The organism is Sessilibacter sp. MAH3 (genome assembly GCF_054658275.1).
This window is the reverse complement of the sequence record NZ_BAAGIE010000001.1, coordinates 346,030-403,700: the sequence shown is the minus strand read 5'-3', so window position 1 is coordinate 403,700 and position 57,671 is coordinate 346,030. Positions and strand designations below refer to the sequence as shown.

Here is a 57,671-nt window from a genome sequence, read left to right as displayed (position 1 = left end):
CGAATACGACCGTTATTACAGTGTATACTGCCAAGATTGTGTTAAAACTGCCGTTGAGCAATCTGGTTTAAAGGGCGTGATTTTTACGCCCGATTTGGGTAATTATTTAGGTAGCCCTGAAAGCACAGAAGGGTCGAATTAAATTCGACTCCACAGAAATTTATATTTTATTTTACTGTGCCGAAAGGTGATTGTCCTGCTGGTCGAGAGCCGTTTACAATGAGATCGCCATAATCATAACACCATTCAAAATAACCTTTACCACCAGATCCCCACGCAGATATTAATATCGAATCTTTGATAGACTGAGAAACTTTGTAAGCAGTTGGATAATCCTGTGCTTTACAAGCAAATTTTGCATAATTGTTAACATTCCATGGATGAGGAAAGTCTTTAACAACTTGATCAAACCCCACTTTCATTTTCTGCCAATCAGTTTGGCCATCTGTAAACATATCATTCGATTGAGCAGACCAATTTATACGCGCATACAATGTATTAGCAAACTCTTCATCACTTTGATTACTCACAGTCTTTTCAACGTATTGATTTACTAGTTTCGGCGAGCCATACCATCGGGGAGCCAAATAAGTTGCTTTATTAAAATACAGCGGAAAATAATAAGGAAATTTAATAACACCTTCATTGTAAATGGTATCGTATTGATATATCGGCCATTTTTGTGCTAAACCAACATCAAGCATTAAATCATACCACTTAGGATCTAATTTTCCTTGGCCGCTAATTTTTTTGAGTTGATCGTCAGCTTTTACCATATACTCTTGAAATATTTGCCAACCTTCTGGTGTTACGGTATTGGCATATCCTCTTCCTCTCGCTAACCACGCATGACTGACATAATAACCAGCAATGGCAATTTTAGGTGTTATCGAATTCGGTAATTGAGCTTGCCATGCCCTTAGTTGATTGTATTTATAAGTCCATTCGGAATCTGATACTTTGCAATTTTTAGGTATACACGCAGAAATACCTGCATACAATGCAACAAGCATTGGCATACCTTCCATCGATACCAAAGATGGATCATTCCTATATTGATCTGCAAGATCAGATAGTTTTTGAAATTCGCTATCAAAGAGCAAATTTTGGAAAACTAACGCCTCGTCATCTAACGGGCGATCTGCAGCAATTAAATTGTTTGCAACGAGACCAAAAATAAAAAAACTAATTAACCTCAAAATCCTCATGTAATTCTCTCATTTATTTAAATAACTCAGACCAACCACACTATTAAATATTTGTAAATTAAAAAATAATTGAAAAATTTAAAATCTCTGAGATTAAAAAGCTCAAAATATTAAAAGTATCCAATCAGAAGATTATATTTTCGTTTAACCGGCCTACGTGATTTTAAGGTTATAATAATAACGATAAATCAATAATTAACCGTTGATTACATCAAATATTAACTTTATTTTGGCGTCTAAAATTATCTTTGATCATTTATTTAATTGGCTATACACAGATTGCCATATATGCGCAAGTCACACACAATTGCCTGTTGTAAAAAGAAATAATACACATAGCTCTAAAACTCTTTATCGCTATCGCCCTTGCATTCTTCAGAGATGTTTTCCTCAGTCATCTGCTCTTTCCCTAATATCTTGAACCTTTAGTCCATTTCTATCAGGTTGATCGTTCAAGAACAACCAACTTTAGGAAGTGTTTTATAACTTTTTGGTTATGGGTTGTTTTGTATCTATGTCTTTGTAGAGCTCTACAAGACCTTTAGGCAGAAATTTAAAAATGGCAGGCACAAAAAAACCCGCTAGTGCGGGTTTTTTATTGCGAAGGGCTTTAGCTTAGTTGCCGTAGCTCATGAGGCGTTGGTAGCGTTTTTCAAGCAGTTCGTCGATGGGCAGTTCGCAAAGGTTTTGCAGTTGGGCGCTTAGGCGCTCTTTGATGCGATTGGCCATGGCGTCCATGTTGCGGTGGGCACCACCGAGTGGCTCTGGGATGGTTTCGTCAATAATGCCGAGTTCTTCGAGCACTTTTGAGGTTACACCCATGGCTTCTGCTGCTTGGGGAGCTTTTTCGACGGTTTTCCAAATAATGTTGGCGCAACCTTCTGGAGAGATCACAAAGTAGGTGGAGTATTGCAGCATGTTAAGCTGGTCACCTACGCCAATGGCCAAGGCGCCGCCAGATGAGCCTTCGCCAATTACGGTACAGATAATTTGGGTTTTTAGGCGCGACATTACCGCTAGGTTTTGGGCAATGGATTCTGAGATGCCACGTTCTTCTGAATCGATACCGGGATAGGCTCCGGGGGTATCAATAAAGGTAAGAATGGGCATTTTGAAGCGTTCGGCCATTTCCATTAGGCGTAAGGCTTTGCGGTAGCCTTCTGGCTTTGGCATGCCAAAGTTGCGGCTGACTTTTTCGTTTACGCTGCGGCCTTTTTCTTCGCCAATGACCATCACTGGGCGGCCATCTAAGCGACCAACACCGCCGATGATGGCTTTGTCCTCACCAAAGTGGCGGTCACCATGGAGCTCGTCCCAGTCGGTAAAGATGCGCTTGATGTAGTCGCTGCTGTAGGGGCGCTGCGGGTGGCGAGCTACCTTGACGATTTGCCATGGGCTTAGGTCTGAGTATATGTTCTCGGTAAGCTTTTCGCTTTTGTCGCGCAGTTTTGCAATTTCTTCGGTGATGTTCAGGTCGTTGTCTTTGCCAACGAGCTGTAGTTCTTCGATTTTAGCTTCCAGTTCTGCGATGGGCTGTTCAAAATCGAGATAATTTGGATTCATGTTTACCTTGTCTTCGTTTTGTTATGAGCTGCCTTGGGCAGATTCTTAAATCGAGCGCGATGCTTGGTGTCATCGGTAAAAAAGGGCTCGATTTTAGAGGTTTTTACGAGTGATTCAAATGTTTATGTGAATTTTGCGACGGATAGTTTGTTCGAATGAAGGTTCTTTTTCGGTTTTCGTACAAATTTCACTGTAACTCTTCCCCAAAATAAGTTCTTTGAGCGTGTTGTTTTAATCGATCTTGGAATATACCAAACGTTCCAAAATCTGGAGTTTATCAACTTACACGATCAAAACATTCGATACTTTTACATTAGAGCAAAACGAATGGAGAGCATGTTTTGAATCAGATCGATTATATTGAAGTAGACCTGCTGGACTTTAGATTAGGATTGACGGAGCTATTGTCTGCTCACGGTAAAATAGATCAAGAAACCAATAGATTAATCAATACAGTCATCGCAGAGACCAAGTACCGGGCTCAAAAGGAGGCACTAAAAACCTATGTAGAAGAAGGCATTCAAATGAGTCACGCAGACCTAATAAAAGAGGAGCATCGATCAAAAAAACTCGGGGAATTTCTTCAAACTGCGGGATATAGTCGTCCCGATCAAAATTTTGAGGCTCATGCACTGGTTAGTGGAGGCCACAAAAGATCTGTTATCGCTAGGGATATATTGGCACAATTCAACATACGCATTGATGATCCGGCCAATGGATTGTGGTTACCCAATTTCAAAAGAAACCTAAAGTTTTATCCGCAATATCAATATGCTCATAGACCACTTCATAATAAAACCTATTATTTAAATATTACTGCGTGCTTGGAGCAAGCTATGAGTGCATCTCATGCTAGGGCCATTTTACGCCGAGTAGCGCAAGGTTTGATTAACGGAAGCATATCCATCAACAGAAGAATGCGCGCGCGTGAGATTATGGAGTTTGTAAATGGATAGCTCGAATATTTATGTGTTGGAAATCAACTACGACAATTTTAAAAGCTTTTTACCGAAAAATTCGGATGTATCGTTGCGCTGTAAAGGTAAACCTTTGAATTGGAAGGAGCCACTAGAAATAGAAGCCGATGAAGAAGATGTTGGTATGCCAGAGGCGGATATTTCCCTTTTGAATATCGGGTCTTTTGTTATGCGCTGCGGTGTTTTTGACGATTTGTTGTCTGAATTTAAGTCAGACTTTGAATTATTACCTCTTTCTTATAAAGGCCAAGATTATTATTTGTGTAATGTGGTAAATGTGATCGATTGTTTAGATAAAGACCTCAGTAAATTCAATGAATTTGGTGGCGTATCAAAGATTGTTTTTGACTCGTCGAAGATCTCTCGCGAAGGTTTTTTTAAGATACAAGAAGACCATTGCACTTCCATTTATTGCACCGAAAACATTAGAGCGTTATTCACCGATAAGGCAATCTCAGGTGCGGAATTCGATAAACTTGATGTGGTTTAACAACTCTTCTTGCAGTCAATTTTCCAGATTAACTCACACAACATGTCTCTAACCGTTTAGAAATCGGCCTTTATAAACGCATACGAGAATTAAATTTTTGCTTGCTCTAAGTTTCCATGGTTAATTCCAAACTCTCGCCCACGGCGATGGGTTGCCACAGTTGGGTGAGTTGTAGAATGTTTTGTCGAACGGCTTCTATGTCGTGTTCTTGTAGGTTTAGGGGTTCGCAGCGGCGGGCGTTGCAGGTGACTTGGTAGAGGTCGAGCAAGGTTGCAGGTTCGCTGCTCCAACCAGACCAGCCGTCGGCTTGAAAGACTTCAACAAGGCGTTCAACGCCGTTGCTTTCGTCGTCGTACTCGGTTAACGAATCGGGAAGTTCGTTTTCTATCGCCTGCACCACAAACCCCCGTTTATTTAGGGTGTTTTCTACAGCGTAGTGCACCATATCGTGGGGAATAATGCCTTGTTTGGGGCAGTCGATGATTTGTGGTGATGTGTCGTCGCGGTGTATGACCAGCTGGTCGTATTTGTCGGCGCCTTTGGTGAAGATCAATTTCATAAGTTTAGAAATGTGTACCGTTTGGAGTCGATGATTTCAGGAATTCATCTAAATCACTGCACGGAAATTAAATCGATGATTTCCCATTTTTTGTGATTTCAACAACAGCACTGTAATCACTGAATTTCTACAGCCTAGTCACAAAGACGCAAATTAAAGAACATTCCCTCAAAAAATAAACCTAAATTTTGACGAAAGGTAACCGTTGAAGTCATTACGGTGTTAGTTAATTCGGTCTCGTTTTGGTGATTTTATCCAAAAAGAAAACAGACTTAGAACTTCTCGATTATGTTTTGATTTCAATAACTTATCATAATTGGCGTTGAAAGCTCGGCCGGCATTGGAGAAAGTTCTGGATAGAAAAATTTCTTGTCGTTATAGCAACCGAGTAACAGCGTAAATAGCTCCAGCAAGTATGCCAATACCGGTGAATTCGATGAGCAAAGCTTTTGGCCAGCTGCATTTGTCTTGTTCGCGCCACCCTTCCACTGGGAAATAACCCAACGTAATAAGCCGATAAAATACCCAGCCGATAATCCAACCAATGGTTTCTACCCCAAGCTCCCAGGCTAAAAAGTAAAAAAACCGCAAAATATTGAGTATTAACCGCAGTGGTGCATCGAATAGATCTTCCATAATCCCACGATTCTTTTTAAATAAAATTTCAATCAAGCCATCAGCTTTCAATCAAACCATCAGTGATAGAGCAACTCTACGTTTGCACGCCCAAGGGTTTGCACCAAATCGTTAACAAGCTGATCTTCGGGCAATATGCACCAATCGCGGCCCAAACGCATAGAGGCCTTCGCTTCTGGCCGCTGATATTCAATGTACACAGGACAAGTACCTTGGCGATAGGGCTGCAAGCTTTGTTTTAGTAAGTCGGCAAAGTTTGCGGGCAGCTTTTCGGCATCGAGCTTTAAGCGCAAACCACTCACGCCTTCAAGTCGCGCCTGCGCAAGGCTCATCACCTTGTCGGCGCGCATTTTTAGGCTGCCGGAATAGTCGTCGTGACTGACTTGGCCTTCAATGACCAGCAGTGCGTCTTTATCGAGAATTTCGTAGCAGTTTTTGTAAGCATCGGCAAAAACTGCAACCTCAATACGGCCCGAGCGATCATCCAAAGCGACAAACGCCATGGTATCGCCGCGCTTGGTTTTCATGGTTCTGAAGGCAACCACAAGACCAGCGATTTTTTGCGGTTTTTTATCGGGCTGAAGGTCGTTGATTCGCGCAGACACCAACTGTTTGACTTCACTGGCAAACTCATCGATAGGATGACCGGTAAGATACAGGCCGAGAGTGTCCTTTTCGCCTTCTAAGCGCTGTTTGATGGTCCAAGGTGCTGTATTGCGATAATCGGCGTAGACATCGCCGCCGTTATCAGAGCTTGGTACCAAGTCGCCGAATAAGTCCATCATGCCGGAATTGGCATTGGCGGAATTTTGCTCGGCGGTTTGTACGGCATCGCCAAGGGCGGCAAACATAATCGCGCGGTCGTGATCGAGATCGACGCCGGGACCGATGGAGTCTAGCGCACCCGATCGTACCAAGGCTTCTAAAGCACGCTTGTTCACTTTGCGGGGATCGATACGCGAACAGAAATCGAACAAATCGGTAAACGGCCCTTCTTTGCGCGCCTTAATGATGCTTTCGATGGGGCCTTCACCCAACCCTTTAATCGCCCCCAAACCGTAAATAATTTGGTCTTGTTCGTTTACCGTAAATTGAAAATCACCGCTGTTTACATCGGGCGGTAAAGGCGCACGACCCATTTCGCGGCTGGCTTCAATAAAGGTTACCACCTTGTCGGTTTTGTCCATGTCTGAAGACATGGTCGCGGCCATAAACTGACTAGGATAATGGGCCTTAAGCCAAGCAGTTTGGTAAGAAACCACTGCATAGGCCGCCGAGTGCGATTTGTTGAAGCCGTAACCGGCGAACTTTTCTACCAGGTCGAAAATCTTCATAGCCAGCTCTGGGTCAACGTCCTGAGCCTTGGCGCCGTCGGCGAAGGTCGAACGCTGTTTGGCCATTTCTTCGGGTTTTTTCTTACCCATGGCGCGACGCAGCATGTCTGCGCCACCGAGTGTATAACCGGCCAACTCCTGAGCGATCTGCATGACCTGCTCTTGGTAAACAATAACGCCGTAGGTGGGTTTTAGAATGGGTTCGAGCTTTTCGTGCTGATATTTTGCGTCTGGATAGGCAACCTGAGCGCGACCGTGTTTACGATTTACGAAGTCGTCCACCATGCCGGAATCGAGCGGGCCGGGACGAAACAACGCCACTAATGCGATCATGTCTTCGAGGTTATCGGGCTGAAGACGTTTGATCAGGTCTTTCATACCGCGGGATTCTAGCTGGAACACGGCGGTGGTATCGGCGGCTTTGAGCAGCTTAAAAGTCTTCTCATCGTCGAGAGGAATGTGGTTGATGTCGAGATGTGGCTCGCCTTTTTTGGCGCGCTGCACATTGATCATTTTCACCGCCCAATCGATGATGGTGAGCGTACGCAAACCCAAGAAGTCGAACTTCACCAAACCCGCAGATTCAACGTCGTTCTTGTCGTATTGAGTCACCAAGCTGCGACCGTCTTCATCGCAATACAACGGCGCGAAATCGGTCAGTTTGGTTGGCGCGATAACCACACCACCGGCGTGTTTACCTACGTTTCGGGTGATGCCTTCTAACTTTAAGGCCATGTCCCAAATTTCTTGGGCTTGCTCGTCGTTTTCTAAAAACTCACGTAAGACTTCTTCTTGATCAAACGCTTTTTGCAGCTTCATGCCCGGGTCGGCGGGAATCATTTTCGAAAGCTTATCGGCCAAGCCGTATGACTTACCCTGCACTCGCGCCACATCGCGCACCACTGCTTTTGCGGCCATGGTACCGAAGGTAATAATCTGCGAAACCGCATCGCGACCGTAGTTGTCGGCCACGTACGAAATCACCTGATCACGGTTTTCCATACAAAAATCGACGTCGAAGTCAGGCATGGATACACGCTCAGGGTTTAGAAAACGTTCAAACAGTAGATCGTATTGCAGCGGATCAAGGTCGGTAATTTTTTGCGAATAGGCCACCAGCGATCCCGCACCAGAACCCCGCCCCGGCCCCACCGGAATCTCGTGATCTTTGGCCCATTGAATAAAGTCCATAACGATCAAGAAATAACCCGGAAAACCCATTTGCATAATGATGTCGAGCTCGAACTGCAAACGGTCAGTGTAGATTTTCAAACGGTTGGCGTAATCGTGGGCGTGCTTGTCGGGCAGAATGGTTTCTAGGCGCTCGTACAAGCCTTCGTAGGAAATCTTTTGGAAGAATATATTGGTTTTCACCATGGCGCGATAGGCGTCGGTGTCTTCCTTGCCAGTCCAGTTTTGGATCATGGCTTTTTCAGCCCGATGCGACAAATCTTGATAGGTAATGTGCTGGCTGAAAAACGGATCTTGCTCGAAGTTATCGGGAATTGGGTAGTCGGGCAGATAGTAGTTGCCCAGTTCAATATCTAGGTTGCAACGCTTGGCGATTTCTACCGAGTTTTGCAGCGCTTCTGGGATATCGGAAAACAGCTCGGCCATTTCTTCCGGGCTTTTTAGGTACTGTTCTTCCGAGTATCGACGTTCACGTTTGGGGTCATCCAGTGTGCGACCTTCACCAATGCAAACACGCGCTTCGTGATATTCAAACTCTTCACGCTCCAAAAAGCGTACGTCGTTGGTGGCAACCACCGGCACCTGATGTTTTGACGCCAACTCAACGGCGGCGTGCAAATAGTCTTCGTCGCCTTCGCGGTGGGTGCGCTGAATTTCTAGATAAAAACGATCGGGAAAATCCTGCTGCCAGCCTTGCAATAACTCATCGGCTAGGGCGAATTTATCGGATAACAAAGCACGGCCAATATCGCCAAACTTAGCACCCGAAAGCGCAATCACGTCTTCGGTGTGTTCCCTAATCCATTCGCGCTGAACGTAGGCAACGCCTAAGTGTTGGCCGTGCTGATACGCTTTTGAAATCAATTCAATGATGTTTTTGTAGCCCTTGCGCGACATGGCCAAAAGCGTGATTAAGGTAGGTTTACCATCGCCCTGATGAACCCAAAAATCGGCACCACCAATGGGTTTTAAACCTTCTGCCCGTGCCGCCGAGTAGAACTTAATCAAGCCATAAAAGTTACAAACGTCGGTAACTGCTACCGCGGGCATACCCAACTTTGCAGTCTTGGGCATTAGGTTTTTGATACGAACGATACTGTCAACGAGGGAAAATTCGGTGTGTAAACGTAAATGGACGAATTCTGCGGTCATGTTTTGGGTTCCGACACCCTTGCGAGGCGCTGGGTGTCTTGTCTGTGCGTGTCAATTTGAGGGCGTTATTTCCAGCGACTTTGCCAGGCATCCATCACTTTGATGGAGTAACGATAACTACCGTAGCTACCGTTGTAACGGGCCAGCGCTTCGGGCCAGCGACCGTTTTCACGATCTAAATAGTGTTTAAGTATGGTCACACCATAGGTGATATTGGTTTCTATGTCGGTAAGATTGTCTTCGGGGCGGCCAATTTCGTTTTTCCAAAACGGCATTACCTGCATAACACCTTGCGCACCCACGCGAGAAACCGCAAAGCGGTCAAAGTGGCTCTCGACCTCCATCACCGCCAACACTAGAGACGGTTGGATTTCGTGAGCGCTGGCCAGTCGGTGTACCTGTCTGAGAATTTGCAAACGCTCTTTGGGATTGGTCACGAATCGCTCAAGGCGGCCAGACATATCCACCAGCCACACTTCGGCGTCGTATTTATCCAGAAAGCTGTCAGCTTGGGCGATGGTTTGCGTGAGCAGATTGCGCGCTTCAGCATCCACGTCGGAGACGCGCTGCTCAGCCAAGCCTGGCGTTGCCAGTACGGCAAAGCCAATGCTTAAAAGATAAGATTTCCAACGAACGGTATCGAGCATAATCGAAAGAAGTTGTGGGGTTATAAACCCAGTTCAATGTTTGCGAATACGTCGAAGTTTAGCGGATTTAAGCCACCAATAAGCCGAAGCCTTTCAAAGATTAGCTTCGGCTACAGAATCGCTTAACCCAGTGACTTTAAAAACTCTACCACACCGTTGGCAGGGATCTCTTGCTTTTCACCGGTACGGCGGTTTTTGTACTCAACCACACCCGATTCTAGACCGCGATCACCCACGATGATTACGTTTGGAATACCCATTAACTCAGCGTCGGCCAACATAACCCCCAAACGCGCCTTGGCTTCATCCATAAATAATGGATCAAAACCACTGCCTACCAATTGCTCGTACAAGGTTTCACATTGGTTGGTTACGGCTTCGGATTTGTGCATATTGATTGGCACAATGGCAACGTCAAATGGTGCTAAACCGTTCGGCCAAATAATGCCGTTGTCGTCGTGGTTTTGCTCAATGGCAGCGGCGACAATACGAGTCACACCAATGCCGTAGCAACCCATCAACATGGTGGTTTGCTTGCCGTTTTCATCCAGCACGGTTGCGTTCATGGATTTTGAGTATTTATCGCCTAATTGGAAGATATGACCCACTTCAATACCGCGTTTGATTTCTAAAACGCCATCACCGGCAGGACTTGGATCACCGGCAACCACGTTGCGAATATCTTCAACGCGACCAATTTCGATGTCACGCTCCCAGTTGGCGCCACTATAGTGGAAGCCATCTTTATTAGCGCCACACAAGAAATCGGCGCTGGCCGCAGCGGCGCGGTCAACAATCACCGGCATGGTCAAACCTTTAGGGCCAATAGAACCTGGGCTTGCACCAACTGCGGCTTTTACTTCTTCTTCAGAGGCAAACTGCAAGGGCTCGGCGATAATATCAAGCTTCTCGGCTTTAATTTCGTTCAATTCGTGATCGCCACGTAGAACCAAGGCAACCAGAATGTCTTCGTCAGTTTCGAGGTTTTTGCCTCTGACAATCAAGGTTTTTAACACCTTGCTGTTGTCTACACCAAACAATTGCGCTACGTCTTCAACGGTTTTAGCGCCCGGCGTAGCCACTTCGGTAAAGGTTTCGGTGGCAACACCACGCTCACCCGGTGACACCGCTTCGGCCAGCTCTACGTTTGCGGTGTATTGGCCACCGGTACTGAAGGCGATATCGTCTTCACCGCTGTCGGCTAGTACGTGGAATTCATGGGAACCCGAACCACCAATAGAACCGTTATCGGCTGCAACTGGACGGTAATCTAAGCCAAGGCGATCAAAAATACGGCAATACGCGATGTGCATATCGTCGTAGGTTTGCTGCAAGCTTTCTTGATTAATATGGAACGAATAGGCGTCTTTCATAATGAATTCACGCGAGCGCATTACGCCAAAACGTGGACGGGTTTCGTCGCGGAATTTGGTTTGAATCTGGTAGAAGTTTGCGGGCAAATTTTTGTAGCTTTTGATTTCAACGCGCGCGAGATCGGTAATAACTTCTTCGTGAGTTGGGCCAAGACAGAACTCATTGGTGTGACGATCTTTAAAGCGCAACAACTCGCCGCCGTATTCTTGCCAGCGACCGGTTTCTTGCCACAATTCCGCAGGCTGCACCATAGGCATTAACAGCTCCTGAGAGCCCGCGCGGTTCATTTCTTCACGAACAATGTGTTCGACTTTACGCAATACTTTTAGGCCCAATGGCAACCAGTTGTATAGGCCCGCGGCCATTTTGCGGATAAGTCCGGCACGTAGCATCAGCTGGTGGCTAACTACAACGGCATCGGCTGGAGTTTCTTTTTGGGTAGCAATTAGAAATCGGCTGGCACGCATGTCTGGAGAAAAACCTTTATAAAAGAGTCTGTTAATAACTGCCGCTAGCAACTAACAACCCTAATATTGGCTGATAATTCGGCGAGTGATTTATATAAAAACCGCGTATTCTATTGGTCATGTGCGAAACTGCCTAGAGGTTATTTTGGAAATAAAAACTTCTCAGTAATTACCGGCAGTTACTGGGGACACCAATCCCATCGTCTGGTAAGTTAGAAACAGTAAAAGCCGCAAGGGCATGAACACAAAACAAGCAAAGCTCTGGGACCAAAAACGCAAAGATGGTCCGTCGACTTTGTTGATTTAGGCCCATACTGATACAGTTGGGCAGACAATAATAAGGATTCGCTATGTTTAAACTCGACCCCATTTTAGAAAGTGATACCGTACTCATTGGCCACTTTTCCTTAAGCTTGGTGTTACTGAACAAAGATGCAAACTACCCTTGGTGCATTTTGGTTCCACAAAAATCCAACGTTCGCGAGATTTACCAACTCGATGAAAAAGACCGCGCTCAGCTTGTTAACGAGTCGTGCACACTTTCAGAAGCTATGGTTGCCTTATTTGCACCAGATAAAATGAACGTGGCCGCACTTGGCAACATGGTGCCGCAACTACACTTGCACCACATTGCTCGCTATAAAAAAGACGCCGCCTGGCCTTCGCCAATTTGGGGTGCGGTTTCAGCCAAACCTTATGAAGAAGACAAGCTCGCAGAAGTTGTCTCGAAACTGCGCAGCGCTCTTTCTGGCGATGACTTTATCATCAGCGATGAAGTTCCAGAGCCTACCTCTACCTTTAGCCAAACCATCGAGACCTGAGTTCTTTCTCGTCGGTTCCGGCAAATAAAAAGGGGAATTCCAAACTGGAACTCCCCTTTTTGCTAATGAGCCTTGTTTACTGATAAGCCTTGTAACACATCGAGCACATCATTGATGAATTAGAACTTATGATGAATTAGAACCTCTGTCAGTCGGCTCTATAACTACTCATTACATTCTCAGAATTCCGGCCTTGGAACTAGGCTTGAGTCCAGCGTGGTCAAGAAACTTTTCCAAATCTCAAAGGTGCGTTGCTGGGTGAGCTCTTTTTTGCAATTTACCGCCATCACGCCGCGAATAGTGCCTTCACGCCACTGGTTGTAGACCGATTCACAATGGGCTTGCTGATAAGCCAACCATTGTTGTTGCGCGATCTTTATACCCTCAACAACTACCGGATCACGCTTCTGAAGTATCAGCGCTTTCTCTAAATAAAATTCCATTTGCTGCTCAGCCGCTGACAACTCAATTTGCGCACAACGATTTAAATCCACCGTGGTTATCGCGTTTTGGCAATCAAGTTCTGCGTTGTTTTGTGCTAATACCAACGGTGCTGTGCTTGGTGCCTTCGCTGGGGATACTTGTGCAGATTCTTCAGAAACCGCTGCGCAGGCTTGTAGCCCCAAACCCATCGATAAAAATACCAGTGCCGGGAAAAATCTGAATGAAAATTTCTTGAATGTGGAATGCTGCATCTTTTCTCCTAGTAAAATCGCCAATAAAAAAGCCGAGCAAGTGCCCGGCTTTTTGACGTTGAATGTGCCTTTTGGTTTAGGCCATTGCCGATTTTTGAGATTTCTCTACCGAAAAATTCAACATACGCGTTAGCGGTTTCATGGCGCGCTCACCTAATTCGGGATCAACAAAAATCTCGTTATTGCCGGTTTCTAGAACCTGCACAATGCTTTCTAACGAGTTCATCGCCATCCACGGGCAATTAGCGCAGCTACGGCAGGTCGCACCGCTACCAGCGGTAGGCGCAATGATAAACTCCTTATCTGGGCACAGCTGCTGCATTTTATAGAAAATGCCTTGATCGGTGGCCACAATAAACTGCTGCTTGTCCATGGTTTGCGCGGCCTTAATAAGCTGCGAGGTAGAACCGGCAACATCGGCCAAATCAATCACCGCCGCTGGCGATTCAGGATGCACAAGCACAGCCGCATCTGGGTAAAGCTTTTTAAGGTCTTCAACACCCTTTGCTTTAAACTCTTCGTGAACAATACAAGCACCGTCCCACAGCAATACATCTGCACCGGTTTTACGTGTCACGTAATCACCAAGGTGCTTATCGGGTGCCCAAATGATTTTCTCACCGCAAGAGTCTAGATAATCGATAACATCTACGGCAATGCTTGAAGTCACAACCCAATCGGCACGGGCTTTAACCGCCGCCGATGTGTTTGCGTAAACCACAACGGTGCGATCTGGGTGCTGATCACAAAACGCTGAGAACTCATCCACCGGGCAACCAATGTCCAAAGAACAGGTCGCTTCAAGCGTTGGCATAAGAACTTTTTTGTGCGGCGTTAAAATCTTAGCGGTTTCACCCATAAATTTAACACCGGCAACAATCAAGGTTTCTGCCGGATGTTCTTTACCAAAACGCGCCATTTCTAACGAATCAGATACACAACCACCGGTTTGCTCAGCCAGCGCCTGAATGAGAGGATCGGTGTAGTAGTGTGCCACCAAAACCGCGTTTTTATCGGCCAAAAGTTGCTTGATCTTTGCAGTGTATTGATCAATTTGCGCTTGATCGAGAGACTCTGGCTTAGATTGCGCCAAAAAATCCTGCACAAAGGCGCGCGATTCTTGGTTCGCAGCATTGTTCTCAGGCTTAGAGTTCAAGATTGTTACCTCCGAGCGTCATCCAGTGTGACGAAATGAACATGACTCCCGATTATACCTCACTTCGGTTTTTTTGGCCTAGCATGTCGGGATGAGCACGTAAAACCTATGCTGAAGCCTGGTTTCACCCAGAGTTTATGGTGATATTCATCATTAGTTTTAAAACTTATTAGCATCAGTAACCTAACCATACGCTGCTCTAAATTCACCCGCCAGACCAAGCATATGACCCGGCAAAAAGCAGAATAAATAGCCAATATCAGCAACAAAAACAGCGTTTTGCGCAGTAAGACACAGTTCAAGTATCGAAAAACCCATATACTGTATATATATACAGTATCGCCATGAAACGATACTAAACACACTTAATATGCTCAAATTGCGCCCTAAGTGAGTTAAATATAAACTGATTTTTAATAATTATGGATTTTAACCACCAAACTTAGTACAAAAAACATTCTTAAATACAAAAACCTCTTACGGGTAATCTGGCGATACCACCCAAAGTTCGAAAAAGGTCTAAAACATATTTTACCTTTTCGATCTTTCGTAAAATCATCCATGAGTTACCCTAAAAACCTGAGCAAATACATTCACAACAACTCTAAAAAAGGTGAAAAATGTCTGAAGTATTCATTGGCCCTGATAAAAAACCGCGTTGCGCATGGTGTGGCTCTGCACCAGACATTTTTATTGATTATCACGATAACGAATGGGGCTTTCCCGTTGACGATGATCAACGGTTATTCGAGAAAATCTGCCTTGAAGGATTTCAATCGGGCTTAAGCTGGCGAACCATTTTGGTAAAGCGCGAAAACTTTCGCGAAGCTTTTAAACAATTCGACTTTAATAAAGTCGCTAAATTTACTGAAAAAGACATCGAAAAATTACTGCAAAACGAAGGTATAGTTCGCCACAAAGGCAAAATAGAAGCGGTAATTAACAACGCCAAATGCGCACAAGAAATGGTAAAAACCGAAGGCTCACTGGCAAAATTCTTCTGGCAATTTGAACCAGATCCAAACACCCTACCCGCCCCACAAACTCAATCGGTATCGGATGGATCAAAAGAATTGTCGAAAATATTAAAAAAACGCGGCTGGAAATTTGTAGGCCCAACAACCGTATACTCGTTTTTTCAAGCCATGGGCTTAATCAACGACCACAGCGAAGAATGCATAACTCGCAAAAAAATCGACCAAGCTAAAAAGAAATTTAAAAGACCTTAAGTGTGATGAATTTTTAATAGGCACACTAAGTAATTTTTTTAATGGAGAAATTATTAGGGAGTTTTGGTTATTTTTGTGAATGGAATTTGATGGTAATAATTAAAACACGTTGCGCAATCTTTTATAAGGCTAACTGCTGATTCGGTTTGATAGTTGCAATACCCAGTAACAATACCTAGCAACAATACCCAGTAAAAATACTTACCAATAACACCTAATATTATCCAGTAGCAACACATCCTTGTGTTGTTTGTCACTCGGGTGGTACGGAGTTTTATTAGGTAATATTAATTGCCGGTACGAGTGTGGGTTCTTTCCCAAAATTTTGGGATTTCATTTCTACCGGTGTTTCTGGTGGTAGACGTGGAATTAAGTACACTTGATTGGCATTTTGGTTTAGTTCCATTTTTTCGTGGAGTTCTGCTAGGTTTTTACGCATTTCTACCAGCGCTTGTGGATTTACCACTTCCGAAGGCACTGCAAAAATTCGATGTTTTTGTAAAAACAAGCCTAGTTCATTACTGCTGGAATAACGAATAATGGCGGGTGCTAAAACTAAGCCAAGTAATACTGGTAACAACCACCAGAAAAATACCGGCGTGTAGTAGGCAGTAACGCTACCCCAAATAAGCGCAACGGTTAAACCCAAACCTGTTCTGCGAAATGCTTCTCGCCAAGCCACAACTCGACCTTCGCGTGATTGCGCATCCCAGCTGATTTTAAATCCACAAAAGGTTGCAACCACAAAACTTGCATGAAAGACCATCATTATTGGCGCGATTAGAATAGCAAAAACAATTTCTAAACCTGCACTTAAAAATAATTTAAGGTGACCGCCAAAGCTTTTGTGATTATCCATGCTGGTAATAATTAGGGCCATAAATTTAGGCAACAGCAACATGCACGTGGTTAAAAACAACAATGAGAAAATCAACTCGGTTTTTGCGACTGGCCAGTTGGGAAACAATTGATAACTGGCGGTAAAAAATTGAGTTTCGGTAACCGATCGAACAATGGCATCAACACTACTTAGGGCAAGCATTACCAACCATATTAATGAACTGATATAGGCGAGCGCGCCAAACAGAAAATGACACTTGCTCATCAAAGTTGAGCGATGCATTCCTAATAAAGCGAGATGCTGTAAATTACCTTGAATCCAACGTCTGTCGCGGGTGGCGTAATCTAAAATATTGCTAGGAACTTCTTCGAAGCTGCCTTTTAGATCTGGCAATAAAATTACGTCCCAACCAGCGCGGCGCAATAACGCCGCTTCAACAAAGTCGTGGCTTAAAATGTCGCCACCAAAGGGAGCTTTTCCTGGCAATCTCGGTAATCCGCAACAATCGATGAATGCATTGACACGAATGATTGCGTTGTGTCCCCAATAGTTGGCGTTATCGGTCTGCCAAAAAGCCAAACCGCTGGCCAACATAGGGCTGCAAAGCTCTGCGGCGAACTGCAAAAAACGACCAAAAAAAGTGGTTTGGCGCACAGGCATAGGAACGGTTTGAATTAAGCCAACGCCGGTATTTTTCTCTAATTCTGCGGCCATGCGAACCATACAATCACCGGTCATAATGCTGTCGGCGTCCAGTACAATCATAGCCTCGTATTGGGTGCCCCAACGCTCGCAAAAGTCCTTTAAATTACCTACTTTCTTTTCGGTATTTTTAACGCGATTACGATAAAAAATATGTTTTGAAAGCGCACCTAAACGTTTGGTTAAAATTTTCCAAGCTTGCAGCTCGGCAACTCGAATTTTCGGGTCTTGGGTGTCACTTAATAAAAAGAAATCAAACTTACCGAGTTGCCCCGTTGTTTCGAGCGAACGCAGAGTTGTCTCAAAACCGGCAAGAACTCGTACGGTATCTTCATTATAAACCGGCATCACAACGGCTGTTCTGAAGTTCTCAGAAGGCAATAGCTTTGCACGATTGTCGTCGTAAAAATTCGACTCTAAGCTTGTTGCAGAACTGCTATCACTAAAAATGGCCTGCTTTTTAAGAGTAAGCGGATCAATTTTAAAGAGTTTTACAAGAAAACCTGCAAAACCACTCCAAAATGCTGTTGTAATCCAAATAAAAGAAAAACTGAATAAAACCAGCAAACATAATTCGAGTGCTGTTGTGCCGTTTGCCCGCAAGATGTCGAACATCATGCCAACACCTGCGATTGAAGTTAAGATCACGGCAATAAAAAACCCCAACATGCGCGTGCGCTTAAAAGGCAAACTGTAGGTTGTTCGCGTAGGAGCGTCTTGATCGGCTACCGAGGAATTTTTAAGTGCATATTCGATGGTATTTTTACTGTATTGCATTTGGACTCCAGACATAGTTCCAAACTTCACTGACGCGTTTACCATGAAGTATTAAATTTAATCGCATATCAATAGCGTCTTGATTTTGAGGACTGACTTTAAACATTACCCGCCAACGATTTTCGTTAGGGAGTTTTTTAACGCTAACATCTTTCGCACTACCGCCATTTAATTCCAGGTTAACATTAACCGGCCAATCGGCATTGAGGTGGTTGGTTTCTGGGAAAACAAAGTCCACCAAAAATTGACGATGTGCCTTAGGCGGTGGATTATCTTGTCCTGGAATTGCCGCCCAACCGATACGCGTTTTTTCGACGTAAGCACTTTGAAAGTTTTTGGGAAATTCATTAAAGGTTGATAACCGATAAGAAAATTCCATCGATTCGCCCGCTTTAACCGGTTGCTTAGGCACCCAATAAGCAACAATATTATCGTTGGTTTCGCTGTTGGTGGGAATTTCCACCAACTCCACACGGCCTTCGCCCCAATCGCCTTTGGGTTCAATCCATAAACTCGGTCTGTATTCGTAATGGGCTTCTGTGTCTAAATAATTTTCACTGTCGCGATCACGTTGTGCCAAACCAAATCCGCGAACGTTATTTAAACCCGAAGAGGTTATTCCTAATTGCTTAGGGTTTCTGAGCGGACGCCAAATCCACTCACCGTTTTGAGTTAAAATTTGTAAGCCGTCAGAATCGTGAACTTCAGGTCGAAAATCATCGTAAAAACGCGTTTTATTCTCGCCAAACAAAAACATACTGGTTAAAGGCGCAACACCTAGTTTTTTTATGTCTGATCGAAAAAATAAAGTCGAGCGTACGTCAATAATGGTATTCACTTCGGGATGGATCGTGAATTTATAGGCGCCTGTAACCGATGGGCTATCTAGCAAAGCCACTACTTGCAGTTGGTTCGACGGAGTACCTGAGTTATCCGAATTTTCTGTCTTTGGTTTTTTCAGCCAAAATTCTTTAAACGTTGGAAATTCTTCACCGCTCAACTCGCCCGTATCAACAGCTAAACCTCTAGCAGAAATACCGTAATTTTGTCCGGGGCCTACTGGACGAAAATAAGATGCGCCTTGAAACACAATAATTTCGTCTTTGTATTGTTTAGAGTTCAATGGGTAATGAATTCTAAAACCTGCAAAACCTACATCGTTATTAGAATCTAAGGTCAGATTTTCAGCTTCGCGCTCGTACAAAAAATATTGTGGATCAAAATTTAAATGCTGATGAACGGAATATTCATCAACTAAATTGATGCCAACAGGATGTTTGTATAAAAAGCCGGGATGAAATAACTGTATTTCAAAGTCGGATTCATTTTTCCATATGGATTTTTCTGGGTTATAGCGAATAGATCGATATTGCTGGTAATTTAATTGATCTAAGCTCGCCGGTAAGGTATTGGCGTCGGCCACATAACTCTTACTGGCGAGATCACGTGCGCGATTTACCACGAGATCGTATAAAACTTGATGACTGTCTGGACGATCGCCGTTTTTTAGTTCTTTAATTTTTTGATCTTGCGCAGACACAGGTCCCGGCAGCACAGCAGACTCAGCGGAAGTACTGACAGGAGCGGAACCAGACTCCACAGCTGGAATATCATTCGCTTCATTAATGGGCTTAGTAGAAGCCTCCGCATTGCTCGTTGGCTCATTGGTTTGCGGCGACACACTAACTTCAATGCGAGCTTTCGGCTCGGCTACTTTAACAGTTTGCTCGTTCGCTGCGTCTTGCGCATATACCGAAGTAAATCCAACCGTTGAAACTGCAAGCGCCAACCATGAGCGCTTGTTACACAAACACTGTTTGTTCATACCTTGTGTTCACTTAATTAATTGATAGCTAGGAGTGCCGTATCGAAATGTTTTTTTGCAACAACGAAGGTGCTTCTTCTTTAAGTACATTTTCGATAACAAGAGCCTTGTTAAAATTACAAATCACTTTGTAAGTGAGCTCTTGAAACTCTGCCAAACCTATTTTTTGTTAGGAATTTTTATGAATGAGTGTGATCTAGTCACCAATTTTGCCCACCAGTGGAACACTCGTATATTCTAGAGCAAAAGATCTGCCAACTAAAATGAAGTAACCCGGGGTGATAGTGTGATTTGAAAAACAATTCTAGAAAAAATCCTTAAGAATACTGTTAATTTTTATTAATCAGACAACTAATAAAAAGTTCAGCCAAACGGAAGCCGAGTTAACTCGTTACCATTAAATAACATTCCGTTTTTGGATACAGCCAACAGTAAACACATAGAATGAAGCAGCAATAGTCTAAGGAAAAAACTGCTATAAAAAGGTACATACCGATCTCAAGAACAGAAAAAATCGATGTTTTACAGGTATAGCAGACGCAAGAAGTTGCGGGCGCCTTATTATCATAGTGCAAGTTATAAAGCTATAGAGCGCATATATAAACTACTAAAATTTACAAATTAACAATGCGGTCTGGGTAAGAACTCATCACCCAGAGCGGGTATTTGATTATCGCCTAATTTGAGCATAGGCGAAGAGCTTGCAGAAAATCAGAGGCGCCATCAAACCCATTAACGAATGGGTATTTTATGCAGACCGCATCAATTTAAACTCAAACACATGGAGCTCAACAAAAAAGAACAAATCTTCAAAAAGACTTACGTCCGTTAACCATCGAATCACTTTATAACGGCGTAAGCAAAAGGGTTACCGTTGATCTTTAGTTAAACATCAAAGAACTTGCTTAATCAGTAAAAACCTGCCTAATAAGGTGAGGCTTTTACTAAATTTTAAAGAAATACCAACCAGCTCAGACGCGCACAATCAATGAATCCGAAGTAGCATTAATCCGAAATATCTAAAGGTTAAAAAGTCGAAGTGTCAATAACCAACCGGTAATGTACAAATCATGCAGTCAAGCTGTGCGTGATATTTTGCAAAAGACTTTTCATCCTCAACGACAACGACAACGACAACGACAACGACAACGACAACGACAACGACAACGACAACGACAACGACATCTTTGGCGCCAAACGACAAAATATCTTCAACTTTATCTTGGCTTGTGGAGAACGCCACAACATCGATGCCTTTGAATACTGCCAATGTAACCGCCAAATGACCCAAGCCGCCTATTCCGGTCACACCGACTTACGCACTGGGTTTTACGTCAAGTTTTAAAAGCGGTGAACGGGTTGTTACACTGGCACACAATAATGGTGCAGCCTCTTCAAAACTGATAGCTTCTGGAATGTGTGCCGCGAAATGATCATCCACAACAATGTTGTTAGAATAAACAACTTAAGAAATTACCGCGCTGAATACACCATTTAATCACTGATACTTATCTCTTGCGCAAGTCCCGCAATGGCAAGTAGAACTGCACTGCTCAAGCGTGACTGGGTAGACATAAATAACTCTTTAACTGGATTAATTAGAATTTTTTGAATAAACGATTCGCATAATTACCTATTTATTAAAGTGTTTAAACTTAAAGAGTCGATAGAATAATTATCCTGAATTATTGCCTATTTTTACCAAATACTAAAAAATATCTGCAACACTAATATTTAATATCAGTTCAACATTAAAACCAATTGCCTAATACTACTTTTTTATTGTCATTTTCTACGTAAATTATTAGAAGCCTGATCCATTGTTATAATTTAGTGATAGCATCGCTTGATATGGATAGTTTAGTACGGAAGGATTAGCACGGAAAAGTTGGCGAGTTTAATGAATACAGAATCAAGCAGTATAGAGATTTTACCGAATGCAATTCAAACAAACTCTCTAGCAAAACATATTAGTGAATTAATTGGCTTAAATAAACGTTTAGACACCCCTATTAAAGGTTTAAGCCTGCATCGTTGGGAAACACCAACAGACCCTACCAGCTATATGCTTGCACCCAGCATTTGTTTAATTGGTCAAGGCAGAAAACGCTTATTTTTAGGTGATGACAATTTTGTTTGTGATCCACACACATTCTTATTAACATCCATTGAATTACCTGTTGTGACTCAAATTGCAGAGGCAAAACCGGAGACGCCGTATTTGGGTATCACCATGGAATTAAATCTAAGAATGATCTCGCAATTAATGCTCGATGATCCTTCTAAGCAAGCACGTAATTCTAATGATCGATTGGGTGTTTCGGTCAGTGATTTATCAGAAGATTTAATCGATGCCTTCGCTCGATTATTAAATTTATTAAAAACCCCCGAAGACTTACCAGTATTAGGCCCATTAATTCAGCAAGAAATTTATTATCGCTTATTAAAAAGTGATCAAGGTCCGCGACTTAGAAATATCGTGACCGGCGGGAACCATAGCCATCAAATTGCTCAGGTGATTGAGTCATTAAAAGCTAATTTTTGTAAACCCGTTAAAATCGAAGCATTAGCCAATGATGCGGGATTAAGTATTTCGGCATTTCACAATCATTTTCGAGCGATGACCGCAATGACACCGTTGCAATTTTTAAAGAAAATGCGTTTGAATGAAGCTCGCCGTCTAATGCTTGCAGAACATCTAGACGCATCTAAGGCGGCTTACGAGGTTGGTTATGAAAGCCCTTCGCAATTTAGTCGCGAGTACAACCGCATGTTTGGCGCACCGCCGATGAGAGACATAAAACAACTTGCTTCTAAATTGTAATGTAGGAACCTCTGATTAACTCACCCATGATTTAATCAGAGGTTCCTATTGTTGATACCAAGCAATTTAACTTTTTTACCGGATACGATCGAAACAACTTTTGCTTTGCTTAACTTCGCCTTGTTTTATTCAAAACAGGCAGCTCGCGCTGTACAGTTGTACACACTACATTTATTGGCATTTATTTTTAATACCCCTGTGTAGCGATAAAAGGAAGTATCGCTTTTTTTATACTCCTTTACTTACAATTAAAATGTTCCAAAAAAATTAATCATTGTTATAACACGGCTTAGAAAACTTAAAACATTAAACCCAATTTACCTCGCAGGCCAACATATAGCCCGCTCCGTACACGGTTTTTATTAATACGGGATTTTGCGGATCGGATTCAATTTTTTTTCTGAGACGCGACATTCTTACATCAATGCTTCGATCGTAAGGTGCACTGTTTTCTCCAAGCAGCTGATCACGAGACAATATTTGGAATGGGTGCTTTAAAAGTGCCAACAAAATTTCACCTTCAGCACGACTGAGAGTTTCATCGCTATCGTTCATGGTTTTTAAACTGAGTGATTCGGGTTTAAATACGCAATTAGCAAACTGAGCTTGTTTGTAACGAGTAATTGTTTTTGGTTTTTTCTTACGAAGTCTTCGCAATAAACTTTGCACACGGGCGACCAATTCGCGAGGTTCAAAAGGCTTGGTAATATAGTCGTCGGCGCCAAACTCTAAACCAACAACTCTATCGGTTAAGGCATCACGCCCAGAGACAATAATTACTCCGGTTTCTTTATCTTCTAATTTTTTCACCAGTTCCATACCGTCGATATCGGGTAGATTTAAATCCACAATACAAATATCGGGTAATTGTTTGTCAAATTCCGCCAAGGCTTTTTCACCGCGCGAAAAATGACTGACATGATAACGGTAGTTTGTCAGAGAGTTGCACATTAATTCTGCCAAATCTTGCTCGTCCTCTATTAAAAAAATAGAAGGCTTTTCAAATTCACTCATATTGCAACCTCGTTATTATTGTTTTTAGGTCGACTTGGGAAAGCATGTACCAGCGTACCTGGATCAAAGGGTTTATACAGCAGAAAAGCTTTAAAATCATCGGGTGGATCGGATTCGGTGTAACCGGTCATTAAAACAATCACAGCATTGGGATGGCAAATTTTAACGGTAGTGGCAACCGTATAACCGTCGGCAGTACCTGGCATAACAACATCGCTTATAACACCGGCTATTTGATCGATTCCCAATAAAATATTCAAGGCCTCATCACCGTTGGTAGCTTCAATAACGGAATACCCCAAACGAATAAGTTGCTGGCGAATTAACTCCCGTAAATCGGCGTTGTCTTCGACAAGTAATACCAAATCGGATTCGAGTATTTTTGGTGACTGCCTAGGAAGTGAAGCGGGAGCTTGTGTTATCGCCGAATTAATTCCGTGATTAACCGGTAATAAAATATCAACCCGTGCACCGCTGCTAATATCTTCACGATTTTTAATGCGAAGATATCCTTTCGATTGTTTAACAAAACCGTACACCATACTTAAACCCAAACCAGAACCTGCGCCAATGGTTTTCGTGGTAAAAAATGGCTCATAGGCTTTTTTCAATGCCTCATATGAAAAGCCCGTGCCATCATCGAGCACGCTTATCATTACATAATTACCGGGTTCTACTTGTTCATCAAAACCATCGCTCACAAACAGGTCTTGATCATAATTTACTGAGGTAACCAATAACTTTAATTCGCCGCCATTAGGCATGGCATCGGCGGAATTTAACACCAAATTTACCAAGGCATCTTCCAATTGCGCGGCATCCACATACACATCGGGAACGTGGGAGTGAATTTGTGTACGCAAACGAATATTTTCGGAAAGCGGCGCAACCAATAGATCAATAAGTTCGCCGATCATTTTTTCTGGTGTGACGCGCGTTGGTGACAGGGGCTGTTTGCGGGCAAAGGCCAAAAGACGTTTGGTCATATCAGCGCCGCGACGTGTTGCACGAATGGCCGGAGCCAAATTCGCTTGTTGTTCTGGGGTCATTTCTTGATTATTTTGCAACTGTATGAGATTACCTAAAATAATGCTCAACAAATTATTAAAGTCGTGGGCCAAACCACCTGACATTTGCCCAACCGCTTTCATCTTACTCACTTCGGCCATTCTACGTTCGGCTTCGCGTTCGTGGGTAATATCAATAGATAAGGTTAAAAAACCGTTAACCTTGTTTTGATCGTCTAAAAAGGGAATTAAAGTACGACGCGTGATAATTTCCTTGCCCTTGTATTGCAAGCGATACTCGTAAATAGGATGCTCACCGTTTCGAGCCTGCTCAATGTACGGACCTAGGGTTTCATACATGTCTTCGCCAATGACGTTAATCAGCGCCTTGCCTTGAATGTCAGATTCCTGCTGATTAAAAATTTCGCGGTATTTTTCGTTGGCAAAAACAATATTCAATTGCGGATCAATATAAGCAATTTGCGCGGGTAATTCGTCCAGTATCATGCGCTGGCGACGCTCAACAATTTTTAACTCGGTCTGAGTTTGCTTTAATGAATCAACGGCCTCTAATAATTGTACGTTCGACTCAGACAGTTCTCGGGTACGCGATTTCACTCTCGAATTTAAATTTTCGATATTTTCTTTTAAGCGATCGACCATTAAATCAAACGATTCTGCCAACGATCCTATTTCGTCTTTGCGATTAATACCGGTTTTGGCCGATAAATTTCCGCGACTGATTTTAAAAGCTGTCATCGATAATTTTTTAATAGGCGTTGTTAGCCATTCGGCAAATAAAAACGCAGCGCCAATGGTGGCAATCAGTCCCAACAATCCCATGGCCATAATTCGTTGACTAAGCTGAACAGAACTGGCTTTTAAATCGTCTAAATACACCGATGAGCTGATGTACCAATCAAAACCGGAAAGGTGTCTTACCAAGGATAATTTTTCATACACGTAACGCCCTTGGTCATCGGGTCGATCCCACTTGTAATACAATTCTTCACCAGAATCAGCTGCCTCTATTAAGTCAACATAAATTGGATTTTGAGTAACTGGATTAAGCAGTTTTTTAAAATTAAGACCGTGAATGTTCGAGTTGGGATGAAATAACATGTTGCCTTCGGAATCGAACACATACACGTAACCATTTTGGGCAATTTTTACGTTTTCTAAGGCTTTATTAATTTCTAAAATGGCTTGGTGTTTTTGTGCCTCTACTTCTTGTTCGATGTCTTCAATATAAACCCCGGCACCAATCACAAAATTCCATTGCGGGTAGTCTCGTACGTAAGAATATTTATCGATAACATCAGCGCTGCCCAAACGGTTCCATTTGTATTTATAAAAGCCAGAACCCTGCTCTCTAACAGATTTCACAATATCGGGAATAATTAATGTACCGCCAGGCTCAGAGTAGCTGGACATATCTCTCTGATGAAAGCGCTCCGACGGATGGGAAATAAGCGTTGCGTTGTAATCGGCAATCCACAGGTAGTCGTTGTTACCAAAATTAAATTCGCGAATTTCAGAAAAAATTTCAGCCCAAATCTGCTCTTCTGGTTCGCCCCTTTGCAAACCTTTTTTTAAACTGGTTTCGATATAGTTTTCGGTAACGTTTAAAATTGAACTTAGGCGCTGTTCGTGAGATTTGAGTGTGGTATCAACATAGTTTTCGGTATTGGCGTACATACGATTTGCCAGATCGTAAACAATATTGAGCACCTGCCGATTGGTGTTAAGTTCTAAACTAAAGACGTTGTCTTTGATGAGCGGAACGGTAAACCAATAAATAGACCCAAAAATACTACCAATTAACAGCAGTAGCATTAAAAACAGGCGCGTTGTAATGGGAGAGCGACGAAACATCGTTGTTATTCTTATCGTTATAGAGCCGGTTTATCCACGTAATTTAATACGAATGTATCATAAATTTTGCAAATCGAGCAGGCTTGTTACATTTCGTTACATTTCGAAATCTTAGGTTAGATTTGCCAAATACTCTGGCAATGATTGTGTTTTATCGTGAGCTAATAACAACAAAACAGAAGTGATCTGAGTGGCTGTATGTTCACTTCAAAATAATAAGAGCTACGACACAATGACCCATTCCACCCCCGATGTCATTCTTCAAACCCAAGATTTAACCAAGTCTTTTAAAGGCTTTACCGCTGTAAGCGGCGTTAATTTGAGTATTCAGCGCGGTCACATTCATGCCCTGATTGGCCCAAACGGCGCGGGTAAAACCACCGTATTTAACCTGTTAACCAAGTTTTTAAAACCCACCTCTGGGAAAATACTATTCAACAGTGAAGATATTACCAAATTAGAGCCTGCGGCTATTGCCCGAAAAGGCGTAATTCGGTCATTTCAGATTTCTGCGGTCTTCCCTCATTTAACGGTTTTAGAAAATGTTCGCATTGCTCTGCAACGTAAAGAAGGAACCAGCTTTCATTTCTGGAAACACGAATCTACTTTGAATCGACTCAACGACAAAGCCGTTGATTTATTAGACTCTGTGGGTTTATCCGATTTTGCCAGCACCGTAACCGTTGATCTTTCTTATGGCCGCAAGCGCGCGCTGGAAATCGCCACAACGCTGGCCGTTGAGCCTGAACTGATGTTGCTAGATGAGCCTACCCAAGGCATGGGTCACGAAGATGTGGGATTGGTGACGGAGCTTATCAAAACCGTATCGAAAAACCGTACCATTTTAATGGTTGAACACAATCTGCAAGTAGTTTCTCGTTTGGCCGATCGCATTACCGTATTGCAACGCGGCTCCATTCTCACCGAAGGTAACTATCAAGAAGTTTCGAATAACCCAGAGGTAAGAGAAGCCTACCTCGGCTCAGAAATAGAAACAGAGCACAAACATTCGGCGGAGGTGGCATCATGAATCAGCAAGTTGATATTAAAAGCCACGCGCACATCCAAGACGGCAACCACCGCGAAAAAATTCGCATCAGTAATCTCCATGCCTTTTACGGTGAATCGCACATTCTTCACGGCATTGATATGACCGTGTACCAAGGCGAACTGGTGACACTAATCGGTCGCAATGGTGCGGGTCGCTCTACCACTTTAAAAGCCATTATGAACATGGTGGGTAAACGCACCGGACAAATCGTTATCAACGGCCAAGAAACCTTAAACATGGCCGCGCATAAAATTGCCCATTTAGGTTTGGGTTTTTGTCCAGAAGAACGCGGCATATTTGCGAGCTTAAACGTAGAAGAAAATTTAATGCTGCCGCCTAAAGTACGTTCCGACGGCATGAGCGTTGATGAAATCTACGCAATGTTTCCGAATTTATACGAGCGCCGCACCAGCCAAGGCAATAAGCTTTCTGGAGGCGAACAACAAATGTTGGCGTTAGCCAGAATTTTAAGAACCGGCGCGAACATTTTATTGCTGGATGAAATTACCGAAGGCCTAGCACCGGTGATTGTGCAAAAACTGGGAGAAGTTTTAAAACAATTAAAAGACCGAGGTTTAACCATTTTATTGGTTGAACAAAATTTCCGATTTGCCGCCCACATTGCCGACCGACACTACGTTATGGAACACGGACATATTGTTGAAGAAGTAAAAGCCAATGAATTGGTGGAAAAATCTGAACTGTTAAATGCATATCTTGGCGTTTAGTCGCAACGACTTACAAGAATAATAAAAATCAACTGGAGTCAAACCATGAAAACAATAAAAACATCACTACTTACTAAAATTGCCTACGGTGTTATGTCTGCATCACTATCGTTAAATGTATTAGCGGCGAGCGACGGTAAAGTCAAAATTGGAGTTCTAGCCGATATGGGCGGCACCTATGCCGACATATGCGGTAAAGGCTGTGTAACGGCTACAGAAATGGCCATCGAAGATTTTGGTGGCGAAGTACTTGGCAAAAAAATCGAATTAGTTTCGGCAGATTCACAATTAAAACCCGACATTGCATCATCGATTGCGCGTAAATGGGTAGAAAGTGAAGACGTTGATACCATTGGTGGCTTAGTTTCATCAGCGGTTTCTGGCGCGGTATCAAAAGTTAACTTAGACAACAAAAAAATTACTCTAATTTCAGGCTCGGCATCTAACTCTTTTACCACCGATGCGTGCAACGCCTACAACGTACATTGGACCTACAACGTTGAGGCCATGGCAAACGGCACCGTAAAACCCATGGTTGAATCTGGTAAAAAGAATTGGTTTTTTATCACCGCAGACTACAGCTTTGGTCACTCACTTGAATCTGTAGCAACAACGGTAATTACCGAAAAAGGCGGAAAAGTGGTTGGCGGTGTTCGCGCACCTTTAGGTACTACAGATTTCTCATCTTACGTATTGCAAGCGCAAGCATCGGGTGCTGATGTGGTCGCGCTAGCCAACGCCGGTAACGATACCGTAAACGCATTAAAAGCAGCCAGCGAATTTGGCCTAACCGATCAAATGGATATTGCCGGATTATTAGTGTTCACCCAAAACTCACAGGCCATGGACCCATCGGTTGCGGCGGGTATGCGCTTAACCACCGGTTTTTATTGGGACATGGATGATCAAGCTCGCCAATGGAGTGCGCGTTTTGAAGAGCGTCACGGCGGTATTCCAAGCATGATTCACGCGGGTATTTATTCGGCCACCATGCATTATTTAAATTCGGTAAAAGCCGTCGGTACCGATGAATCCGAAGCGGTTATCAAACACATGAAACAAAACAAACCGAACGACTTTTTTGCCAGAAACGCAGAACTTCGCGGCGATGGTCGCATGGTGCACGACATGCTTTACGTAGAAATTAAAAAAGCGTCAGAGCGTAAAAACAAAAACGACATTTACACAATATTAAAAACAATTCCAGCGAACGAAGCCTACGCACCCATGTTGCCACAGTGCGATTTTTCGTAAATAAAGCAAGATAAAATTTACCACCATAGCCGCACCCACAATCACCTGAAATTTAGGTGCGGCTTTTTTTGGTAAGCGCGGTAGAATATTGATGAAACATAAGAGTTTCAAAACCTTTACCCGCCTGCCCTTTTTGGTTTAAGAGATTTCTTATGACTACCATTTTCGGCATTAATTTATTTGCGCTATTTGGGCAATTGTTAGTTGGATTAATCAATGGTTCTTTTTACGCATTACTTAGCCTTGGGCTCGCGATTATTTTTGGTTTATTAAAAATCATTAACTTTGCCCAAGGCGCGCTTTATATGCTTGGTGCTTTTTGCGCACTCTTAGCGTTGAAATATTTAGGCATTAATTATTGGTACGCACTTATTCTAGTGCCTATTGCCGTAGGTATTGTTGGCATTCTTATGGAACGTTTTTTAATTCGTCCTATTGCCAACGAAGATCACTTGTACAGTTTATTATTAACCTTTGGTCTAGCATTGATTATTCAGGGTGCATTTACTCACGCCTTTGGCTCTTCGGGTTTATCCTATTCTATTCCAGATGAGTTAAAAGGCGGTATTCGTCTACCTTTTATGTATTTACCCAATTATAGAGCCTGGATTATTGTGGCATCGATAATTACCTGTGTAGGTACCTGGTGGATGATCGAAAAAACTCGCCTAGGCGCTTATTTACGCGCTGGTACCGAAAATCCAAAATTGATGCAAGCGTTTGGTATTAATGTTCCGTTATTAGTGACACTGACCTTTGGCTTTGGTGTTGCATTGGCCGGATTTGCCGGAGTGATGGCCGCACCCGTGTATTCGGTATCGCCAGACATGGGCTCTAATATTCTGATTGTGGTATTCGCTATAGTTGTCATTGGTGGCATGGGCTCAATTGGTGGCGCCATTATTACGGGTCTTGGCATGGGAATTATCGAAGGCCTTACTAAATATTTTTATCCCGAAGCATCCAATACCATTATCTTTTTAGTCATGGTTGTGGTTCTGCTATTAAAGCCAGCTGGCCTATTCGGTAAAGAGGCATAATAATGAATAATTTAAAATTAAATATATTGCTACTGATTATTGCAGTAATTGCACCCGCAGTTTTTTATCCAGTTTTTTTGGCAAAAATTTTGTGTTTTGCGCTCTTTGCCTGTGCGTTTAATTTACTGTTAGGCTACGCAGGCTTATTGTCGTTTGGACACGCAGCGTTTTTAGGTACCGGCGGCTACGTCACCGGTTATTTAATGATTAATACAGGGTTATCACCAGAAATCGCTATTATTTTAGGAATGGTTGCCGGTGGCATCTTAGGGGCAATTTTTGGTAAATTAGCCGTAAAGCGCGAAGGCATTTATTTTGCGATGGTTACACTTGCACTCGCACAGTTGGTCTTTTTCTTTTATTTACAAGCGCCATTTACCAACGGTGAAGATGGCCTGCAAGGTGTACCACGCGGCGCGATTTTTGGATTAATTGATTTATCCAACAATTACACGATGTATTATTTTGTGCTTGCCATATTTATTCTTGGCTACTGGATAATTAACCGCACAGTACACTCGCCATTTGGGCAAGTATTAAAAGCCATTCGTGAAAATGAAGACCGCGCAATTTCATTAGGTTACGAAGTTAATCGCTACAAATGGGTTGCCTTTATTATTTCGGCTGCGCTGGCTTCATTAGCAGGTTCTACCAAGGCGTTGGTCTTTAACTTGGCGTCTTTAACCGATGTTCACTGGCACATGTCTGGTGAAGTTATTCTGATGACGCTGGTTGGTGGTGTTGGCACCATTCTAGGGCCAATTCTGGGAGCCGGTATTGTGGTCAGCATGCAGAACTATTTATCAGGTGGCGAACTTGGCAATTACATTCACATAATAATGGGCTTTGTATTTGTTGTTTGCGTATTGAGTTTCAGAAGTGGCATTGTTGGTCAACTGCTTAAATTCAAACGCAATAATTTTTAACAATTCAGCAATGCATCAAATCAGGTTTAAAAACTTCTGATTAACTCATTCAGAATTAATCAGAAGTAATCAGAAGTAATAATCAAGATTCGGAATTAACATCAAAGCAAATCAGAGCTTCACTTAATATTATTAACGAATAAGAGCACAGCCATGAGTATTAAAAATATTGGAGTCGTTGGCGCAGGACAAATGGGCCTAGGAATTGCGCAAGTTTTAGCAACGTCCGGTTTTGTGGTTTCTCTGGTTGATGTCAATCAGGAAGCACTCGACAAAGCCGTGCAAACGGTTCGGTCAAGTCTTTTAAAGTTAATCGAAAAAGGTAAAGTCAAAGATTCTCTTGAAAGTATTATCGAAAGAATAAGTTGCTTTACCAACTTACAAGATCTAAGTAATTGCGACCTTGTTATAGAAGCAGCAACCGAAAACGAAAATATAAAATTATCCATATTTGAACAGCTCGATAAAATCTGTCAACCTTCGGCAATATTGGCCACCAATACTTCGTCGTTATCCGTAACCAAGCTCGCGTCTAAAACATCCAGACCCGAAAAAGTTATTGGCATGCATTTTATGAATCCGGTTCCACTGTTGAAATTAGTAGAAGTGATCAACGGTTTGCGCACCAGTGAGACAACCACAAAAGCTATTATTGAAGTTGCAAAAAAAGCCGAAAAAATTGCCATTCCCGTCAAAGACAAACCCGCGTTTGTGTTAAATCGTATTCTTTTGCCAATGATCAACGAAGCCATTTTTATTTTAGATGAAAATTGTGCAAGCGCAGAAGATATTGACGAGATCATGAAGCTCGGTGCATCACAACCAATTGGGCCGCTGGCTTTGGCGGATTTAATTGGTTTAGATACCTGTTTAAGTATTATGAATGTACTTTACGAAAAATTTGCAGATACCAAATATCGCCCGGCGCCGCTGATACGGCAAATGGTTGAAGCAGGTTATTTAGGCAGAAAAACCAAGCGCGGATTTTACGATTATTCCGCCTAGCGGCAAATAAAAATAAATTGGATCAAAAGAACTACTCCAGAATATACCCTTTAGCGAGGCAAATAAAGTGAACACTTTAATTAACAATGACAATAAAAACGCCTTTAATACTGACCTAGACCAAAATCAAGCTAACTTTACAGCATTATCGCCCATAACCTTTTTAGAGCGTGCCGCCACCGTATACCCAAATCGCACAGCAACGGTTTACGGAAATATCAAAAGAACTTGGCAAGAGACCTATCAACGCTGCTTAAAATTGGCAAGTGCTCTAAAAAAACGCGCAGTAAATTCGGGCGATACGGTTTCAATTATCGCTGCAAACTTACCAGAACATTTCGAAGCGCACTTTGCCATTCCTATGTGCGGCGCGGTATTAAACTCAATTAATATCCGTCTAGACGCCCCAGCTATCGCATTTATTTTAAAACACGCCGATGCCAAAGCACTGATTGTTGACAAAGAATTTAGCCAAGTCACAAAGGCTGCGTTAGAGCTACTCGATACCAAACCTTTAATTATTGATATCGATGATCCGACGTATGAAGCTGGCGAATTAATTGGCGATCTTGACTACGAAGCACTACTTAACGAAGGCGATCCAGAAGGTACTGGTTTTAAAGTGTCTGATGAGTGGGACGCAATTACCCTAAACTACACTTCCGGCACTACCGGTAATCCCAAAGGTGTTGTTTATCATCATCGCGGCGCCTACCTAAATGCAATTAGCAATGCAATCTCTTGGGCCATGAATCCGCATCCGGTCTATTTATGGACATTACCCATGTTCCACTGTAATGGTTGGTGTTTTCCTTGGACCATTGCCGCAATGACAGGGGTTAGTGTTTGTTTACGACACGTAAGAGCCGATGACATTTTCAATTTAATTAAGTCCGAAAAAGTTGGTTATTTCTGCGCAGCACCAATTGTATTAAATATGCTGAACTCATCGGACGATACCTTAAAAGCCGATATTAATCACAAAGTAAATGTCATGACGGCTGGCGCCGCGCCACCGGCGTCGGTTATTGAAGGCATGGAAAAATTAGGATTTTCGGTCACCCACGTATACGGTTTAACCGAAACCTACGGACCATCGGTTGTTTGCTCTTGGCATGAAGAGTGGGACGATAAATCACTGGAAGAAAAAGCTAAATTAAAAGCTCGCCAAGGCGTACGAGCCCCCATGCTTGATGGCTTAATGGTCGCCAATCCGGAAACTTTGGAGCCAGTTCCAAAAGACGGTAAAACCATGGGCGAAATTTTTATGCAAGGTAACCTTGTCATGAAAGGTTATTTGAAAAATCCCGAAACCACAAAAGAAGCGTTTGCGGGTGGTTGGTTTCACTCGGGCGATTTAGCCGTATGGCATCCCGATGGTTATGCTGAAATTAAAGATCGTTCCAAAGACATTATTATTTCTGGTGGTGAAAATATTTCATCCATTGAAGTTGAAGATATTTTATATCGCCATCCATTAATTCAAGAAGCCGCCGTTGTCGCCAAAAAAGATCCAAAATGGGGTGAAACACCATGTGCCTTTGTTATGCTCAAAAACGACACCAGCGGCATTACCGACAAAGATATTATCAGTTATTGCCGCGAGCATATGGCGCACTTTAAAGCACCTAAAAATGTGGTATTTGGACCACTACCCAAAACATCCACCGGTAAAGTTCAAAAGTTTTTACTGCGTGAACAAGCCGACAAGCTTTAATTACGTGCCGTAACTTATAGGAAACTCTGATTAACCTAGAGTTTCTCGCGACACAAGCATGTGTTGCCAATTTCAAGAACGGTAAGTGATTGAAATTGTGAAGAAATTGGAAATCGTATTGTCAATTTCTTCCCTCTGATTAAATCATGGATGTGTTAATCAGAGGTTCTTATAGATTAAAAGCCTCAATATTCGAGTTACCTTAAAGATAGGACAACTCGAATCTATTTAGAAGCAAATGTTGAGAACGGGAAACCAAGATGAAAATACTTGTTGCAGTTAAACGCGTCATTGATTACAACGCCAAAGTTCGAGTTAAATCCGATCAAACCGATGTTGATTTGGCTAACATTAAGATGGCGATAAATCCGTTCTGTGAAATTGCCGTTGAAGAAGCCGTACGTTTAAAAGAAGCCGGTATCGCTACAGAAATTATCGCTGTATCGGTTGGGCCTAAAGCTTGTCAGGAGCAAATACGCTCGGCGTTGGCCTTGGGTGCGGACAAGGGTATTCAAATCGAAACCGATCATATTTCTGACTCACTCAACATTGCGAAATTATTGGCCGAAGTTGTTAAATCAGAAAATATTGATCTGGTAATCATGGGTAAACAAGCCATCGATTCCGACAATAACCAAACCGGACAAATGTTGGCGGCATTATTAAATTGCGGCCAAGGTACCTTTGCCTCAAAGTTAGAAATAAAAGATCAAAAAGTTTTGGTAACTCGCGAAATAGACGGTGGGTTACAAACACTTTCGCTAAACCTTCCTGCGGTGATCACTACCGATCTTAGATTAAACGAACCACGTTACGCTGCTCTACCCAATATTATGAAGGCGAAACGTAAACCTCTAGAGGTTAAAACCCCACAAGATCTGGGCGTAGAATTAAAACAGCATACCAAACTGCTGAAAGTTGCCGAACCGAGTAAACGTCAAGGTGGCACTATGCTTAACTCGGTAGACGAACTTATCGAAAAACTAAAATCAGAAATTCAAGGGATTTAAGAGGCATTTATGGCTATTTTAGTAATTGCAGAACACGATAACCAAACGTTAAAAAATGTCACACTGAATACCATCGCCGCGGCAACACAAATTGCTGGCGATATTCATGTATTAATTGCTGGTTTTAATTGTGGCAATGTTGCCGAACAAGCGGCAAAAATATCGGGAATCAGCAAAGTAATATGCGTTGACAACGAACTTTACCAACATCAACTTGCAGAAAACGCGTCCGAATTAATCGCATCATTAAGCAGTGATTATCAACACATTTTTGCACCGGCGACATCCAATTATAAAAACATAATGCCACGAGTGGCTGCAAAATTAGACGTTGCGCAAATATCCGATATCACCAAAGTTCTTTCTGAAGATACCTTTGAACGCCCTATTTACGCTGGCAATGCCATCGCTACCGTACAATCGCTAGACAGCGTAAAAATTATTACCGTACGAACTTCTGCTTTTTCAGAAGCAGAAAGCAAAGACGGTAACGCAGAAGTGATCACCATTGCTGCGTTATCCGACTCTGGATTGTCTCAATTTGTTTCCGAGCACGTAGAAAAGTCGGATCGACCAGACCTAAGCTCCGCAAAAATAATTATCTCCGGTGGTAGAGGCTTAGGCAGCAGTGAAAATTTTGTGCTGTTAGAAAAACTTGCCGATAAAATTGGTGCAGCCGTGGGTGCTTCCAGAGCAGCCGTAGATGCCGGTTATGTTCCAAACGATAAACAAGTTGGACAAACCGGAAAAATCGTTGCGCCACAATTGTATATTGCTGTTGGTATTTCTGGCGCAATTCAGCATTTGGCAGGTATGAAAGACTCTAAAAAAATTGTCGCCATTAATAAAGACGAAGAAGCACCGATATTCTCGGTGGCAGACTACGGTTTAGTAGCCGACTTATTTGAAGTACTGCCAATATTACAAGAACAACTCTAGAAGCTTGTGGAAACTCTGGTTAACACCTCCAGGATTAATTCAGAGTTTCCTTTTTTATTTTCGGTTTTTCCAGTGCATCGCTAAATATTGAAGAATTTAATGCGTATTTTCTGGCGCACAACAATGACTCCAATGTTATTTACCAAAACCCTCAACTGTATTCAGAGATAAACTGACAAAATCCAATAACGCGATAAACTTACATCACATTATTCAACCTATTCTTCTACGTAATTCAATGTGATTTAAACCTACGTATTTTTAGTAAAGGAAACTCTGATTAAATTATGAATGAGTTAATCAGAGTTTCCTAAAAACTAAAAAGCCTTTAATACCCTTTACAGATAATTTTCGGAATGTCGGAGATAGATAATGACCACCTACACCGCACCACTTCAAGATTCTACTTTTGTGCTGGAGCACATAGTTGGTTTAGAGAATTTAAGTCAAACATTAAATCAAGAAGAGATTAACATTGACTTGGTAAAAACCATTATCGACGAAGCCGGAAAACTTGCCAGCGATGTAATTGCACCCATGAATGCTCAGGGTGATAAAAATCATCCAACCGTTGTTGATGGCCAAGTTCAAGAAAGCCAAGGCTTCTCTGATATCTACCAACAATTTGTTGACAACGGCTGGCCAACACTTACTGCGCCCGAAGAATTTGGCGGTCAAGCACTACCCAACGTGTTAGGTACGGCTGTTAATGAACTCTGGCATTCGGCCAATATGGCTTTTGCACTTTGTCCAATGCTGAGCCAAGGCGCCATCGAAGCTTTAATTGCACACGGTAGCGATTTGTTAAAACAAACATTTTTGCCGCAATTAATCAGTGGTGAATGGACTGGCACCATGAACCTAACCGAGCCAAATGCGGGTTCTGATTTATCGGCGATTGCGTCCCGAGCAATTCCAGACGGCGACGCCTTTAAAATTATCGGCCAGAAAATTTTTATTACCTGGGGCGATCATCAAATGACATCGAACATTGTGCATTTGGTGCTAGCGCGCCTGCCAGATGCACCCGTCGGTGTAAAAGGTATCTCTTTGTTTGTGGTGCCCAAATACTTAGTGAATGAGCACGGTGAAATCGGCGAGCTCAACGACGTTAATTGTTCGTCGTTGGAACACAAATTAGGGATTCATGGCAGCCCAACTTGCGTGATGAATTTTGGCGATAACGGCGGCGCTATTGGTTATTTAGTTGGTGAAGCCAATAAAGGGCTTAGCTACATGTTTACCATGATGAATCACGCACGCCAATCCGTAGGTTTACAAGGTTTATCCATATCCGAGCGCGCCTACCAACAAAGCGTGCAATACAGTCAAGAACGTATTCAAGGTGTAGACGCCGAAGGTAATAAAACCGCCATTATTAATCATGCCGATATTCGTCGTATGCTTATGGCCATGAAAAGTGGCACACAAGCCATGCGCGCCTTGGCCTTAGTTGCAGCAGCGGATATTGATTTTGCACACGCGGGTAATTCAGAAAAACAAAAACGTGTTGAGTTACTCACACCTATTGTAAAAGGCTGGATGACCGAACTCGCGCAAGAATTAACGTCACTGAATATTCAAGTTCACGGCGGTATGGGTTTTGTTGAAGAAACAGGCGCCGCTCAGTTTTATCGCGACGCACGAATACTGCCCATTTATGAGGGCACAACCGGCATTCAAGCACTCGACCTTATTAACCGAAAAACGCGTTTAGACAAAGGTGCAGCCATTCAACAACTCTTTGCCGATATTCAAGATACCGCCGAAAATATTATTCAAAGCGACAATGCTGTTTTACAAAAAATCGGCGAGAAGTTGCAAACCTATTTAAGCAAAGCACAAACAGCAACTCGCTGGATTCTTGATAATGCTGAAACCAATAAAACCTTAGCAGCAAGCGTAAGTTACGATAATTTAATGCTGATGGGTTATTTAACCGGCGGTTGGTTAATGGCGAAAGGCGCACACCAAGCTCAGCAACTTTTCGATACAGACAACGAATACGGCAATGATTTTTTACAGGCAAAAATCAGTACCGCCGCTTTTTATTGTGATTATTACCTACCGCGAATTACGCAACATGTAGAAACAATCTACAGTGGCTTAGACACTCTTTTCGATTTAAATCCAGAGCAGTTTTAAGGAGACATTCGTGGAAAGAGAACAAATGGAGTTTGATGTGCTGATTGTAGGAGCTGGCCCAGCCGGTTTAGCAACGGCCTGTCGACTCAAACAATTAAATGCAGAACTGGCTATTGCCGTTGTAGAGAAAGGCTCCGAAGTTGGAGCCCATATTTTATCGGGCGCGGTGATTGATCCTATTGCACTCAACGAGTTATTTCCCGATTGGAAACAACAAGGCGCACCGCTTGAAACGCAGGTGCAAAAAGATGAAATCTATCTGCTAACAAGCGATCAGACATCTACAAAAATTCCCGAATGGATGGCTCCAAAATCACTACACAACCAAGGTAATTATATTATTAGCTTGGGCAATTTAACCCGTTGGCTTGCGACCCAAGCAGAAGAATTAGGCGTTGATATTTTTCCGGGTTTTATCGGTGCCGAAATAACCTACGATACCGATGGTAAGGTAACCGGTGTTTGCACCGGCGACATGGGCATTGGCCGCGATAAAATGCCGAAAGATTCGTACATGCAAGGCATGGCACTAACGGCAAAATACACGGTATTTAGTGAAGGTTGTCGAGGACATTTGGGTAAAGAATTAATTCGACACTTTAATTTGGATAAAGACCAAGACCCACAACATTATGCCATCGGTTTAAAAGAATTATGGCAAATTGATCCCGAACACCATCAACCGGGTTTAGTCATTCATGGCTCTGGCTGGCCATTGGACAAAAGCACCAGTGGTGGATTTTTCTTATACCACGGCGACAACCATCAAATATCCGTAGGCTTAATTGTAGATTTAAATTACAGCAACCCGTGGTTAAATCCCTACGAAGAATTTCAACGTTTAAAACATCATCCCGTTTTAGCGCAATATTTGCGAAATGGCAGCCGCGTTTCTTACGGCGCACGAGCCATTGCCAAAGGCGGATTTAATTCATTGCCAAAAATGTTTTTTCCGGGTGGTTTATTAATTGGTTGTGATGCAGGAACACTGAATGTGTCTCGAATTAAAGGGTCACATACGGCCATGAAATCGGGAATGCTCGCCGCGGAAGCCATTCATTCTGCACTCATCAACAACCACAAAGACCTTAGCGAATACGACGAACTCTTTAAAAACAGCTGGCTATACGACGAACTCTATGGCTCTAGAAATTTCGGCCCAGCATTGCACAAATACGGTAATTGGTTTGGTGGCGCTTTTAACACACTAGACCAGAACTTTTTAGGCGGCAAACTACCGGTAACACTGCACGACCGGCTCGAAGACAACGCTCAACTTAAAGAAGTATCACAGGTAGAAAAAATTAACTATCCAAGCCCGGACGGCGTTTTATCCTTCGATAAATTATCGTCCGTGTATTTATCAAATACCAATCACGAAGAAGATCAGCCATGCCACTTACAGCTGAGCAAAGAAGAAATTCCCACGAAAATTAATATTCCGCTCTACAGCGAACCAGCGCAACGATACTGCCCGGCGGGAGTCTATGAACTAGTCGAAAAAAACAACGAACTACAATTGCAAATTAATGCCCAAAACTGTTTACACTGCAAAACCTGCGATATAAAAGACCCCTGCCAAAATATTCAATGGACACCACCGGAAGGCGGCGGCGGACCAAACTATCCTAATATGTGATATCGAAAACGCTTCAAACCAAGAAATTTTAGTGACACAAGGAAGTGTCACCAAGTTTAAAAACTATAAGTAGTTAAAATAATTAAAGTCAACATTGATTTCGAAACTTGCAGACAAATAACTATTGTAGAAATAACGATCTGACAAGTAATTTCTGTGGTTTTAATCTTAAACCATGAGAAATACATTTAGATCGTTGGAAGCTGTGTATATTTTGCGATTTTACGTCCAGAATTATTAAAAGATATCTAATAACGTGAGGTGACTATGGGGTCTCAAGATTGATTTATCAGAAACATCGTAAAGACTTTGATACGAACTTAAAATCTGTTTTAGTTAAGCCAAAAGCAATCGTTGATGATGAAATAAATTCACCCGTAGAAGAGATTTCGTTTACGATTAATGTGCAATCCCAAATATCAATAACTTGGCTTTTGTCAGTATCGTGCTTAGAAGCGATACAACTCGTTTGAATATTTGTTTTATTTTCGCTCTCGTACGAAGAAGATAAGACCACGGATAGGTGGTCTTTAAGTGTATACGGGACTTTGGAGGTTGATACAGATTGCATATTGCAAAGTGGTTCTGCGTCCAAAATACTCTTAGAAGCATCAAGTAGCGAAGTTAGCACCTGCACACCATCAGGTTTACTGTCTGTTGTTGCATTGCTTGTACAACCAAGAATCAGTAAAACAAAGAGAGTTAAATATTTCATATAAATGCACCGTAGTAGAACTCTACTGTTGTACCTGTAGTTTTATACGCATTGGTAAACTTTGCAACAAAATTAGCCTGTGAATCTGCTACCACTTTATTATGAGTATTGCTGTAATTCCACACCTTACCCTGCCTTAATATCCCTATGTGTTTTTTAGGATGATTACCCATGACATAGTTATTACCTACTTTTTTGATATTTGTGGCTAGGGTAACGAAAATTAGGCATTCAGCGATAGCAGTAGGCTTAGACGATAAAAGGTCGATTTTAGTACATCTTCTGAAGATATCGTCTACTCTTATCGCTGCTCCTTTCGCAGGGCTTTGTTTATCTGCCCAAGTATAGTTCTTACAAGTAGGGCCAGAGAACTCATACCCCATCATGTGAGACACGTAGTGAGCACAGTGATTTTGATTATTATTCTTTCCAAGACTAAAAGGACAAAGTTGTCCAATCCCTTTACCTAAACTTCGGCCAAGATCTGTGGGTATTTTTGACATTTTTTGCATCCGAAGAGTTTTTAAAAATTTGAATTTCGTACTAAGAGATAAATAAGTTACAAAAATTTATTTTTCTTAGTAATTACTTCCGCCATTTAATTTCAACAATTAAACGACCCTAAATTAATCTACTCATCAACTGACCACTTATGATTACAAAAACATAAAAGCAAATTTTGAAAACGAAAAAACCAGCAAAATGCTGGTTTTTAATATTCATAAAGCTGACTGATGTGAGCAGTATTATTTTTTGTTATGGTTAAAAAATTAAACGCCGATAACGTTCTCGGCTTGTAATCCTTTTTCACCTTTGAGCAAATTAAATTCAACCATTTGGCCTTCGTTAAGTGATTTATATCCATTCCCAGATATATTTCTATAGTGAACAAAGACGTCTTCCCCTTTCTCGTTACGAGTAATAAACCCATAACCACGCGCATTGTTAAACCATTTCACTGTTCCACGACTTCTGTTTGACATGCCTATAACCTCATTATTTTTATAAAACACAAAATAAAACAACTACCACAAAGATTGACACTCTGGCAGGAATTACCGAAAAGGATTAATTGAAAAACTCATCGCGCAATACGAATAATTAAATTAGGAATTTTTCAAACTAAAGTTTTGCATTAAGCGCATCCAAATTTCAACGAATAAATAAAAATAAAAAAACATCTTAAAATAACTTTGAGAAATTAAACAATCTGAGAAATAAAAAATTCAACCAGAACAAAACAGTATTTACAATAATGCTGAATCGATTTGACCAAAACAAAAGGCGAAACAGACTAATTCACGAGCTTCACATAAAGTTGAAAGCAACTGATTTTTTTTCGCAATTATTCGTCCAGCATATTTTGTATTTTTAAAAAATGCTTATGATTTGATATTGCTTCTTATTTTTATACCTTAACGCAATTACATAGATGCCCGTTTATTCCCATCAGATACTCTAAAAATTTAAACGCTTTGTAAGCTATTTTTTGTATTCTCACACGAATTTATTAAAAAAATAATGAAGTAAATAACAAATCCACATTTAAAATTAATATGATACCTATTAAAAATGTCCACGCGGATAACAGATTCGCTATTGCATTTATGTTTGGCACTTAAAATCACATACGCAATCAAAACCTTTAAATACGTCGATACTCTATAGCATTGATTATGGGATTTTTTCTACTGACAGTCTCGGCAGAATAACCGATTAGCTTCTTTTTTTTGAAAACGACTTACGAAATGAATCAATTAAGAAGGTGCCAAGTATTTTTCTTGGCAATAAAAAAGCTTCTCTTAATTGGTAATTAGGAGAAGCTTTTTTGGGGATGGTTTTATAAAAATCGCGGCCTAGCGCTGTGCTTATCTTTTTTCAGCTACTGCGTAGATTCCAGGGAGATTTCGGTAGTAGGTTTTGTAATCCATACCGCAACCAAATACATAACGGTCGGGTACGTCCAAGCCAAGGTAGTCTGCGACTAAATCCGTTGCTTTGCGATCGTGAATTTTTTGTATGAGTAGTGCTGTCTTTACCGATGCACAATTTTTCTCGCGGCAGTAGTTTACAAGCTCTTGCAGCGTTACACCTTCATCAAGAATGTCGTCAACAATAATAATATCTCTACCTTCTAGGTCGAACGTGGGTTCTGCGATCCAAGAAAGCTTAGCACCTGTGGTTTTACTGCCGTATCGCGTAGCATGGATGTAATCCAATTGTATTGGTGTTGTGATTTTTTCAATCAGTTTAGCGGTGGTCATTAAACCGCCATTCATTACACACAACACAACCGGTACTTTGTTTTCGTAATCGCGATCAATCGCTTGTGCCATATCCGACAAAGCTTGGTCGATGACCTCAGGTGAATGAATAAGATCTGCGGTCTCTAAGATGGCTTGGGCTTCTTGAGCGAGGGCTAAAAATTCTGTCACGACTTGGGTTCTTCTTTAATTAACGGGTTTATTTCTTGAGATGTGACGGCATCAGGCAAGCTTTCTAAATGCAAACTGCTGGTAGGGAAAGCTATTTCTGCTTGATTACTCCGAATGATGTTTAACACTTTAAACAACACATCTTGCTTAACTGAATGATAGGTCACCCAATCAGTAGTTTTGGTTAAAGTATAAATAAAAAAGTTAAGTGAACTTTCTGCAAATTTATCAAAATTCACAATTATCACCAGATTTTGATCAATATCGGGATGTGATCTCAACATGGATTCGGTCTGTGCCACGATTTTTGGCAACTTATCAGCATCTTGATAACGAACACCAATAGTCTCGTAGATACGACGATTGGTCATTCGTGAAGGGTTTTCGACCGCGATTTGCGTAAAGATGGCGTTGGGTACGTACAAAGGACGCTTATCAAAGGTACGAATACAGGTTATGCGCCAGCCAATGTGTTCAACCACGCCTTCAATGGATTTGTCTGGGGAGCGAATCCAATCGCCAACCTTAAAAGGTCGATCTAGGTGGATCATTAATCCGCCAAAAAAGTTAGCTAGCAGATCCTTTGCGGCGAACCCAACGGCAATTCCGCCAATGCCGCCAAAGGCTAACACCCCAGAAATACTGTATCCACGCATCTGTAGAATAATGAGAAGCGTCGAGATCACTACGCAAACACCCAAAATTCGACTCAGAGCAGCGGCGGTGGTTGGGTCGATCTTGTGATTTGCAGAAACTTCGTTTTGGTAAATTTTCTCGGATCGGCGAATACCACGAATTAAAAACCAAGCCAATAACAGGATAAGTCCGTATTGTCTGGCCGAAAATGCGTATTCAACAATTAGCTCTTGATCGCTAAAAGGTAGTGAAATGGCAAAGCTGATACCCAGCAGAAGAACCGCGAAGTTGAGCGGGGTTTTAAGGGCGTAAAAAAGGCAATCATCCCAAGGGTTTACGGTTTTTTTGGCTTGGCAAAGCGAGCGCCTTAATAGCTTGCGCATCAGCCACGCGACAATCACCGTAGCCAATAACAAAAGGCTACACTGCGCGACCGGGTTTTCGACTAGTGTTGCGTACAATTGCGCCATGACGTTTACAGCTCGTTCGCTAGTCGTTCAAGGATATTCATTCTACGTTGGCTGAGTTGCGGATTAAATTCGTAACTGCCGTGGCAAAGCATGGTTTTTTTAATGGTTAACGCTTGTTTAGAAAGCGCAAAACCATCTAAACCATCAACTATTTCGGTGGCGCCGGATCGGTTGTTACACATCAAAACAAAATCACAACCGGCGGTTAACGCAGTAGCAGCTGCGGCCAAATAACCACCGGCTAATTTCGCACCGGCCATGTTCAGATCGTCGCTAAATATCAATCCATTAAAACCATAACGCTTTCTTAATATGTCTTTTAGCCATAGCGCCGAAAACCCAACAGGATTGGCGTCGACATCTTCGAAAACAATATGCGCAGGCATTACTCCGGCAAGACAAGACTTTTTAATCAGCTGCTCGAAAGGAACTAGGTCCCGAGCGGCGATCTCGGCAAGAGGCCGATGATCTCTCGGCAAATCAATGTGACTGTCAACTTTAACGAATCCGTGACCCGGAAAATGCTTACCAACAGCCTGCATACTCGCTTCGTTCATACCTAAAATAAACGATTCTGCCAGCGCAAGCGTTGTTAAAGGATCGATAGAAAAGGAGCGCGAGCCAATAGCGGGGTTTTGGTTGTCGTCTAAATCTAAAACTGGCGCTAAGGTGTTGTCGATACCGCAAGTTCTGAGTTCAAACGCTAACAGCCAACCCAGTTCACGAGCCAATGACAAGCCTTTTTCTGCGCTTTGCTGGTAGAGCTTTGATAAAGACGCCATGGGCGGAATGGTTGTTACGCCTTCGGTTAAGCGCTGCACTCGCCCGCCTTCTTGATCGATACAAATCAGCAAGTTTTCGCGGATATTTTTAATGTTGCGACATAAATGAGCGGTTTGCTCGGCCGTTTTAGTGTTGCGGGCGAAGAGAATGACACCACCCACATTTGGATGCGTCAAAAGCTCTCGATCTTCCGCCGACAACTCGGTACCGGCTACATCAAGAATAACTGGCCCGGCACTTAAAACCTTGGCATTACCCATTTATAGATCCAATTCGAATAAAGATTACGCAATTAAAAAGCGGGCACACTAATATTTAGGCTGGGAGGTGTCAATAATTGCGGCTATAAAAGAAAAAAACTTCGGGCATAATTCAATTCTACATCGTGCGTTTCTAATCAACGAACAATGACTAAATTCTGATTTACTGGTTGCGTGTACAGTAGAAACACTGTATAAACTAAAACACTGTATATAAGACCAGCCCAGTGCGGCCAACACTGTTTTTAATTTGAAGAAACAATTGCAATAAACTTTGCCGTTTCACCTTAAAAACTACCGCCCCACGCTTAAAGAATCAGCATATTAGACATGATTAAACTAACCGCTCGACAACAACAAGTTTTAAATTTAATTCGTGAACATATAGATGCAACCGGCTTTCCTCCTACGCGTGCAGAAATAGCTCTAGCACTTGGCTTTAAATCAGCCAACGCCGCAGAGGAACATTTGCGTGCCTTGGAGCGAAAAGGCGCTATTGAGATGGTGCCAAGTGCCTCTAGAGGTATTCGCTTAAAAGAGCAAGTTGAGGAGTCTGGTATACCCATTATTGGCTTGGTGGCAGCGGGTTACCCAATTTTGGCGCAAGAAAATATCGAAAATTATTGCAATATCGATAACGCTTTTTTCTCGCCCTCAGCAGATTATTTTCTTCGCGTTCGCGGCATGAGTATGAAAAATGCCGGAATTCTAGAAGGTGATTTATTAGCCGTTCACAAAACAACCCAAGTAAGAAGTGGGCAAATTATTGTTGCCCGTATTGATGATGAAGTAACCGTAAAACGTCTAAGACGCGGTAAAAACCGCTCTATAGTTGAGTTGCTTCCAGAAAATGAAGAATTTGACATCATTACCATTGACCTTCGAGAGCAGGAATTTGCTATCGAAGGTATAAGTGTCGGCGTTATTCGACAAACCCAATAATTCGATTTTTAAGTACTTATATTACTGATACGGAGTAATAAAATGGATTCTGCACAACAAATGTCTCTGTTTACGGACTCCTTAGTCAATCAATTCGGCTTTATCTCAGAAACAACCGCGTTTACTAGACAGTCAATTAGAGCACTATCCAAACGTGCATCTAATACAGAAACAGCATCGCAAAGCGGTGCTGTTTTAAGCAACATTACTCAATTGGTAATTTCTAAATATTGTTCGAATTTAGATCAACTATTGTTGCCAATGATTGCACGTCAAACACAATTAGCGGGTAATCGATGGGTAAGCTGGGTAAGCGATGAAGTTATTGATAAAAATGTATTGCTTGACTACGGCGTAAATCTAAAAAATCTTCGCATTATTTATCCTAACAATACATCAGATTTATATTCCGTCACCGAAAAAGCATTAATAACAGGCACAAGCCATTGTGTAGTTGCCATTTTTGATGGTTTTAACGACCAACAACTTGAGCAATTAACCCAAGCAGCCAACACTGGTAACTGTTCTGGATTACTGGTTACGCACCAGAATTAACAATCTGAATAAGCCTGAATAAGAAAGCTACTGTGAAACAAGGTTAAACATATTTATTGCTCTTACGTTAAGTAACTGTCTGCAAGCAATACAACACATCTACAATTATTAAAACATTTATATAAATACAGAATTAACAACAGTGTAATTGCTTTTTTTATTCGTTTGTTTATTCGGTCGCCACCCCGCTCTTTCAGTCTTATTTTTAATGACTGCCGCCTAAGCAGGCTTAAAATTTCTTAAAACTAAAAACTCAATTTTTTAAAAAAACTGATTAATTCGAAATATAGATTCCCCAACCTAATTATTTATTGACTTTTAAGTCACTATCATCAGGTACAAAAAGAAACACAAAACACTTCTAAACAATACTTCTAAAAAAGTATTTCTGTTAATCACAGCCATTTATTTTCGAATTAGATCCATTCACAAAAATATTTACGGCATAAGAAACTCATCAAAACATAAGGTTAGGAATCTTTGATTAATGATTCCGTAGTTTAATCAAAGGAAAGTAGTTGAAAATACAATTTCCAATTCCCTCACAACACAACTCACAACACCACTCAGAACCTACCTCACTTATACTTTCTAAAATTGGCGACTCATTCCTGCATCGCTCGAATCTCTGAGTTAATTGAAGCGTCGTTTAGGGTTTACTAATAATTGAAAAGATCAAATAAAACTAAAAAACTCTACTTGATCATTTAAGGTTCAGGCTAATCTAAACCAATTCAAACAAAGCACCATACAAACCACCTCGGTTTTTAACGCGCCCGGTATAAGCTATAAAAATTACTCCTTAGTCGATACTTCAAAATAAAAAACACACCAGTGCAGGTTAAGATGTGTTCGAAAATTTTTAATCAGCTTTTATATATGGATGAATTAATTTATAAAACTCATCGATGATTTGATCAGAGAGAAAAAAATTGACAATGCGAGTTCTAATATCTGGGTTAGCCAAAGTTTTCCATACACATAATCGTTTATATAAATAAAAATACATAATTTTAATGCTTCACAAAAATCGACTTATCACAACAAACAGTAAATAACGTTGCAATGTCCATTTGTCGATTAAATTAAAGATGTGTAAATCAAAAGCATTTAAAGATTGAAGATAAAAAATACTCGAATAAACATATATTCACAGGTAAAACATCATAAAGCATAAAATATTTACTTTTTCATATTTAAACAATATCTCACAAATTGATGTAGCGCTTGAAACTGGAGTAATTTAATTAGCATAATTTCCAAAACCGAAGCCAAATTTTTTGGATAATAATCACTTCTATTTAAGCAAAGAGATAAAAAATGAGCTTAGTCACGCGAATTTTCACACAAAGAGCTCATTCGAGTCAGTTATCAAGACTTTTCTGTCTTCTTGGTGTAGTTTCTATCGCTTTTTTAAGTAATTTATCTCTAGCGGCGGAACGCCTAACTCTTACCGGTTCGAGCACGGTTGCACCGCTTGCGCTTGAGATGGCCAAACGCTTTGAAAAAAATAACCCTGATGTACGTATTGACGTTCAAACCGGCGGTTCATCCCGCGGGGTGAATGATGCTCGCGTCGGCCTTGCCGATATAGGTATGGTTTCTAGAGCATTGAAAGAATCTGAACAAGACTTAACCGCTCACCTCATTGCACTCGATGGTATTGGTATCATTGTTCACTCGTCGAATACTGTCAAAGAGTTATCTCGTCAGCAAATTATCGATATCTATCAAGGAAAAATTCGTAATTGGGCAGATGTAGACGGCCCCAATCTTGAGATTACGGTGGTAAATAAAGCAGAAGGTCGTTCTACTTTGGAACTTTTTCTGCATTTTTTTGAGCTAAAAAATAGCCAAATTCGTCCTCAAGTTGTTATCGGCGATAACCAGCAAGGTATTAAAACCGTTTCTGGTAATCCTGGCGCCATCGGATATGTGTCCATCGGCACCGCAGAGTTCGAACACAATCGCGGCACCCCCATCAAGCTTTTACCAATGGATGGCAAAGAAGCCACCGTAAAGGGCGTTGCCAGTGGCGAGTATCCGTTATCAAGACCACTCAATCTGGTTACCAAGGCGCAACCAGAAGGTTTTGCAGCAAGTTTTATTGAGTTTGCGCAGTCTACAGACGTTTTAGATTTGATCGAAAATCAATTTTTCGTAGCACCTTAAGCCTATCCATTTTCTAAGTAGGTTCGTTACCGTTGTCGATAAAGCTTCGCCCATTTCAATGCGACAGTAAGCTCGATTTTGGCGTTGCCACAATCATGGGCGCCCTGTCGTTTGTCTGCGCAGCCTTGTTGTGTTTGATACTCGGCTTTTTACTGTACGAATCTTGGTCGTTGGTGGCCGATGGCCGCTGGTTAAGCTTTTTCAGTCAAACTGGATGGTACCCGTTAGAAGGCTTATTTGGCATGACGCCAATGATATTCGCCTCTTTGGTATTGACCTTTGGATCGCTGGTTATTGCGCTTCCTGTTGGCTTAGCTTGCGCTATTTTTCTCGAATTTTACGCCAAGGGTTGGGTTAAAAAATCCTTTCAATCCCTCTTAAATTTGCTTGCCGGTATTCCATCTGTTGTTTTAGGCCTTTGGGGCTTAACTGAGCTTGTGCCTCTTATTGGCCAAATTAAAGCCCCCGGCACCAGCGTGCTTGCCGGGGCAGTCGTACTATCGCTGATGATATTACCAACCCTAGCGCTAACCAGTTACGCTGCGCTGACCAGTGTCGATCGCTCGATTTTAGCCGGAGCGCAAGCACTGGGACTTACGCAAAAAACGCAAATCTTAGCCATCGCAGTACCGGCTGCCCGATCGGGAATTATGAGTGGCGTATTGTTAGCGAGTGCGCGAGCCTTGGGCGAAACCATGGTGGTTTTAATGGTTGCAGGCAATGTTGTACAAATGCCTTCTAGCCTGTTTGCACCAGTTCGCGCATTAACCGCCAATATTGCCTTAGAAATGGCCTACGCCCTTGGCGACCACCGTGCCAGCTTGTACGTATCTGGCTTGTTGTTGACGATTATTGTCTGGATTCTGGCTTATTTAGCCTCTTATCTTTTTAATAAAGGGAGAACCGTCTCCCATGATTGATCGAGCTTTTTCACTAGGTATCTATGCAATTATTGCGTTAGTGATTGCAACATTCGGCTGGATTATTGGCGATGTTATTATTAAAGGTATTTCGGTTGTCTCGTGGGAATTTTTAATTTCCGAACCCGAAGATGCTGGCCGTGCTGGCGGAATCGCACCCATTTTGGTTTCCACTTTATATGTATTAATTATCGCACTTGTTATTGCGTTGCCACTCGGAATTTCTGCGGCTATTTGGTTGGCGGAGTTTTCTCAAAATCAATCGCATACGCTACACGTAGGTATTATTTTGGATGTGCTCGCCGGAGTTCCATCTATCGTATACGGACTGTTCGGCAATGCCTTTTTCTGCATTTATTTAGGCCTGGGATATTCACTATTGTCCGGCGGATTAACACTTGCCTGTATGATTTTGCCGGTATTTATTCGCACCTGTGAATCTGGAATTCGATCGGTACAATCTGACTGGCGTTTGGGCGGCCTAGCCTTAGGCATGCGTCGCTCTGTTGTGATTTGGAAAATACTATTACCAGCGGCAAAACCTGCAATCATCGCCGGACTCATCTTATCCATTGGCCGAGCTACTGCCGAAACAGCGGCACTGTTGTTTACCAGCGGTTATGTTGATCGCATGCCAGAGTCAATTTTCGATTCAGCACGTGTTCTGGCGGTACACATTTATGATCTCACCATGAACGTAACCGGCGGCGATGAAACCGCCTATGGCTCAGCCTTAATATTGATTGTGCTAATTATTCTTTTAAATACTCTAGCACAAGGCTTTATCGACTCTTGGTTTAAACGCAGTGGACATTACAGATGATTGTTGCAGAAACCCTAGCTCCCAGATTATCGGAAGACATCATCGAGAGTCGTGCACCCGCACACATCAAAGTGAACGAACTGGCTATTTATTACGGTAAAAAACTTGCCGTTAATGGCATTTCGTTAAGTTTACATCGGGGTAAAATTACCGCGCTTATTGGTCCTTCGGGCTGTGGTAAAACCAGTTTTTTAACCACACTCAATCAGTTATCAAAATTAAACAATCAAGTAACCGTTACCGGCGAAATACATTTTGACGGTGAAAATCTTACCCAAAATAATGTTGATCTATTAAGTCTTCGCCGCCGTGTGGGAATGATTTTTCAAAAACCGAATCCTTTTCCACTCTCTATTTTTAAGAATCTGGATATTCCACTGAAGGAACACGGTTTTAAAAATCGAGCCGAGAGAATCGAAAAAATAGAAAACGCCTTAAAAGCCGTTGGTCTTTGGGACGAGGTTAAAGATCGCCTGAATACCTCTGCACTATCGCTATCGGGTGGTCAACAACAGCGCTTGTGCATTGCCCGAGCCTTGGTTTTGGAGCCAGAAGTTTTACTGATGGACGAACCTTGTAGCGCGCTAGATCCCATATCGTCGGGCATTGTTGAAGAATTAATTTCGAGCCTGCGAGATAAATACACCGTGGTAATTGTTACCCACAATTTAGCTCAAGCTAAACGTATTTCTGACTATACCGCGTTCTTTTGGACGCAAAATGGTGCCGGCAAACTGATTGAATTTAATAATACTCGACAGCTTTTCTCTGGTCCCAAAGACGAACGCACCGCGGCTTATATTTCCGGAATTAAGGGCTAATAATAACGCCCTTATCGTTTACTGCTTTTTGTTTGCTCTGCCAACCGCGCCTAGAATTCACTCACCTAGAATTCACTCGAATATAAATCACAGTAATTATTCTTGATATCAGAATTCGCCGTTATTCTGAGCGATGTAAACCTTCCTCCCCCTTAATTCATCTTATAATTTTTGACGCTTTTGAAACCCTGATTAACTCATCCATGATTTAATCAGAGGACAGCGTTTATCGAAGAAGATTGTATTAGGGAATAATAATGATTTATTTTACTAGGGCTGTAACATTATTTGTATTATTAGCGGCTTGGCTTGCGCTCAGTGTCTATGGTGGTGTAAGTGGATGGTGGTTATCTGCAATTGCGCCTAAAAATAATACCGAGTTATTTGTTACCGCCATTGATGAGAAAATTAAATCTCAAAATCAAGGAAACACCGCGTTCATATTGATCGAAGATGGCAAGATCGCTACCGAAAAATACTATTCGAATAACGATAAAATTAATGGTGATACCCTATTCCCATTAGCATCCATGAGTAAATTATTTGCAGCCTACGGCGTAATGCAATTGGTTGAAGACGGCAAAATAAATCTTGATGAACCCATCGAGAATTATTTAACGCGCTGGCATCTGCCTGAGAATGAATTCGATAATAATTTGGTGACAACACGTCTGTTGCTTTCACACACAGCAGGTTTAACCGATGGTTTAGGTTTTGGCGATTATACAGCAGAAGAATCTTTACCCTCTATCGAAGAGTCTTTACAACACCCTCGCGCCTCTGCCGATGAAAATAAAGTTATAGCAGTAGGAATACCTCCGGCGACCCAGTGGCAATATTCCGGTGGTGGTTATTTAATTCTGGAATTATTAATTGAAGAAGTAACGGGAAAACCCTTTGCTGACTGGATGCAAACATCGGTTTTTAATCCCCTCGACATGGATCGATCAACCTATAACTATTTGGGAGATTTAACCAATACAGCCAATATTTACAACGAAAACAGCGAAAAAATTCCCTTCTTTCAATATGCTTCAAATGCAGCAACAGGATTATCGTCAAGCCCAAACGATCTAGCAAAATTTATTGCAGCATTTTTGGATCAAGACGCAAACATCAACAAACCAATGAGCGACGAATACCACAAGCTCATGCGTGAACCCACTGGCTACGTATTAGGTGCTCCCATATGGGGGTTGGGGGCAATGCTGTATGCGCCAACGAACAATAATGATTTTGTGTTTGGTCACGACGGCGCTAACAGTCCCGCTATTAACACCGCATTGCGGATCGAACCTAACGGCAAAGACGCAATCATCGTTCTTGCCAGCGGCAACGCACAGCTTGCCAGTACCGTAGGTTATGAGTGGACGCTATGGAAAACCGGTTATCCTGATTTTCTCGCCTTCGACAGTGCTGTAAAAAGCGCGTTGGTGCCCGCAAGTATAGGCTGTTTAATCATTGTTATTCTTTTCATCGTCTTCTTAAAAAGCCGAAGCCAACGTAATAAGATATAAGCTGGTTTATAGAAAGCCCTGCCCTGATTGAACCGGAGATATCAGAGGCACAAGGATGTGTCGTCGATTTTTATCACTGCATATGATTAGAATCGAAAGTGGGCGCCACTTTATGCACTGAGCTAATATCAAATTTTCTTTTACTGTATTTTTGTATAAGAGTACCAATCCGCTCAAAAGTGACTATCTTGTGAGGATTTAGCCGAAGTACTTATCCAATAATCTTAGGAAAGTCTTTTCAGGTGAGTTTCATTATGAAAATAGTTACCGGATGCGCCCTAACACTTGTTTCTTGTTTCGCCTTTGCGGAACAAAAGCTATCAACACTAACCGCAGATTTAACCAGCCAAGATAAACCACCAGTCTTGCTAGAGTTGTACACCTCAGAAGGCTGTAGCAGCTGCCCAAGAGCCGATCGCTGGTTGCGTAAGCTTGATCAAGCCGAAGGTTTGTGGACCGAATACGTTCCTATGGCATTCCACGTAGACTACTGGAATTATTTGGGTTGGAAAGATCGTTTCTCGTCACAACGATATTCAGATCGTCAGCGCAAATACCAAAACGACGGCCAAATTAACTCCGTCTACACGCCTGGGTTTATCGTTTCTGGGCAAGAATGGCGCAGCTGGTTCAGCAATCCCTCATTAGAATACGTACTGGACAAAGTACAAACCCCAGAAAATAAAGCCGTATTACAGCTGAACGTTGAGAATGGACGTTACCAAATCAGTTATTCCGGTGAACTAAGTGACATCGGCGACGTTAATTTTGCACTGCTTGGTATGGGCATTAAGACTTCCGTAAAACGTGGTGAAAATCATGGCCGCAACCTTGAACACGACTTTGTGGTGCTCGATTGGCAAAAGCTGGATAAAAACCGCGATAACTGGACTGGCCAAATTGACAGTCAGTACGATCACGAGGTGGAAGGCTACGCTGTAGTTGCTTGGGTTGAAAACGCCGCTATCAATACGCCCAAACAAGTCGTTGCTGGCTACCTAAGTCGTTCAGAGGAATCTTAACACCGTTTTTATTGCCCGCTTTTTTTAGACAAAAAGTGGGTAATAACCCCAAAGAAAACTTTTTTACATTTTTGTATTATTTAAGGAACCTCTGATTAACTCATCCATGATTTAATCAGAGGACAGAAATTGAAAATACGATTTCCAATTTCTTCACAATTTCAATCACTTACCGTTCTTGAAATTGGCGACACATCCTTGTGTCGCGGGAAACTCTAGGTTAATCAGAGTTTCCTTAAAAATAAAAATTTTTTACCTTATAAATATCGGAGTTTTTACACGTTTTTCGTCTAAATTTTTCGATATTTTTAGAATTAACAACTCAATATTCACTTTCACGTCATCTAATTTTCTTTAAATAACTTACGTCCTAGGTTACTCACCAGCGACGATTATCTTCCGGTGTATTCAGCCAATTTTCGTCACAGTTTAATGGCTATACTTTATCGTACAGGAAAGTGACATTTTATTTGACCAATGAAAGTTAATCGGTTAACGTGATTTGTATTAATAGCTTGGACGCTGGAGGGTTCACTATGAGCACAGATATCGCTAGTACTAAAGAAAGCATTGTACGAGATCACATCCGTCTGACCTCTCACACAATCGATTTGCCGAGTATTCCGCCCATTAATTGGGGCGCGGCTACTCCTCAAGAACGTGGCCCGGTAGTGGGTACCGTAACCGAGCGTGCGCACCGAAATTGTATTGGTAGCCATAGCGGTAGTTACACCATCTACCGAGCTTTATCCATTGCATCGGGTAAGTTTCCTAAGGCGCACAAGCCAGACTTAAACAATACCCAACCCACCGATACAATTTCTCCACAACCATCGTGGAGTATGCCCGATAAGATCATTTCTCTTGATCCTTGGGGCGCAAACATTGTTGAAGACTTTGGTGATTATTTAGAGAGTGGTTACAACATTCAACCAACCATCGCCGTTACCAAAGCACATTTACAGCTTCCTGAAATTAAAGAAGCCATTCGCGAAAAACGCCTAGAAGCCGACGGAAAATTTGTAACCGCCTCTGGTGATGTACGCGTTACTAAAATTGCTATTGATCCTGTTTGGCATTTACCCAGTATCGCTAAACGATTTGGTTTAACCGAAGCGGCTCTGCGTAAAATTCTTTTCCGCGAAACCGGCGGCATGTTCCCAGAGCTTGTCACGCGATCAGATTTAAAAATCTTACTGCCACCCATTGGTAGCACTACCGCCTATGTATTCGGAAATGTTTCTGATCTTTCAAATCCAGAAGTAGAACTTACCTGTCGTGTACACGACGAGTGTAATGGTTCCGACGTATTTGGGTCAGATATTTGCACATGTCGCCCTTATCTTACTTACGGTATCGAAGACGCAGTTCGTACGGCTCAACGTGGTGGCGTTGGTTTAATTGTTTATTTCCGAAAAGAAGGCCGTGCATTAGGTGAAGTCACTAAATTCTTGGTGTACAACGCGCGTAAACGTCAAAAAGGCGGCGATAGCGCAGCAACTTATTTTGAACGTACTGAATGTGTTGCGGGTGTTCAAGATGCGCGCTTCCAAGAATTAATGCCGGATGTATTGCACTTTTTTGGTATCACCAAAATTCACAACTTGCATTCAATGAGCAATATGAAACACGATGCCATTGTAAATAGCGGTATTGAAGTCATAAATCGCCTTAGTATCCCGGACGATTTAATTCCGCCAGATGCGCAAGTTGAGATTGAAGCTAAAAAAGCTGCTGGATATTTTTCTGTTGCCGGTGCCAAACAAGGTGAGCAACTCGAAAAAGTTAAAGGTCGAGATCTGGATTAATCAATCGCTATGTCTGTAGATGCCAAAACTCTAGAAACTCTGTTTCTACCCAAAACAATTCGTGCTCAAGCGCAGCGTATTTATAACGCTGCGTTAGCGGGCGCGACCCACTTTGACATTCATGAAGACAAACTAGAGGCAACGGCTGATTACGTTTTAGAGATTATCAAACAAAATTATCCGAGCTTAGAAGTGCCCTACCACTCTCGCTGGCGGCACTATGAAGTTGGTAACCGTTTTCAACTAAACAGCTACTTCGCAACCACAGAAAGCTTTTTCCCTATCGAAAAAGCCAAAACCGGTTTGGATTTAATTATTCCATCGGTATTGGTTGACGCAGGCGCCGGTGAGCATTGGAAGTACAAATCTGCAAACACGGTAACCATTGGTCGCTCGGAAGGTTTGGGTTTAGCCAGCTTAGATGCATTTTTAGCCGGTGCTTTTTCCGATCCGTCACCACAAACGGGACGCCCAAATACCTGTGCAGCGGGCCTAAAAGCCTTAACCAGCACGGCATTTAAAGAGTTCTTTCAAGTTAGCGAGGAGAATCCTCTAGCGGGTGTTGAGGGTCGTTTAACGCTGCTTTGGAATCTCGCCGAAACACTCGAAAGCAAGCCTGAATTTTTCCCCAATCAACGCCCCGGTGATTTAGTTGATTATCTGCTAAATACCTACGGTGACGAAATTCATGCTGTGGATGTTTTGACAACTGTTTTACAAGCCTTGGGAGACCTTTGGCCCGGCAGACTCACCCTTAATGATAGAAATCTTGGCGACACTTGGGCTTATCAGCCGTTTGGCGAAGGTTTTGATGCGCTAGTACCGTTTCATAAGCTCTCGCAGTGGATCACCTATTCTGTTATTGAAACGCTGGAAATGTCTGAAATTACCGTGACACACGTCGAGCAATTGACTGGTTTGGCGGAATATCGCAATGGCGGCTTAATGCTTGATAGTGGTTTAATCCGTTTAAGAAATCCTGCCTTAGCAGAAAACATGTGGTTACCGGCCAGCGAAATTATTATTGAATGGCGAGCATTAACCATTCACCTGCTTGATAAACTGGCAGCTCTTATTTGCCAAAAACTCGGAAAAACAGAAGAAGAATTCCCACTGGCAAAAGTGCTTGAAGGTGGTACTTGGGCGGCCGGTCGCGCTCTCGCAAAATTAAGAGACGCTAATATGAATCCGCCGCTTAACATCGTCAGTGACGGAACCGTTTTTTAACGTCTGTTTAAATCGACATTACTTTATTCGACAGAGAAATTTCATGCCTTTAACGCTTTTAGATCACCCAATCGCTCAGCATAAACTGGGCATTTTACGCTCTAGCGAAACAACCCCAGAACAATTTCGCAGCCTAATGTCGGAATTGGGTTTGATGTTATTTGTAGAGTCTACTAAAAACCTAGGCACTCGACCTGCAACGGTAAATGCGCCTTTTGGCGAGGCTGAAGTCCGCTTAGCGGCAGAAAAGATCGCCTTAATTCCTATTCTTAGAACCGGCTTGGGCATGATTGAAGGTATTCAAAATTATTGGCCAGATGCCTCTGTGGGACACATCGGAATTTATCGCGATAAATTTCTCAACAACACAGTTGAATATTATTTCAAAACCCCTAAGAATTTGTCCGAATCAATCACCTATATTTTTGATCCAATTATTGCGACCGGTGATACCGCCATCGCGAGTATTGAGCGTCTAAAAGAAAGTGGTGCTAAACGTATTCGGTTCGTCTCAATACTGGCTTCCCAAGAAGGCATTAAAGCGATAGAAGATAACTATCCTGATGTAGAAATATTTACTCTTTCTGACATCGATGTCGTAACTGAGCAAGGTTATGTTGCGCCGGGAATTGGTGATGTAGGTTCACGTTATTACAATACACAATAGTGTAAACGTACTATACTACGCGACCTTTTTATTTAACGACTAACTCTTGTAGCTCAGTTTAATGTTATCAGCAGTGAATA

49 protein-coding genes (1 of these 49 running past the window's edge) are annotated in these 57,671 nt (G+C 42.2%); 28 read left to right on the top strand and 21 right to left on the bottom strand.

Annotation, left to right across the window (positions count from 1 at the left end; genetic code table 11):
• On the top strand, positions 1-142 hold the final stretch of the coding sequence (locus tag ACYQ2C_RS01630; protein ID WP_460099391.1) for a hypothetical protein. Its footprint begins 455 nt before the window's first position; 142 of the gene's 597 nt are visible here — the last part of the coding sequence; the start codon falls outside the window, past its left edge; it ends in the stop codon at positions 140-142.
• Between the two features lie 25 nt (positions 143-167).
• Here ACYQ2C_RS01630 and ACYQ2C_RS01625 read toward each other — a convergent pair whose 3' ends face one another.
• Together ACYQ2C_RS01625 and accA are read right to left on the bottom strand one after the other, a co-directional pair.
• A complete protein-coding gene (locus tag ACYQ2C_RS01625; protein ID WP_460099388.1) occupies positions 168-1,208 on the bottom strand; it encodes a hypothetical protein in 1,041 nt (346 codons plus the stop codon).
• 615 nt (positions 1,209-1,823) lie between these two features.
• A complete protein-coding gene (accA, locus tag ACYQ2C_RS01620) occupies positions 1,824-2,771 on the bottom strand; it encodes an acetyl-CoA carboxylase carboxyl transferase subunit alpha (protein ID WP_460099385.1) in 948 nt (315 codons plus the stop codon).
• 341 nt (positions 2,772-3,112) lie between these two features.
• Between accA and ACYQ2C_RS01615 the strand changes: the two genes are divergently transcribed.
• Both ACYQ2C_RS01615 and ACYQ2C_RS01610 read left to right on the top strand, forming a co-directional pair.
• Positions 3,113-3,727 carry an AHH domain-containing protein gene (locus ACYQ2C_RS01615; protein ID WP_460099382.1) on the top strand — a complete coding sequence of 205 codons (615 nt, stop codon included), beginning with the start codon at positions 3,113-3,115 and terminating at the stop codon, positions 3,725-3,727.
• Positions 3,720-4,238 (top strand): imm11 family protein, encoded by a 519-nt coding sequence (locus tag ACYQ2C_RS01610; RefSeq protein WP_460099380.1) that lies wholly within the window; start codon positions 3,720-3,722, stop codon positions 4,236-4,238. Before ACYQ2C_RS01615 ends, ACYQ2C_RS01610 begins: the two co-directional genes overlap by 8 nt.
• A 106-nt stretch (positions 4,239-4,344) precedes the next feature.
• On the opposite strand, the gene ACYQ2C_RS01605 is transcribed toward ACYQ2C_RS01610, so the two are convergent.
• From ACYQ2C_RS01605 to ACYQ2C_RS01585, 5 genes are all read right to left on the bottom strand, one after another.
• Positions 4,345-4,797, bottom strand: a complete 453-nt coding sequence (locus tag ACYQ2C_RS01605; RefSeq protein ID WP_460099378.1) for a hypothetical protein — start codon at positions 4,795-4,797, stop codon at positions 4,345-4,347.
• Positions 4,798-5,172: 375 nt separating this feature from the next.
• The gene (locus tag ACYQ2C_RS01600) at positions 5,173-5,433 is read right to left on the bottom strand and encodes a hypothetical protein (protein ID WP_460099376.1); all 261 of its coding nucleotides are present in this window, start codon (positions 5,431-5,433) and stop codon (positions 5,173-5,175) included.
• 59 nt (positions 5,434-5,492) lie between these two features.
• Positions 5,493-9,110, bottom strand: a complete 3,618-nt coding sequence (dnaE, locus tag ACYQ2C_RS01595) for a DNA polymerase III subunit alpha (protein WP_460099373.1) — start codon at positions 9,108-9,110, stop codon at positions 5,493-5,495.
• 65 nt (positions 9,111-9,175) lie between these two features.
• A complete protein-coding gene (locus ACYQ2C_RS01590) occupies positions 9,176-9,757 on the bottom strand; it encodes a lytic transglycosylase domain-containing protein (protein ID WP_460099371.1) in 582 nt (193 codons plus the stop codon).
• Positions 9,758-9,879: 122 nt separating this feature from the next.
• On the bottom strand, positions 9,880-11,598 hold the full coding sequence (locus tag ACYQ2C_RS01585; RefSeq protein WP_460099410.1) for a proline--tRNA ligase: 1,719 nt from the start codon (positions 11,596-11,598) through the stop codon (positions 9,880-9,882).
• Between the two features lie 350 nt (positions 11,599-11,948).
• On the opposite strand from ACYQ2C_RS01585, the gene ACYQ2C_RS01580 reads away from it, so the two are divergent.
• Positions 11,949-12,419, top strand: coding sequence for an HIT domain-containing protein (locus tag ACYQ2C_RS01580; protein ID WP_460050935.1), 471 nt, complete (start codon positions 11,949-11,951; stop codon positions 12,417-12,419).
• A gap of 179 nt (positions 12,420-12,598) precedes the next feature.
• Here the strand turns inward: ACYQ2C_RS01580 and ACYQ2C_RS01575 are convergent, their stop codons facing one another.
• Complete coding sequence (locus ACYQ2C_RS01575) at positions 12,599-13,114, bottom strand: lysozyme inhibitor LprI family protein (protein ID WP_460099367.1); 516 nt, start codon at positions 13,112-13,114, stop codon at positions 12,599-12,601.
• A gap of 76 nt (positions 13,115-13,190) precedes the next feature.
• Positions 13,191-14,270 (bottom strand): quinolinate synthase NadA, encoded by a 1,080-nt coding sequence (nadA, locus tag ACYQ2C_RS01570; RefSeq protein WP_460050939.1) that lies wholly within the window; start codon positions 14,268-14,270, stop codon positions 13,191-13,193.
• A gap of 620 nt (positions 14,271-14,890) precedes the next feature.
• On the opposite strand from nadA, the gene ACYQ2C_RS01565 reads away from it, so the two are divergent.
• Positions 14,891-15,499 (top strand): DNA-3-methyladenine glycosylase I, encoded by a 609-nt coding sequence (locus ACYQ2C_RS01565; RefSeq protein WP_460099362.1) that lies wholly within the window; start codon positions 14,891-14,893, stop codon positions 15,497-15,499.
• Between the two features lie 277 nt (positions 15,500-15,776).
• Here the strand turns inward: ACYQ2C_RS01565 and mdoH are convergent, their stop codons facing one another.
• From mdoH to ACYQ2C_RS01545, 4 genes are all read right to left on the bottom strand, one after another.
• Complete coding sequence (mdoH, locus tag ACYQ2C_RS01560; RefSeq protein WP_460050943.1) at positions 15,777-17,819, bottom strand: glucans biosynthesis glucosyltransferase MdoH; 2,043 nt, start codon at positions 17,817-17,819, stop codon at positions 15,777-15,779.
• Positions 17,806-19,644 carry an OpgD/OpgG family glucan biosynthesis protein gene (locus ACYQ2C_RS01555; protein WP_460099359.1) on the bottom strand — a complete coding sequence of 613 codons (1,839 nt, stop codon included), beginning with the start codon at positions 19,642-19,644 and terminating at the stop codon, positions 17,806-17,808. The genes mdoH and ACYQ2C_RS01555 overlap by 14 nt, the downstream gene beginning before the upstream one ends.
• A 1,042-nt stretch (positions 19,645-20,686) precedes the next feature.
• Positions 20,687-20,953: a hypothetical protein gene (locus ACYQ2C_RS01550; RefSeq protein ID WP_460099356.1), complete on the bottom strand. Its 267-nt coding sequence runs from the start codon at positions 20,951-20,953 to the stop codon at positions 20,687-20,689.
• A 6-nt stretch (positions 20,954-20,959) separates the two neighbouring features.
• Positions 20,960-21,085 (bottom strand): hypothetical protein, encoded by a 126-nt coding sequence (locus tag ACYQ2C_RS01545; protein WP_460099354.1) that lies wholly within the window; start codon positions 21,083-21,085, stop codon positions 20,960-20,962.
• A gap of 459 nt (positions 21,086-21,544) precedes the next feature.
• Between ACYQ2C_RS01545 and ACYQ2C_RS01540 the strand changes: the two genes are divergently transcribed.
• Positions 21,545-22,468, top strand: a complete 924-nt coding sequence (locus tag ACYQ2C_RS01540) for an AraC family transcriptional regulator (RefSeq protein WP_460099351.1) — start codon at positions 21,545-21,547, stop codon at positions 22,466-22,468.
• Positions 22,469-22,774: 306 nt separating this feature from the next.
• Here the strand turns inward: ACYQ2C_RS01540 and ACYQ2C_RS01535 are convergent, their stop codons facing one another.
• A complete protein-coding gene (locus ACYQ2C_RS01535) occupies positions 22,775-23,482 on the bottom strand; it encodes a response regulator transcription factor (protein WP_460099348.1) in 708 nt (235 codons plus the stop codon).
• Entirely contained in the window at positions 23,479-26,364 is a 2,886-nt protein-coding gene (locus ACYQ2C_RS01530; protein WP_460099345.1) for a cache domain-containing protein, read from the bottom strand. Before ACYQ2C_RS01530 ends, ACYQ2C_RS01535 begins: the two co-directional genes overlap by 4 nt.
• Positions 26,365-26,596: 232 nt before the next feature.
• On the opposite strand from ACYQ2C_RS01530, the gene ACYQ2C_RS01525 reads away from it, so the two are divergent.
• The 11 genes from ACYQ2C_RS01525 to ACYQ2C_RS01475 all read left to right on the top strand — a co-directional run bounded on the left by ACYQ2C_RS01525 (position 26,597) and on the right by ACYQ2C_RS01475 (position 39,818).
• Complete coding sequence (locus tag ACYQ2C_RS01525; RefSeq protein ID WP_460099342.1) at positions 26,597-27,394, top strand: ABC transporter ATP-binding protein; 798 nt, start codon at positions 26,597-26,599, stop codon at positions 27,392-27,394.
• Positions 27,391-28,143 (top strand): ABC transporter ATP-binding protein, encoded by a 753-nt coding sequence (locus ACYQ2C_RS01520; protein ID WP_460050959.1) that lies wholly within the window; start codon positions 27,391-27,393, stop codon positions 28,141-28,143. The genes ACYQ2C_RS01525 and ACYQ2C_RS01520 overlap by 4 nt, the downstream gene beginning before the upstream one ends.
• 45 nt (positions 28,144-28,188) lie before the next feature.
• Entirely contained in the window at positions 28,189-29,397 is a 1,209-nt protein-coding gene (locus tag ACYQ2C_RS01515) for an ABC transporter substrate-binding protein (RefSeq protein ID WP_460099338.1), read from the top strand.
• 152 nt (positions 29,398-29,549) lie between these two features.
• Positions 29,550-30,437 (top strand): branched-chain amino acid ABC transporter permease, encoded by an 888-nt coding sequence (locus ACYQ2C_RS01510; RefSeq protein WP_460050963.1) that lies wholly within the window; start codon positions 29,550-29,552, stop codon positions 30,435-30,437.
• A gap of 2 nt (positions 30,438-30,439) precedes the next feature.
• Positions 30,440-31,363, top strand: coding sequence for a branched-chain amino acid ABC transporter permease (locus ACYQ2C_RS01505; protein WP_460050965.1), 924 nt, complete (start codon positions 30,440-30,442; stop codon positions 31,361-31,363).
• A 153-nt stretch (positions 31,364-31,516) separates the two neighbouring features.
• The gene (locus tag ACYQ2C_RS01500; protein WP_460099335.1) at positions 31,517-32,368 is read left to right on the top strand and encodes a 3-hydroxybutyryl-CoA dehydrogenase; all 852 of its coding nucleotides are present in this window, start codon (positions 31,517-31,519) and stop codon (positions 32,366-32,368) included.
• 67 nt (positions 32,369-32,435) lie between these two features.
• Complete coding sequence (locus tag ACYQ2C_RS01495; RefSeq protein WP_460099332.1) at positions 32,436-34,085, top strand: acyl-CoA synthetase; 1,650 nt, start codon at positions 32,436-32,438, stop codon at positions 34,083-34,085.
• A gap of 260 nt (positions 34,086-34,345) precedes the next feature.
• The gene (locus tag ACYQ2C_RS01490) at positions 34,346-35,095 is read left to right on the top strand and encodes an electron transfer flavoprotein subunit beta/FixA family protein (RefSeq protein ID WP_460050971.1); all 750 of its coding nucleotides are present in this window, start codon (positions 34,346-34,348) and stop codon (positions 35,093-35,095) included.
• Positions 35,096-35,104: 9 nt separating this feature from the next.
• Positions 35,105-36,034 (top strand): electron transfer flavoprotein subunit alpha/FixB family protein, encoded by a 930-nt coding sequence (locus ACYQ2C_RS01485; RefSeq protein WP_460099329.1) that lies wholly within the window; start codon positions 35,105-35,107, stop codon positions 36,032-36,034.
• 372 nt (positions 36,035-36,406) lie between these two features.
• Complete coding sequence (locus ACYQ2C_RS01480; RefSeq protein ID WP_460099326.1) at positions 36,407-38,179, top strand: acyl-CoA dehydrogenase; 1,773 nt, start codon at positions 36,407-36,409, stop codon at positions 38,177-38,179.
• Between the two features lie 10 nt (positions 38,180-38,189).
• A complete protein-coding gene (locus tag ACYQ2C_RS01475) occupies positions 38,190-39,818 on the top strand; it encodes an electron transfer flavoprotein-ubiquinone oxidoreductase (protein WP_460099323.1) in 1,629 nt (542 codons plus the stop codon).
• Positions 39,819-40,107: 289 nt separating this feature from the next.
• Here ACYQ2C_RS01475 and ACYQ2C_RS01470 read toward each other — a convergent pair whose 3' ends face one another.
• From ACYQ2C_RS01470 to nagZ, 6 genes are all read right to left on the bottom strand, one after another.
• Positions 40,108-40,533, bottom strand: coding sequence for a hypothetical protein (locus tag ACYQ2C_RS01470; RefSeq protein ID WP_460099320.1), 426 nt, complete (start codon positions 40,531-40,533; stop codon positions 40,108-40,110).
• Positions 40,530-41,036 carry a hypothetical protein gene (locus ACYQ2C_RS01465; RefSeq protein WP_460099317.1) on the bottom strand — a complete coding sequence of 169 codons (507 nt, stop codon included), beginning with the start codon at positions 41,034-41,036 and terminating at the stop codon, positions 40,530-40,532. Before ACYQ2C_RS01465 ends, ACYQ2C_RS01470 begins: the two co-directional genes overlap by 4 nt.
• 267 nt (positions 41,037-41,303) lie before the next feature.
• Complete coding sequence (locus ACYQ2C_RS01460; RefSeq protein ID WP_460099314.1) at positions 41,304-41,516, bottom strand: cold-shock protein; 213 nt, start codon at positions 41,514-41,516, stop codon at positions 41,304-41,306.
• An 885-nt stretch (positions 41,517-42,401) separates the two neighbouring features.
• Complete coding sequence (locus tag ACYQ2C_RS01455) at positions 42,402-42,968, bottom strand: hypoxanthine-guanine phosphoribosyltransferase (RefSeq protein WP_460048542.1); 567 nt, start codon at positions 42,966-42,968, stop codon at positions 42,402-42,404.
• On the bottom strand, positions 42,965-44,074 hold the full coding sequence (locus tag ACYQ2C_RS01450) for a mechanosensitive ion channel family protein (RefSeq protein ID WP_460099310.1): 1,110 nt from the start codon (positions 44,072-44,074) through the stop codon (positions 42,965-42,967). Before ACYQ2C_RS01450 ends, ACYQ2C_RS01455 begins: the two co-directional genes overlap by 4 nt.
• Positions 44,075-44,079: 5 nt before the next feature.
• Positions 44,080-45,117 carry a beta-N-acetylhexosaminidase gene (nagZ, locus tag ACYQ2C_RS01445; protein ID WP_460099308.1) on the bottom strand — a complete coding sequence of 346 codons (1,038 nt, stop codon included), beginning with the start codon at positions 45,115-45,117 and terminating at the stop codon, positions 44,080-44,082.
• 330 nt (positions 45,118-45,447) lie between these two features.
• Here nagZ and lexA point away from each other — a divergent pair, with 330 nt between their 5' ends.
• From lexA to upp, 11 genes are all read left to right on the top strand, one after another.
• On the top strand, positions 45,448-46,059 hold the full coding sequence (gene lexA, locus ACYQ2C_RS01440; RefSeq protein ID WP_460048545.1) for a transcriptional repressor LexA: 612 nt from the start codon (positions 45,448-45,450) through the stop codon (positions 46,057-46,059).
• Between the two features lie 42 nt (positions 46,060-46,101).
• Positions 46,102-46,614, top strand: coding sequence for a hypothetical protein (locus ACYQ2C_RS01435; RefSeq protein ID WP_460099305.1), 513 nt, complete (start codon positions 46,102-46,104; stop codon positions 46,612-46,614).
• Between the two features lie 1,320 nt (positions 46,615-47,934).
• Positions 47,935-48,786, top strand: a complete 852-nt coding sequence (locus ACYQ2C_RS01430; protein WP_460099302.1) for a phosphate ABC transporter substrate-binding protein — start codon at positions 47,935-47,937, stop codon at positions 48,784-48,786.
• 32 nt (positions 48,787-48,818) lie between these two features.
• Positions 48,819-49,706: a phosphate ABC transporter permease subunit PstC gene (gene pstC, locus ACYQ2C_RS01425; protein WP_460048548.1), complete on the top strand. Its 888-nt coding sequence runs from the start codon at positions 48,819-48,821 to the stop codon at positions 49,704-49,706.
• A complete protein-coding gene (gene pstA, locus ACYQ2C_RS01420; protein ID WP_460048549.1) occupies positions 49,699-50,529 on the top strand; it encodes a phosphate ABC transporter permease PstA in 831 nt (276 codons plus the stop codon). Before pstC ends, pstA begins: the two co-directional genes overlap by 8 nt.
• Positions 50,526-51,350: a phosphate ABC transporter ATP-binding protein PstB gene (pstB, locus tag ACYQ2C_RS01415; protein ID WP_460048551.1), complete on the top strand. Its 825-nt coding sequence runs from the start codon at positions 50,526-50,528 to the stop codon at positions 51,348-51,350. The genes pstA and pstB overlap by 4 nt, the downstream gene beginning before the upstream one ends.
• A 257-nt stretch (positions 51,351-51,607) precedes the next feature.
• On the top strand, positions 51,608-52,867 hold the full coding sequence (locus ACYQ2C_RS01410) for a serine hydrolase domain-containing protein (RefSeq protein ID WP_460099299.1): 1,260 nt from the start codon (positions 51,608-51,610) through the stop codon (positions 52,865-52,867).
• A 254-nt stretch (positions 52,868-53,121) separates the two neighbouring features.
• Positions 53,122-53,889, top strand: a complete 768-nt coding sequence (locus ACYQ2C_RS01405; protein ID WP_460048553.1) for a DUF1223 domain-containing protein — start codon at positions 53,122-53,124, stop codon at positions 53,887-53,889.
• A 536-nt stretch (positions 53,890-54,425) separates the two neighbouring features.
• On the top strand, positions 54,426-55,697 hold the full coding sequence (locus tag ACYQ2C_RS01400; RefSeq protein ID WP_460048554.1) for a GTP cyclohydrolase II: 1,272 nt from the start codon (positions 54,426-54,428) through the stop codon (positions 55,695-55,697).
• 9 nt (positions 55,698-55,706) lie between these two features.
• Positions 55,707-56,924, top strand: a complete 1,218-nt coding sequence (locus ACYQ2C_RS01395; RefSeq protein WP_460099295.1) for a DUF1688 family protein — start codon at positions 55,707-55,709, stop codon at positions 56,922-56,924.
• A gap of 43 nt (positions 56,925-56,967) precedes the next feature.
• A complete protein-coding gene (gene upp, locus ACYQ2C_RS01390) occupies positions 56,968-57,591 on the top strand; it encodes a uracil phosphoribosyltransferase (protein ID WP_460048558.1) in 624 nt (207 codons plus the stop codon).
• Positions 57,592-57,671: the final 80 nt, after the last annotated feature.

Bases quoted from the DNA above. Each gene is read 5' to 3' on its own strand.
- upp (WP_460048558.1), top strand. From the start codon at position 56,968: ATGCCTTTAACGCTTTTAGATCACCCAATCGCTCAGCATAAACTGGGC.
- ACYQ2C_RS01510 (WP_460050963.1), top strand. From the start codon at position 29,550: ATGACTACCATTTTCGGCATTAATTTATTTGCGCTATTTGGGCAATTG.
- ACYQ2C_RS01490 (WP_460050971.1), top strand. From the start codon at position 34,346: ATGAAAATACTTGTTGCAGTTAAACGCGTCATTGATTACAACGCCAAA.
- ACYQ2C_RS01470 (WP_460099320.1), bottom strand. From the start codon at position 40,533: ATGAAATATTTAACTCTCTTTGTTTTACTGATTCTTGGTTGTACAAGC.
- ACYQ2C_RS01590 (WP_460099371.1), bottom strand. From the start codon at position 9,757: ATGCTCGATACCGTTCGTTGGAAATCTTATCTTTTAAGCATTGGCTTT.
- ACYQ2C_RS01530 (WP_460099345.1), bottom strand. From the start codon at position 26,364: ATGTTTCGTCGCTCTCCCATTACAACGCGCCTGTTTTTAATGCTACTG.
- nagZ (WP_460099308.1), bottom strand. From the start codon at position 45,117: ATGGGTAATGCCAAGGTTTTAAGTGCCGGGCCAGTTATTCTTGATGTA.
- ACYQ2C_RS01525 (WP_460099342.1), top strand. From the start codon at position 26,597: ATGACCCATTCCACCCCCGATGTCATTCTTCAAACCCAAGATTTAACC.
- ACYQ2C_RS01505 (WP_460050965.1), top strand. From the start codon at position 30,440: ATGAATAATTTAAAATTAAATATATTGCTACTGATTATTGCAGTAATT.
- ACYQ2C_RS01400 (WP_460048554.1), top strand. From the start codon at position 54,426: ATGAGCACAGATATCGCTAGTACTAAAGAAAGCATTGTACGAGATCAC.
- ACYQ2C_RS01500 (WP_460099335.1), top strand. From the start codon at position 31,517: ATGAGTATTAAAAATATTGGAGTCGTTGGCGCAGGACAAATGGGCCTA.
- ACYQ2C_RS01460 (WP_460099314.1), bottom strand. From the start codon at position 41,516: ATGTCAAACAGAAGTCGTGGAACAGTGAAATGGTTTAACAATGCGCGT.
- ACYQ2C_RS01610 (WP_460099380.1), top strand. From the start codon at position 3,720: ATGGATAGCTCGAATATTTATGTGTTGGAAATCAACTACGACAATTTT.
- ACYQ2C_RS01600 (WP_460099376.1), bottom strand. From the start codon at position 5,433: ATGGAAGATCTATTCGATGCACCACTGCGGTTAATACTCAATATTTTG.
- ACYQ2C_RS01435 (WP_460099305.1), top strand. From the start codon at position 46,102: ATGGATTCTGCACAACAAATGTCTCTGTTTACGGACTCCTTAGTCAAT.
- ACYQ2C_RS01485 (WP_460099329.1), top strand. From the start codon at position 35,105: ATGGCTATTTTAGTAATTGCAGAACACGATAACCAAACGTTAAAAAAT.
- mdoH (WP_460050943.1), bottom strand. From the start codon at position 17,819: ATGCAATACAGTAAAAATACCATCGAATATGCACTTAAAAATTCCTCG.
- ACYQ2C_RS01555 (WP_460099359.1), bottom strand. From the start codon at position 19,644: ATGAACAAACAGTGTTTGTGTAACAAGCGCTCATGGTTGGCGCTTGCA.
- ACYQ2C_RS01515 (WP_460099338.1), top strand. From the start codon at position 28,189: ATGAAAACAATAAAAACATCACTACTTACTAAAATTGCCTACGGTGTT.
- pstA (WP_460048549.1), top strand. From the start codon at position 49,699: ATGATTGATCGAGCTTTTTCACTAGGTATCTATGCAATTATTGCGTTA.
- ACYQ2C_RS01465 (WP_460099317.1), bottom strand. From the start codon at position 41,036: ATGTCAAAAATACCCACAGATCTTGGCCGAAGTTTAGGTAAAGGGATT.
- ACYQ2C_RS01535 (WP_460099348.1), bottom strand. From the start codon at position 23,482: ATGAGTGAATTTGAAAAGCCTTCTATTTTTTTAATAGAGGACGAGCAA.
- ACYQ2C_RS01580 (WP_460050935.1), top strand. From the start codon at position 11,949: ATGTTTAAACTCGACCCCATTTTAGAAAGTGATACCGTACTCATTGGC.
- ACYQ2C_RS01585 (WP_460099410.1), bottom strand. From the start codon at position 11,598: ATGCGTGCCAGCCGATTTCTAATTGCTACCCAAAAAGAAACTCCAGCC.
- ACYQ2C_RS01430 (WP_460099302.1), top strand. From the start codon at position 47,935: ATGAGCTTAGTCACGCGAATTTTCACACAAAGAGCTCATTCGAGTCAG.
- ACYQ2C_RS01625 (WP_460099388.1), bottom strand. From the start codon at position 1,208: ATGAGGATTTTGAGGTTAATTAGTTTTTTTATTTTTGGTCTCGTTGCA.
- accA (WP_460099385.1), bottom strand. From the start codon at position 2,771: ATGAATCCAAATTATCTCGATTTTGAACAGCCCATCGCAGAACTGGAA.
- ACYQ2C_RS01405 (WP_460048553.1), top strand. From the start codon at position 53,122: ATGAAAATAGTTACCGGATGCGCCCTAACACTTGTTTCTTGTTTCGCC.
- ACYQ2C_RS01575 (WP_460099367.1), bottom strand. From the start codon at position 13,114: ATGCAGCATTCCACATTCAAGAAATTTTCATTCAGATTTTTCCCGGCA.
- ACYQ2C_RS01395 (WP_460099295.1), top strand. From the start codon at position 55,707: ATGTCTGTAGATGCCAAAACTCTAGAAACTCTGTTTCTACCCAAAACA.
- ACYQ2C_RS01410 (WP_460099299.1), top strand. From the start codon at position 51,608: ATGATTTATTTTACTAGGGCTGTAACATTATTTGTATTATTAGCGGCT.
- ACYQ2C_RS01450 (WP_460099310.1), bottom strand. From the start codon at position 44,074: ATGGCGCAATTGTACGCAACACTAGTCGAAAACCCGGTCGCGCAGTGT.
- pstB (WP_460048551.1), top strand. From the start codon at position 50,526: ATGATTGTTGCAGAAACCCTAGCTCCCAGATTATCGGAAGACATCATC.
- ACYQ2C_RS01605 (WP_460099378.1), bottom strand. From the start codon at position 4,797: ATGAAATTGATCTTCACCAAAGGCGCCGACAAATACGACCAGCTGGTC.
- ACYQ2C_RS01565 (WP_460099362.1), top strand. From the start codon at position 14,891: ATGTCTGAAGTATTCATTGGCCCTGATAAAAAACCGCGTTGCGCATGG.
- dnaE (WP_460099373.1), bottom strand. From the start codon at position 9,110: ATGACCGCAGAATTCGTCCATTTACGTTTACACACCGAATTTTCCCTC.
- ACYQ2C_RS01540 (WP_460099351.1), top strand. From the start codon at position 21,545: ATGAATACAGAATCAAGCAGTATAGAGATTTTACCGAATGCAATTCAA.
- ACYQ2C_RS01520 (WP_460050959.1), top strand. From the start codon at position 27,391: ATGAATCAGCAAGTTGATATTAAAAGCCACGCGCACATCCAAGACGGC.
- lexA (WP_460048545.1), top strand. From the start codon at position 45,448: ATGATTAAACTAACCGCTCGACAACAACAAGTTTTAAATTTAATTCGT.
- ACYQ2C_RS01480 (WP_460099326.1), top strand. From the start codon at position 36,407: ATGACCACCTACACCGCACCACTTCAAGATTCTACTTTTGTGCTGGAG.